Here is a 54,431-nt window from a genome sequence, read left to right on the forward strand (position 1 = left end):
CTCGACGAAGCGCTGGCTGGCTAATGACCGCACCGCTTGCAGGACTGAAAGTCGTCGAATTGGCGCGTGTTCTGGCTGGCCCTTGGGCCGGTCAGACACTGTCGGACCTCGGATGCGAGGTGATCAAAGTGGAAAGCCCGGCGGGGGATGACACCCGCCAATGGGGGCCACCCTTCGTCACCCGGGACGAGGATGTCACCGCTTCCTATTTCCACTCAACCAACCGGGGCAAAGCCTCGGTCACCGTGGATTTTCGCACTGAGGAAGGTCAGGCGCAGGTCAAAGAGCTTTTGGCCGATGCGGATATCCTGATCGAGAATTTCAAGACCGGGGGATTGGCGAAATACGGGTTGGACTATGCCAGCCTGTCTGCCCAGTTCCCGAAACTGATCTATTGTTCGATCACGGGTTTCGGCCACACGGGGCCGTATGCCCATCGCGCGGGTTATGATTTCATCATTCAAGGCATGTCCGGCCTGATGTCGATCACCGGGGAGCCGGACGGCCAGCCGCAGAAGTCCGGCATGGCGATCACCGATATCTTTACCGGGGTCTATGCCAGCACCGCGATTCTGGCCGCCGTGCACCAGCGTAACCAAACCGGCGTCGGCCAGCATATCGATATGGCGCTTTTGGATTGCGCCGTGGCGATCACCGGCAATCAGGCGATGAACTATCTTACCACCGGCAAGGCACCGACACGGATGGGCAACGCGCATCCCAACCTGACGCCTTATGAGGTGTTTGAATGTTCCGACGGCCATCTCATCATCGCCACGGGCAATGACGGGCAATATCAGCGTCTGTGTCAGTTGCTGGGGTTGGACGACATGGCCACCGCGCCGGAATACCTCAAGAACGCCGACCGGGTTGCCAACCGGCCCGAGATGATCCGCCGCCTGACCGGGGCGACCCGTCTGCGCAGCCGTGACGACCTTTTGGCCGCTTGCGAAGCGCATGGCGTGCCTGCCGGGCCGATCAATGACATGGCCGATGTCATGGCCGATCCGCAGGTCGTGGCGCGGGGCATGCAGATCGAGCTCGACGGGGTGCCGGGGCTGCGCTCGCCCTTCACCTTTTCGGGGGCCGAGCTTTCGCTGCACCGGCCTGCGCCGAAACTGGGCGAAGACAACAAGGCCTAAGGCGGTGGCAGCCTGTCCAGCGCTGCGTGCAGCGCGTTGCCTTCGGGCAGGGACAGGCGCACCGGCAGGGTCAGCACCTTGGCACGGAACTCCATCGGCAGGCGCACCGCGTCTTTCTCGGTGGTGACAAGCTGTGCGCAGCGCATCGCGGCCTCGGCCTCCAGCCGCAGCATCAGCCGCGAGGTCAGCGGCTGGTGATCCTCCAGTGCCTCGGCGTGAAGGATCGTTGCCCCCAGCCCGAGCAGCGTGGCGAAAAACTTCTCAGGATGGCCGATGCCTGCAAAGGCGAGCACTTGGGAATCCGACCAATCCATTCCGGTTTGCAGCGGCGCGAGTTCGGCGCGCGCATGGGGCAGGTCTGTCTTTGGCAGCCGTTTCGCAAAGCGCGCTTGGGCCGCCTCATCCCCGATGGAGAGCAAGAGATCGGCCCGCGCCAGCCCCGCCGCGACAGGCTCACGCAACGGCCCGGCGGGCAGGCAGAGGCCGTTGCCGAACCCTTTGACCGCATCTACCACGACGATGCTCAGGTCCTGCACCAGCGCGGGGTTCTGAAAACCGTCATCCAGCACCACCACCGTTGCCCCCGCCGCCTCGGCGGCCTGCGCCCCCGCCGCGCGGTCACGGGCGACCCAGACCTCTGCAAAGGCGGCCAACAGCAGCGGCTCGTCCCCGACCTCCTCTGCGCCGTGCTGTGTGGGATCGACCCGCACCGGCCCCTCCAGCGTGCCGCCATAGCCGCGTGAGACGACATGCGGGCGGTGGCCGCGCTCCAGCAGATATTGCAGCACCGCTATCACCGTGGGCGTCTTGCCGGTGCCGCCCGCGTTGATATTGCCGACGCAGATCACCGGCACCCCCAGTCGTAGCGGCGTGCCGCCCGCCAGTCGCCGCGCGGTCGCCGTAGCATAAAGCGCGCCCAGCGGTTGCAACAGCCGCGCGCGCCAGTCGGGGCGGGGCAGGTGCCAGAAATCAGGCGCGCGCATCGGATGCTCCCGCTTGTTCGTCGAGCCGGTCTTGCACCATTTCAATCACCCTATCGGCCAGTTCGGCCCCTTCGCTGATCACGTCCCAGCCCGCATGGGCCATCGTGGCCGCCTGATCCGGCGCGATCAACCGCGACACCGCATTGCCGAGCGCGCCCGCGTCATTCACGATCCGCGCCGCCCCCGCCGTGGCGAGCCGCCCGTAGGAGGGTAGGAAGTTGCGCACCTTGGGGCCGTATAGGACCGCCGAGCCAAGCGCCGCGGCCTCAAACGGGTCGCAGCCGCCGTGGCCCGAGACCAGCGAAGACCCGAGGAAAGACACCGGCGCCACCCGAAAGAACAACCCCCGGTCGCCGGGATCGTCCGCCACCATGACCTGCGTCGTCTCGTCGGGGTAGGGGTCATCGCCCCACCGCATCGTGGTGAACCCCCGCGCGCGGGCGCGCTCATAGGCGATATCGGCGGTCGGGTAATCATGGGTGTGCAGGATAAGGAGCAAGCGGTGCGACAGGCGCAGCGCTTGGCGATGGGCGGTGAGCACGACAGGTATCTCTTCGGCCAGCACTTGGGTGGCATACCAAACCGGACGCCCGACCAGACAGGCCGACATATCCGCCAAATCCGATTCCGCACAGCGCAGCGCCTGACCACCCGCCAGCAGCGGCGAGGTCACCTGCCCCTTGCTGCGCGGCAGGCCCAGTTGCACGAGACGGCGCAGCACGGCGGGGGAACGGGCCAGCACCTGATCGAAAGCCGCCAGCAACTGCCGCGTCACATCGGGCAGCCAGCGGTCGCGGCGGCCATCGAAACCGGCGCTGTCGGCGTCGATCATCATCATCGGGCAGTCGCGCGCTGCGGTCTCCAACACGAGGTTGGGCCTCAGCCCGCCCCATGTCCACAGGCAGAAATCGGGCCGCCAATGGTCAAGGAACCGCGCCACGTTGTCGGGGTGTTCGCTGGGGGCGGGGAGGATGAACAGATCGCGCGTATCGCTCGTTGCCAGGTCTTGGGCCGCCGCGCTTTCCGAGAGGGTGACCAGCACCGCGACCCGGTCGCGCATCGCCATGAACCGTTTGGCAAGGTCGAGCACGGCCAAAACATTGCCCGCTTCGGCGGCATGCATCCAGACCAGCTCACCTTCGGGGCGCGGGATATAGGGCGGCGCGTCTTCGGCCCCGCCCCGGCGCACGAGGGCGCGATAGGCTGCAAGCCCCAGCGACCGCGCCGCCATGGTGGTTTATTCCAGCTCTTCGGTGGGCGAGGCCGATGTCTCTTCGTCGCGCAGGCGGTGCAGATGGGCGATGTAATAGCGCATATGCGCGTTATCGACGGTACGATGCGCTTCGGATTTCCATGCGTCATAGGCGCTGGCATAATTGGGGAAGATCCCGACGATATGGATGTCGTCGACATTCTTGAACGCGTTCTTGGTGGGATCGACAAGTTCGCCACCGAAAACAAGGTGCAGGCGTTGGGTCATGGAGCTGTCCTTTGATCTGTCAAAGCTGCGGTGCTGCGCATAGTGCCTAGCAGATGAGGCCGGTCACGCAAGGGCGTCGATCAGCGCGCGCTGCACCGAAGGGCCACCCGCCACGATGCCATCGACACGCGGGTCGCGGTTGTTGAACCTCAGCGCCCCGCCCGTCGCGGTGGTGCAGGTACCGCCCGCCTCGGCCACGATCAACGTGCCTGCGGCGATGTCCCATTCCCATGTGCGGCGCAGGGTGATCATCGCGTCGAAAGAGGCATCGGCCACCAGCGCCATACGGTAGGCGAGCGAGGGGCGGTAGCTGCGTTTGAACACCGGTGCCGCGCCGCCGTGCCAGCGTTCGGCCACCAGCGCGGGCCGCGCGGCAAGCACTGTCGCCTCGGCCAGATCCCTGACCTCGGAGGTGCGGATCGGCGCGCCGTTCAACGTGGCGCCACCGCCCCGGCGCGCGGCATAGAGCATGTCGCGCATTGGCAGATAGACCACTGCCGCCGTCACCGCGCCGCCCTCGGCCACCGCCAGCGAATGGGCCCAAGTGTCGGACCCCTCGACAAAGCTGCGGGTGCCGTCGATCGGGTCGATGATGAACACCCGCTCATGCCTCAGCCGGTCGGTATTGTCCTCCGTCTCCTCAGACAGCCAGCCATAGTCGGGCCGCGCGCCGCGCAACTCCGACAGCAGCAGATCGTTCACTGCCAGATCGGCTTCGGTCACCGGGCCTGCGTTATCGGGCTTGTCCCAGCGTTTCGCCGTGGCCCCGACAAAGCCGCGCGCCACGGCACCCGCCTTGCGGGCGGCGTCGATCAGGAGGGTGAGATCGTCCTCAGGCACCGGCAAGGGTCATTCCCGGCACCAGCAGCGAAGGCACGACGCGGCTAAGATGCATGCGCGCGTCATTGGCGGGGATCATCGCCCGCAGCATGTCGCGCAGATTGCCCGCGATGGTGCATTCGTTGATCGCATGGGTGATCTCACCATTCTCAACCCAGAGGCCAGAGGCGCCGCGCGAATAGTCGCCCGTGTTGGGGTTGATCGTGCTGCCGATCATGGAGGTCACCAAAAGCCCGGTACCCATCTCGGCGATCAGATCGTCGCGGCTGGCCTCGCCTTGGGTCAGCGCAATATTCCAGTTCGACGGCTGCGGGCCAGAGCCGGGGCCGCGCGCGGCGTTGCCGGTGGGGCTGAGTTCCAGCTTGCGGGCGGTGGCGAGGTCGAGTGTCCAATCTTGCAAGATGCCCTTTTCGACGATGGCCCGCCGCTGGGTCGGCAGCCCTTCGGCGTCAAAGGGGCGCGAGCCGGTGGCGCGGATGCGGGTCGGGTCTTCGATCAGGGACAGGGCTTCGGGCAGCACCTGTTCGCCCTTGGCATCGCGCAGGAAAGACGCGCCGCGCGCAATCGCCTGACCGTTGATCGCCCCCAAGAGATGCCCGATCAGCGAGGCGGCGATGCGTTCGTCAAACAGCACCGGGTAGCTGCCGGTGGGGGGCTTGCGGGCATCGAGCCGCGCCAGCGCGCGTTCGCCCGCGCGTGTGCCGATCTCCTGCGCGTCGCGCAGATCGGCCTGAAAGATGCGGCTGTCGCCGTCGTAGTCCCGCTCCATCCCGGTGCCGCTGCCTGCGATGGCGACACAGGACAGCCCGCGTTCGCTGCGGGCATAGCCGCCCTCGAACCCGTTTGTCGCGGCGAGGTAAATCTCTTGCGCGCCATAGCCTGCGCCTGCCGATTGCACTTGGCTGACACCTTTGACGGCCAGCGCGGCGGCTTCGGCGCGGGCGGCGTCCTCTTGCAGGGCTTCGGGGGAGGGTTCGGGCGTGGGGTCGCAAAGCTCCAGCTCTTCGGCATCGCGGCGGGGTGAGAGTTGATCGGGATCGGCCAGCCCGGAATAAGGGTCTTCGGGCGCTTCTCGGGCCATGGCGACGGCGCGTTCGGCCATCTCTTCGATCGTGCGCGATGACGTGTCGGAGGCCGAGACATTGGCCGAGCGTTGGCCGACGAAGACCCGCAGCCCGATGTCCGTTCCTTCGGAGCGTTCGGCCTGTTCCAGCGCCCCGCCGCGCACTTCGATCGAGACAGAGCTTGCCGTGATCGCCATGGCATCGGCCGCATCCGCCCCGGCTTTGGTCGCCGCATGAAGGAGGGACTTGGTCAATGCATCAAGGGCGTCTGGCATGGTCTGGCTCCTCTTGGGGTTGGAAAAGGGGTAATCCCCTGCCCCGCGCGGGGCAAGGGCTGGGCTCTATTTTCCCAGATAGGGCAGGCGCGGCGCAGGGCCGCGCCGCCGGTTATTTGATCTGCTGACCGTTGGCGAGGATGCCGCCCTCTTCGGTGAACTCAATTCTGGAGGTCAGGGAATCTTCGCCCTCGCCCGGTACGGTGAAGAGGCCCATCATCATCCGCGCGCCCATCGCCTGATCCTGCGGCACGAGGCCCATCGCCACCAATTTGTCGAGCAGGGCCACGCCGCCGACCAGCGACAGGTCCAGCGCGCCCACGGGTTTCGGCATGCCGGGCACGGTTTGCATATCGTCATTGTCAAAGGTGATCGCGCCCGAGGCGTCGAACTCAGCCCCGGCCACGTCCAGCGACACTTCGTTCACCTTCAGCGCGTGAATCTCGCCCGGGGCCTCATCGCCCATGGTGGCGGTGACTTCGGGGTCCATCAGTTCGAACAGCAGTTTGGCCTTGCCCGACAGGTCCACGACCAAGGTCGCCGGATCGCGGGGCAATTGGCCGGTGGGGTCGAAGATGCCCCAGATCATGTCCGACATCTCAAAACGGTCGAGTGTGACGCCAAAGGCGAAATCCTGCGGCTCTTCGGACTTCAACACCGGCATTTTGAGGTTAAAGGCGCTCTCTGCCATGCTGAACTGGATCGGGAAGGGCATGTCGGCGGCGGTCACGCTGACTTCGATGTCCTGCTGGCCGCCGTCATAAGAAAGCCCCTCAGGCCCCATGGCCACGCCGAGTTTTGCCCCGGTCGAGCTTGAGATCAGTTGAAACTCCCCATTCTCAGGGTCGGAAACCTGCATGTCGGTGCGGCCCGCGCCAGCGGTAAAGCTGCCGTCGAAGGCAAGGCCTTCGCGCATCATCGCGGCCACGTCGGCGCCTGCGTCGATCATCGGCAAGGTGCCGCTGCCGTCAAAGACCACCTGATCGACCCCGCCTGTGACGGCGACGCGGGCCGGGTCTTCGGGGGTTTTCATCACCACGTCATATTGCAGGCTGTCGATGCGGCCCGATTGGTCATAGCGGCGCGTCTCGGTCCCGGTCATCTCGGTCCGGCTGCTGACGCCGGTGCCGATCAGAGTGAACTTGGCTTCTTCCTCGGTATAGCTTTGCTCGCCCACTTTGAGCCCGGCCAGCGTGAGCGAAATGCTGTCGGCGGCATAGTCGTATTGCAGTGCCTCGGCGCTGCCGCTGGCGCGCATCACCGGCGCGGTCTGGGCGTAGTTCAATACCATCGACACCGGTTCATCCTCGGGCGTTTCGGGCGCGACGTTGATCGTCATCGGCATGACGGTGGGCATGCGGATATTGACCGCCCCGTCGCCTTCGGGCTCAAAGCTCAGCGTGCCGAGCGACATGGAGAAATCGCCGCCCTCTTCGGCCATGTCCATCTTTAGGGTCACATCGCTGACGGTCAGGTCATCGCCGTTGAAGGCTTCGCTTGCCTCGACCTCATAGCCCATGCTCTCCATATACTGGCGCCAATCGCCCCAGACGTCGGAAGGGGTCAGATCGGCCCAGAGGGGCGTCGAAGCCAGCGTGACCGGCAGGGCGAGGAACAGCGACGCGGTGGAAATGCGAGACATCGGAAAATCCTTTTCGGCAATGAGTTACGCATAGGGTCTGCCAATCCCCGCGCAGGGTCAAGCGATGCGAGGCTAGACCCGGGTTGATCGGCAGATTACCACAGCCCTCAAGCAATGTACAAAACAAGCGGAAGGATCCCCCCCCCATGGACATGACAGGCAAGACGATCATGATTACCGGCGCCAGCCGGGGCATCGGCGCCGCCGCCGCGCGCGTGTTCGCCGAGGCGGGCGGCAATGTCGCCCTGTTGGCGCGCAGTCAGGATGCCATCGCCGAATTGGCCGGAGAACTGGGCAAACAGGCCATCGCCATCCCCTGCGACGTGACCCGCTATAACGAGATGACCTCGGCGGCCGAGACCACGCGCCGGGCTTTTGGTGGCCTCGACGTTCTGATCAACAATGCAGGCGTGATCGACCCGATCTCGCTCATGGGAGAGGCTGATCCCGCGGATTGGGCCAAGGCGATCAACATCAATGTCACGGGGGTCTTCCACGGCATGCGGGCGGCGCTGCCCTTGATGAAGGAAAACGGCGGCGGCACGGTGCTGACGATCTCTTCGGGCGCGGCGCATAACCCGGTCGAGGCATGGAGCCATTACTGCGCCTCCAAGGCGGCGGCGAATATGCTGACCCAGTGTTTGCACCACGAAGAGGGCGGCAACGGCATCCGCGCCATCGGCCTGTCTCCCGGCACCGTGGCCACAGACATGCAACGCGACATCAAGGATAGCGGCGTGAACCCGGTCAGCCAGTTGGATTGGGACGTGCATATCCCCGCCGATTGGCCTGCCCGCGCGCTGCTGTGGATGTGCGGCCCGGAGGCGGATCGTTTCTTGGGTGATGAGATTTCCCTGCGCGACGAAGGCATCCGCAAGGCGGTGGGCCTGATATGATCGAGCTTGACCGCGCGGGCGACATCTGGACCGTCACGATCAACCGCCCCGACAAGGCCAATTCCCTGACCCATGCCATGCTGGTCGAATTGGCCGAGATCATGGAAGAGGCGCAGGCCGCCCGCGCGGTGATCCTGACCGGGCGCGGCAAGGTGTTCAGCGCCGGGGCCGATCTGGACGAAGCCCGCGCGGGCCTTGCGAAATCGGATGTTTGGGAGCGTCTGTCGGGTGCGGTGGCCGCCCTGCCGGGGCTGAGCATCGCCGCGCTCAACGGCACGTTGGCGGGCGGTGCGATGGGCATGGCGCTGGCCTGTGATCTGCGCATTGCGGCGCCGGGGGCGAAGTTCTTCTATCCGGTGATGAAGCTGGGCTTCCTGCCGCAGCCCTCTGACCCGGCGCGGATGGCGGCGCTGATCGGCCCTGCGCGGACCAAGCTTTTGCTGATGGGCGGGCAAAAGATCACGGCGGAAGAGGCGCTGACTTTTGGCCTGATCGACCGCATCGTCGCGGCGGAGGAGGTGCAAGAACACGCGCAGGCGCTGGCCGCCGACACAGTGGCGGCAAGTCCGGACGTCGCGCAGGAAATCAAACGGATGTGCGGCCCCGCTTAACGTTTGCGCGTGCCACCGGGCACTTTGGAGCGGAAGCCCGGCGGGCGTTTCGCCACCCATGCGGCGAATTTGGCCAACCTGGGATGGCTGCGCAGCGCTTCGGGCGTATTGTAGTGCCGCGCCAGTTCGGTCTCGGTCAGGGCGGCGTGCACCTCGCGGTGGCAGATGTGATGCATCAGCACCGTCGGTCCGCCCTTGCCACCGCGCAGTTTGGGGATCAGGTGATGCAGGCTCTGCGGCACGTCCTCGGGGATGGGCCGGTGGCAGAGCGGGCAATGTGGCACGGTTTCGCCTTGGGTCACGGTCTTCCCTTTCGCTTGCATTGCAGGGCCACGGCAGGCAAGAGGATGTGTCAAATCCTCCCTAAGGCAAGGACAGGCCCATGGCTTCCCCGTCAGACAAGCAGACCCAAGGGCGCGCCGCGTGACCCGCGCCTTGGTCATCGGGGGCGGCCCGGCGGGGCTGATGGCGGCAGAGGTCATGGCGCAGGCGGGGCTGTCGGTCACGCTTTGTGAGGCGAAACCTTCGGTCGGGCGCAAGTTTTTGATGGCAGGCAAATCCGGGTTGAACCTGACCAAGTCCGAGCCCTTGGCCCCCTTCCTCGCCGCCTACGAAGAAGCGCAGCCAGCCTTGCGGCCCATGCTGGAGGCTTTCGATGCCCAAGCGGTGCAGGACTGGGCCGAAGGGCTGGGGCAAGCGGTCTTTACCGGCTCCACCGGGCGGGTTTTCCCCCGGGCGATGAAGGCCTCGTCACTGCTGCGGGCATGGCTTGCGCGGCTGGCTGAAGGCGGGGTGACGATCAACACCCGCTGGCACTGGCGGGGCTGGGAAGGGGATGCATTCACCTTTGATACGCCCGGCGGGCGGGAAGCGGTCGAGGCCGATGTGACGGTGATGGCCCTTGGCGGGGCGAGTTGGCGGCGGCTTGGCGCCACTGGCGAATGGGCGCCCCTGCTGGTGGCGCGTGGCGTGGACCTGCAGGATTTCGCCCCGGCCAATGTCGGGCTGCTGGTCGATTGGTCACCACACATGACCCGTCATTTCGGCGCGGCGCTAAAAGGGGTGGCGTGGCGCGCGGGCCCCTACCGCTCGCGCGGGGAGGCGGTGATCTCGGCCCGTGGGCTGGAGGGGGGCGGCATCTATAGCGTCTCACGCGGGCTGCGCGAGGGGCAGGGGCTGACGCTTGATCTACTGCCGGACTTGCGGGCCGACGAGGTGGCGGCGCGTTTGGCAAAGCCGCGCGGCAAGGACAGTCAGGCCAACCATCTGCGCAAACGGCTGAAGCTGAGCCTCGCCCAGATCGCGCTGCTGCAAGAGATGGCCCGCCCGCTGCCGCAGGAGGCCGAGGCGCTGGCCGCCTTGCTGAAAGACCTGCCTATCGCCCACGCCGGGCTGCGCCCGATGGATGAGGCGATTTCGACGGCGGGGGGGATACGGCTCGACGCGCTGAACGCGGGGCTGATGCTGCGTGCGCTGCCGGGCGTCTTTGCCGCAGGGGAAATGCTGGATTGGGAAGCGCCCACGGGCGGCTATCTGATCAACGGCTGTCTGGCGACCGGCCATTGGGCAGGCCGCCATGCTGTGGAATGGGCGCGGGGTTAACCGTTTTCCTTGGTCATCGCGGCGAGGAAAGCGGGGCGCTCGCGCAGGGATTTCGCCCAGAGGTTCAGCTTGTCATCCACCCGTGGAAACTTCGCGCCGATGGACCAGTTGATGCAATGCACCGCCAAGAGGTCGGGCAGGGTGATCTGATCCCCCATCAGGAACGGCCCCTCAAGCCGGTCGGACAGGGTTTTGGCGGCGCGTTCGAACTCGGCCTTCAGACTGTCCTTGATCGCTGGCACGCGGGCCTCTTCGGGGAAGACGAAACTGTGCTTTGCCGCGGCCCAAAGCACCGCGTCGAATTCGTCGATCAGCCAAAAGGTCATCGCATCCTGCCGCGCCCGCGCGGGCGTTCCGGCGGGGGCGGTGAGCGCTCCGTGTTTGTCGGCGAGATAGGTCATGATGGCAACGGAATCGGTCAGCACCTCATCGCCATCCACCAGCGCCGGGATCTTGCCCGAAGGGTTGTATTTGCGCGCCTCGTCCGAGCGGGGTGCCGCGGGGTTCAAATCGTAGGGCTGGCCCAATTCTTCGAGCATCCACATGACGCGAAAGGCGCGGGTCTTGGTGCCGCCGATGACTGTGTACATTGAATTTCCTCTCCCAAAATCAACGTTGTGCGCCCAGCATCGCCAGACGGATAAAGGCCCGCTCTACCAGCGCCAGCGCCGGGGCGTGCTGGCCTGCGGAGCGCAGCTTGAGGTCCGTCTCGGTCAGCACCGCCAGCGCGGTTTCCAGCTTTACCGCGCCCCAGTTGCGCGCCTGTCGCATCGCACGGTCGCGGTCGCGCACGCCGTAGATCGGCGCGCCGGGATTGGCGGCGATGCGGTAGAGAGTGCGGAAATGCCGGGTGGCCATGATGGTCAGGGTCACCGGGTTCACGCCTTGGCCTTGCAGCTTGCTCATCACCGGGCCGATCTCGGCGGCGCGGGTCTCGGCCACCACATGCAGGATGTCGTCGACCTCGGCCTCGGTCGAGGTGGGGGCGCAGGCGGCGATGTCATCCAGCCCGATGTTGCTGCTGTCGCCCAGTTTATAGAGCGTGATCTTCTCCAGCGTTTGCCGGAAATCGCCGGGGTCGAGGGTGCGGGCCAGATCGGTCAGGGCGGCCATGGCGTCGGCCTCAGGCGTGAGCTTCGCGTCCTTTAGCATCTGCTCGATCTCGGCCCGGTCGGGCGGGTTGTCGTAGATCGCGGTGGCAAAGGCGTTGGGGTGGCTCTCAAAGGCCTTCAGCACCTTTGAGGTCTTCTTGAGATCGCCGCCGGTGACCACGATCTGCGCATCGCCGGGCTGCCATTCCTTCAGCGCGTCGAGCAGGATTTTGGCGATATTGTCATTCGCCTCTTCCACCAGCGCGGCACGCGGGCCGGGGAAGAAACCGACCGCCTTGATCGCATCCAGCAGCATCGCCGGATCGCGGCGCAATTCGCCCGCGGGCATCCGGCTGAGGCGCATTTCCTCTTCGGCATTGGGGCCGAGCAGGTTTTTCAGGAATTCCTGCCGTTTCAGCGCCACGCGCATCGCGTCGCTGCCATAGATCAACAGCCCCGTGCGTGCGGGATCGGGCCGCGCGAAATAGGGTTTCGCCTCGCGCGGGGGCAGTTTCATTGGGGCAGGTCGGCCGCATAAAGGCGGCTGATCACGAGGTCCGCGAGGATGGTCATCAGACGTTCCTGCGCGTCCAGTTCCGCCGCGCGGGTCGCCACGGTGGTGCCGGTGGCGGAATAGCCGGTGAAGCTTTCGACCTTGCCCGAGGTCACGATCTGCCCGCTGTCGAGGTCACGCAGCGCATAGGCGGTGGTGCCGACAAGGTTGTAGCGCCGCGTGTTGCCTTCGCTGTCGATGGCCAGCCCGTCTTCGACCGTGGTGGTGGTCAGCGCCAGCCCCCAGCGGGGGGTGGCGGCACGGCCAAGGCGGCTTTCCACCTCGCGCACCAGAAAATAGCCAAAGCGGTCTTCCGGCGCGTCCACCAGCACGCGGTTTTGCAATGCCGTGCCCGCGCCGCCGGGTCCATAGACCGGCTCGAACCCGCAGGCGGCAAGCGCCAGTAGGGGCAGGGCCAGCAGGAAGCGGCGGCGCATATGGGTGGTCTTAGGCAACGACATTCACAATCCGTCCGGGCACGACGATGACCTTTTTCGGCGTGGCCCCGTCCAGCGTTCGAATGACAGCTTCATGCGCCAGCGCGGTTTTTTCAACCTCTTCCTTCGGCATATCGGCGGGCACTTGGATTTCCGCCCGGCGTTTGCCGTTGATCTGGATCGGCAGGGTCACGGTGTCGTCGACCAGCATCTTCTCATCCGCCTTCGGCCAAGGCGCCTTAGTGATCAGCCCTTCGCCGCCCTGATGCGCCCAAATGTCTTCCGACAGGTGCGGGGTCATCGGCGACATGAGCTGCGCCAGCGTCATGATCGCTTCGCGCTGCGCGGCATAGCCCGCCTTGGATTTCTGCAAGGTCGCGGTGAAGGCATAAAGCTTGGCAATCGCGGCATTAAAGCCAAAGGATTCGATGCCCATGGTCACGTCATGGATCGTCTTATGCATGGCGCGCAGCAGCTCGTCGTCGCCCGAGCCCGCCGCCTCGCGGTCCATCTCGGCCACGCGGTCACAGATGTTCCACACGCGCGAGAGGTGTTTATAGGCGGCTTCCGCGCCGGAGGCGGTCCATTCCACGTCCCGCTCGGGGGGCGAATCGCTCAGCACGAACCAACGCGCGGTATCGGCGCCGTAGTTCGAGATGATGTGCAGCGGGTCGACGACGTTCTTCTTGGACTTCGACATCTTGGCGGAAGGGATGATCTCAACCTCGGTGCCATCGGCAAGTTTGCCATCACTCACCTCTTCGGGCAGGTGATAGACCGGGCGGCCATTTCCGTCGCGGGTCTGGTAGATCTCATGCGTCACCATGCCTTGGGTAAAGAGCGCGTCGAACGGCTCCACCGCGCTTTCGGGCAGGTGGCCGGTGATCTGCATCGCACGAGCAAAGAAGCGCGAGTAGAGCAGGTGCAAGATCGCATGTTCGATGCCGCCGATATATTGATCGACGTTCATCCAGTATTGCGCGTCTTCCATGACGGTCGGCGTCTCGGCACGCGGCGCGGTGAAACGGGCGAAATACCACGAACTGTCGACGAAAGTGTCCATCGTGTCGGTCTCGCGCAGGGCGTCCTTGCCACAGGCGGGGCAGGCGCAGTTGCGCCATGTCGGGTGCCGGTCGAGCGGGTTGCCCGGCGTGTCGAAGCTGACATCGTAAGGAAGCTCGATCGGCAGGTTTTCTTTCTTTTCCGGCACCACGCCGCAGTCGTCGCAATGCACAACCGGAATCGGGCAGCCCCAGTAGCGCTGGCGCGAGAGGCCCCAGTCGCGCAGGCGGTATTTGGTGACGCCTTGGCCGATGCCATTGTCTTCGCAAAAGGCGATGGCGGCATCGACGGCCTCTTCGCCGGTCTGCCACTGGTCGCCCGCGAAGCCCCGGTTGTAGAACACCTTTTCGGTCTTCGGCGGGACGAAAGCGGCGTCCAGCTCGGGCGCGGCATCCTCGGACGGCAGGAAGGTAGAGATAATCGGCAGGTCGTATTTCGTGGCGAACTCGAAGTCGCGCGGATCATGCGCCGGACAACCAAAGATCGCGCCGGTGCCATAGTCCATCAGGATGAAGTTGGCGATATAGACGGGCAGTTCATGGGCCGTGTCGAAGGGGTGGCGGACGCGGATGCCAGTGTCCATCCCCAGCTTCTCGGCGGTCTCGATGGCCTCTTCCGTGGTGCCGCCCTTGCGGCACTCGGCGCAGAAGGCCGCCACGGTTTCGTCGTCCCGCTCCAGCGTTTTGGCCAGCGGGTGGTCGGGCGAAATGCCGACAAAAGACGCGCCCAGCAGCGTATCGGGGCGGGTGGTATAGACTTCGATGCGGTCGAAGCCCTCGGGTGCTTCGATGGTCGAGAAGGCAAACTGCAGCCCGCGCGATTTGCCGATCCAGTTCGCCTGCATCAGCTTTACCTTCGCGGGCCAGTTGTCGAGGCTGTCGAGCGCAGAGAGCAACTCTTCGGAGTGGTCCGAAATCTTAAAGAACCACTGCGTCAACTCGCGCCGCTCCACCGGCGCACCAGAGCGCCAGCCGCAGCCGTTTTCGACCTGCTCGTTGGCCAGCACGGTCATATCGACCGGATCCCAGTTCACCACCGCGTTCTTGCGATAGACGAGGCCCTTCTCGAGGAAGTCCAAAAACAACGCCTGCTGCTGGCCGTAGTAGCCGGGATGGCAGGTGGCGATCTCGCGGCTCCAGTCAATCGACAGGCCGAGAGGTTTCATCTGCTTTTTCATCTCGGCGATGTTGTCATAGGTCCAATCCGCCGGGTGGCCGCCGATGGCCATGGCGGCGTTCTCGGCGGGCATGCCGAAGGCGTCCCAGCCCATCGGGTGCAGCACGTTATGCCCGGTCGCGATCTTGTAGCGCGCGATCACGTCGCCCATCGTGTAGTTGCGCACATGGCCCATGTGGATGCGCCCCGAAGGGTAGGGGAACATCTCAAGCACGTAGTATTTCGGCTTGTCAGCGTTGCGAACAGCCTGAAAAATGCCGTCCTTTTCCCAGGCTTGCTGCCAGCGGGCTTCGATCTCGGCGGGGGTATAGCGGGGCATGAGGGGACCTTCGTGACATGAAAAACGCCGGGCTGCTGTTTTCACAAGGCCCGGCGTTGGAACGGTGTTGAGTTAAGCGGGCTCAGAATTTGCTGTCGGATACGCGCATCTCCCGCGCCCGGCTGAGGATCGCATCCTCGACCGCGCGGGTGGTGGCCCGTGCCACGGGCTGGCCGCCCGAAGATTGCAGCGCCACATTGAGCGAGCGTGCATCAAGCGCCGGATCGTCGATCAGCACGGTGGCGCGATAGGCACGGCCACCGCCCGGAGGGGTGCCGTAGCCTGTGACGATAACCCCGGTGAAAGGATCGACCGATTGCACAGGCAGGAAGTTCAGCACTTCGAGCGAGGCCGACCAGAGGTATTTGTTCACCGAAACGCTGGTGTCTGTGTTCTTGCGGTTGAAGATCGACCAGATCGTATTGTCGGGATTGGTCTCAATGTTATTGGGATTGTTCGGATTGGTGTATTGATCCGGCCGATCTGTGGCCGGGCTGCCAAAGCTCCCGCCACAGGCGGTCAGCGCGCTGAGCGCCAGAACGGAGATTGCCATCTTGCAAGCGGTACGAAGGGCCATTGCAGCTTTCCTTTGCCTGTTTGCGCTCCGGTCTATCCAAGCAGGCCCTTATCGGCAAGGTCTATGTCATAGGAGCGCGCTGCGCGGCATCGGGCGCCGCCATAGGCAAAGGCGCGGCCCTGGGGTGGGGGGAACTGTGGCATAGCTGCACCAACCCCGGCGACATTGCGGGTGGGGAGGCCGTGAACCTTGCCAAGTGCAGGGGATTGGGGGCAAACAGCCTGCATACCCTTACCGGATTCCCCGGTCTGGGCATATGAATTCAAACCGAGGGAAAACTCATGAAAAAAGTTCTCTTCGCTACAACAGCCCTGGTTGCGACCGCCGGTGTAGCAGCAGCAGACGTGACATTCGGCGGCTACGGCCGTTTCGGCATCATGTACAACGACAACGACTCCACTGGTGGCGACAGCGACACAGACGTTACTTCGCGTCTGCGCCTGCAGATCGACGCGACAGCTGAGTCCGACGCTGGCGTTGTCTTCGGTGCGCGTATGCGCATCCAGCAGAACAACTCTGACGACAACGTGAACGTCGCCAAAGGCCCTGATGGTGTTTACGGTACAGCTGACGACGTGACCACAAGCGGTGGTCCTGCCGGTACAGGCATCAACGGTGTGCGTTTCTTCGCTCGCACCGGTGGCTTCGAAGTTGGCGTTGGTAACATCTTCGGCGCTCTGGAATCCATGCCGGGTCAGTACCCCGTCGACATGGGTCTGACCGGTCTGGGCTATGACTACACTGCGTTTGATGACCGTGGCGACCAGTATTCCTCTGGCGGTAACGGTGCAGCTGGCTCCAACGGCGTTGAAGTCCTTTACTCCGCTGGTGATCTGGCAGTGCACGTGTCGGCTTCCGACATCAACGACCGCGTTGCTGGTTACGTTGCTTACACATGGAGCGGCTGGACCTTCGCAGTTGGTGGCCAAGACTCCGACGCGGCAAGCGACACCGAGTGGACAGCGACAGCTGGCGGTTCCTTCGGCATCGCAGACGTAACTCTCGCCTATGCTGATAACGGCACCGGTGGTGACCGCGTTGTTCTGGCTGGCCGCTTCGACGTAGGCGCTGCAACAGACATCGAAGTCTATGTTGCTGACAACGACGGCGGCACAGAAGACGACACCGGCTACGGCATCGACTTCAACCACGACTTGGGCGGCGGCACCTCGCTGCGCGGCGGTGTGGTTAAGCAGTTCGACGGCGACACCGTTGCCGACATGGGTGTTCGCTTCAACTTCTAAGTTGAACGACATACTGTGAATATTGGGGCAGGCCTTTCGGTCTGCCCCTTTTCTTTTGTTCGATGCTGTTGTTTTCTGCGCGCCTGACATGGAGGGCCGAAAATGAGTCTGAGCGACATCCAAAATCGCATTTCGAAAGCCGAAGCCGATGCAGGCCGCGCGGCCGGGTCGGTCAAGCTGATCGCCGTCAGCAAGGTTCAGCCCGATGCGCGTGTGCGTGCGGTCTTGGAAGAGGGTCACCGCTCTTTCGGAGAGAACCGCGTGCAAGAGGCGGCGGGCAAATGGCCCGGCTTTCGCGAGGATTTTGACGGCATTGACCTGCACATCATCGGCCCATTGCAAAGCAACAAGGTCCGGCAGGCGATGGAACTGGCCGAGGCGATCCACACGGTCGACCGCCCCAAACTGGCCAAGACCATCGCGCGGCTCGCGCAGGAGATTGGCCGCTGTCCCGACCTCTTTATTCAGGTGAATACGGGCGAGGAAGAGCAGAAAGCCGGCGTGATGCCCCGCGACGCGGATGCGTTCATCGCCGAGTGTCGCGCGCTTGACCTGCCGATCAAGGGGCTGATGTGCATTCCGCCGGTGGATGAGGCGCCGTCCCTGCATTTCGCCTTGCTGGCCAAGATCGCTGCGCGCAACGATCTGAGCGGCCTGTCGATGGGCATGAGCGGTGATTTTGAGCAGGCCATCGCGCTTGGGGCGACCCATGTGCGTGTGGGCTCCGCCATCTTCGGCGAGCGGGTTAGCGGATAATCAACCGCGTTGCCGGACCCACATGCGCGGCGATTTCATGCAGGTCGTTCCGTGCAAAGGCGATGCACCCCTCGGTAGGATAGCCCGGCCGCCGCCATTGGTGAATAAAGATCGCAGAGCCGCGGCCCGCCGTGGCATCGGGCCAGTTCCAATCGGTCAGGATCACCAGATCGTAAAGCGGATCGGCGCGGCGCAGGGCCTCATGGCTATGGGGGTAGGGCGCGCGGACGCGGTGGTTGTAATCGGGTTGGCCACTGGCATCTGACCACAGATCGCCCGGACCGATCGGCTGGGCCCAAGCGCTTGGCGCCGGGATGCGGTCAGGCCGGTAGAGCATTCCCACCAGACGATGCACCCCGCGCGGCGTGGCGCCATCGCCCTCGCGTTTGTCATCGGTCAGCCCGCCCTTGCCGATACTACAGGCATAGCGCCGCCCTTGAAACCGCAGCCCCGTCGGCGTCAGCACCATGTCGTTCGGGGTCATAGCAGATGCCCCGATTTCGCGGCTTTGGTGGCGAGATAGGCGCTGTTGTGGCGGTTCTCGCCCACGGCCAGCGGGACGCGCTCGGTCACGGCGATGCCGCTTTGCTCCATCATGCCCACTTTGCGGGGGTTGTTGGTCAGCAGGCGCACGGCGGAGAACCCCATCGAGCGCAGGATGTCGGCGCCGAGGCGGAAGTCGCGCTCATCATCCTCGAACCCCAGCCGGTGATTGGCCTCGACCGTGTCAAACCCCTGATCCTGCAAGGAATAGGCGCGCATCTTATTGGCAAGACCGATGCCGCGCCCCTCTTGGTTGAGGTACAAAAGCACACCATGCCCTTCGCCGCCCATCTGCGCCAGCGCGGCGCGTAGTTGTGGGCCGCAGTCGCATTTCAGGCTGCCCATCAGATCACCGGTGAAACAGGCCGAATGCAGGCGGCAAAGCACCGGTGTGTCGCGGGCAGGGCGGCCGATTTCGATGGCGTAATGCTCTTCGCCGCCATCCTCGGGGCGGAAGATATGCAGGCGCCCGGCCTCGGAGACCTCCATCGGCAGGCGCGCGTTCACCACCGGATGCAGCGCGCTGCGCTCGGCAAGGATCGGGGCGGCGGCGGTAAGGTCGATCAAGGTCAGACCATGCGTCCGCGCGAAATCGGCCCCCTGCGGCAGATCAAGCACCAGTGCGGCGGGCAGCATCCGGGCGGCTTTCACCAGATCAATCGCGGCGCGATGCGCCGCCGTATCGCCGCCTCGCGCGGTCTGAAGTGGCCCTTTCATCGGGGCGCGCATGTCATCCGCCGGGTCGGCGATGCTTTGCACCCAAGCAGGTGTCGCCCCCTCAGGCAGCAGCACCCGGGCGAGATTGCCATCATAGGCCCGCGCCTTGAGCGTTTCGGCCCGCCGCGCGGTGATCGCCAGCACCGGCGCACCGCCCAAGGCCAGCACATCCGCAAGGCGCTGTGCGGTCAGCGTCTCTGCTGCCAGCACGAGGGCAGCTTGCGCGCCATCCGCCAGAATCACGGGCACGCCCATGCGCAGATCGGCCCGCGCACGCGCCAGTTGTTCGGTGATGTCCGGGGCGAAACTCATGGTTTGTTGCAACTCCGCAAAGGCTTCCCGGTCTATCTAGGTTATATCGCAAGGAATTGAAACATTTCACGCTTTGTTGACACGAGGCTGTGAGACAGTGGTCACATCCCTTGTCCGGGCCCCGCCCAAGGCGCATGTATAAGATAACAGACGGAGAGACAGATGGCCCAGCTTAAGAAAATCCTGCTTGTCGATGACGACGATGACCTGCGCGAAGCGCTGAGCGAGCAGTTGATCATGACCGAGGATTTCGACGTTTTCGAAGCGGCCAATGGCACCGAGGCGATGACCAAGGCGAAAGAGGCGCTTTACGATCTCATCATCCTCGACGTGGGCCTGCCCGATACCGATGGCCGCGAGCTGTGTCGCCTGATGCGCAAACAGGGGGTGAAAAGCCCGATTCTGATGCTCACGGGCCATGACACCGATGCCGACACGATCCTCGGCCTTGATGCCGGGGCGAATGACTATGTCACCAAGCCGTTCAAATTCCCGGTCCTGTTGGCCCGCATCCGCGCGCAGCTGCGCCAGCATGAACAGTCCGAAGATGCCGTCTTCCAGCTGGGGCCCTATACGTTCAAACCCGCGATGAAGGTGCTGACGACGGAGGACGACCGCAAGGTGCGTCTGACCGAGAAAGAAACCAATATCCTCAAGTTCCTTTACCGCTCCAACGACGGTGTGGTACCGCGCGATGTGTTGCTGCATGAGGTCTGGGGGTATAACGCGGGCGTCACGACGCATACGCTTGAAACCCATATCTACCGCCTGCGGCAGAAGATCGAGCCTGACCCCTCGAACGCCCGTTTGCTGGTGACGGAATCCGGTGGCTATCGCCTGATGGCATAAAAACCGGGAACCAATTCCGACCGCCGTGGTTGGAATACCTGAGAGGCGGGGTTTTCATGACCCGCACCTCGGTTTGAAGCCCGACTTTTGTACCCGGGTAAAGGTACATACCTCCCTGTTGGACTGGCCGGGCCTTTGTGCCCGGTCTTTTTTTGGGGGGGGAGATCGTCGCCCCGGACCGAAATCAAGCCGTGGACGATGGCCCTCACCGCAAGGAAGCCCCATTTCCGCATGGCACCCCCGCGCCGCCCGCGTTACTGTGCCGAACCACCCCCAGACCGGAGCCTCCCCCATGTCCTTTACCCTCGCCACTTGGAACATCAACTCCGTCCGCCTGCGCGAGCCATTGGTGCTGAAACTGCTGGCCGAACACGGGCCGGATGTCCTCTGCTTGCAGGAATGCAAAAGCCCCGTGGACAAGATCCCCGTCGAGGCGTTCAAGGCGGCGGGCTACACCCATATGGTGGCGCGCGGGCAGAAGGGCTACAACGGGGTGGCGATCCTGTCGAAACTGCCGCTGGTGGACGCGGGCGATCAGGATTTCGCCATGCTGGGCCACGCCCGCCATGTGGCGGCCAAGCTGGAGAACGGCGCGACGATCCACAACTTCTACGTCCCCGCAGGCGGCGACAAACCCGACCGCGAGATCAATGAGAAGTTTGGCCAAAAGCTCGATTACCTGTCGGAGATGCGCGACTGGTTCCATGGCGACAAGCCCGAGAAGTCGATCCTTGTGGGGGACCTCAACATCGCCCCGCGTGAGGATGACGTCTGGGATCATAAGAAGCTGCTAAAGATCGTCAGCCACACCCCGGTCGAGGTCGAAGCGCTTGGCGCGGTGCAGGATGCGGGCAATTGGGTCGACATCACGCGGCAGGATGTGCCGGAGGGCAAACTCTATAGCTGGTGGTCCTACCGCGCCGCCGATTGGGATGCCGCCGACAAGGGCCGCAGGCTGGATCATATCTGGGCCACATCGGATATCTCGCAGGCCGGGCACTCTAGCCACATCGTCCGCGATGCGCGCGGTTGGGAGAAACCCAGCGACCACGCGCCGGTTTTTGCCAGTTTTGACCTTTGAATCGCGCCCCTGCACGTCCATATAAGGCCAAACGCGATTAGCGAGGATAACAGCATGACCGACCTGAACCTTTCCACCGCCGCCCCCGCGGATGCCGATCTGATCAAGGACACGACCGAGGCGACCTTCATGGCTGATGTGGTCGATGCCTCGCAAACGGTGCCGGTGATCGTTGATTTCTGGGCGCCGTGGTGCGGCCCTTGCAAGACGCTTGGCCCGATGCTGGAAGACGCCGTGCGCGCGGCCAAAGGCGCGGTGAAGATGGTGAAGGTCAACGTCGATCAGGCCCAGAACATCGCCGGTCAGTTGCAAATCCAATCAATCCCGACGGTCTATGCCTTCTACAAAGGCCAGCCGGTCGACGGTTTCCAAGGCGCGCTGCCGCAGTCCGAGATCAAAGCCTTCGTCGACCGTGTGGTAAAAGCGGGGGGCGGCGAAGCGCCCGGTGACACGCTGGCCGATGCCGTCGCCGCCGCCGAAGAGATGCTGGCCGAAGGGGCCGCCACAGATGCGGCGCAGACCTTTGCCGCGATCCTAGAAGAAGACCCGATGAACGCGCCTGCCTATGGCGGCATGGTCCGGTCCCATATCGCCATGGGCGCCTTGGATCAGGCCGAGGCGCTGCTGAACGGCGCGCCGATTGAAATCTCCAAGGCTCCCGAACTTGAGGCCGCCCATGCCCAGTTGCAACTGGCCCATCAGGCCGCCGATGCCGGCCCCGTGGCCGAGCTGACCGAGAAGGTCGAGGCCAATCCCGACGACCATCAGGCGCGCTTCGATTTGGCCCAAGCGCTCTATGCCCATGACAATGCCGAGGCTGCCGTCGAGCACCTGCTAGAGCTTTTCCGCCGCGATCGGGAGTGGAACGAAGGCGCTGCCAAGACGCAACTTTTCACTATTTTCGAGGCACTTAAGCCCAATGATCCGGTGGTGCTGAATGGCCGTCGCAAACTGTCATCAATGATATTTGCCTGAGGCCTCGGTCGCGCTAAGTCCCTTGTCATGATCAAGCCAGCAGAACTGCCCAAGACTATTGCGATCTTTCCGTTGGCAGGGGCGCTGCTGCTGCCCCGCTCACGGCTGCCGCTGCATATCTTCGAGCCGCGCTATCTTCAGATGATCGAAGACGCGCTCAAGACAGACACGCGGTTGATCGGCATGGTCCAGCCCAACGAACTGCCCGGTCGCGACGGCCATGGGCTGCACCAGATCGGCTGCGCGGGCCGCATAACCCAGTTTTCCGAGACCGAGGATGGCCGCTATATGGTGACCCTTGGCGGCATCTCGCGCTTTCGCGTGGTGGAGGAGATCGAGGGCTTTTCCCCCTATCGCCGCTGCGATGTGAATTGGTCGGGCTTTGACCGCGATCTGGGCGAGGATGAGGTCGACGACAGCTTTGACCGGGCGCGGTTTCTTGACCTTCTGGGGCGCTATTTCGACAGCCGCGGGCTTTCCGCCGATTGGGACACGCTGAAAGACGCCGAAGATGAGTTGCTGATTAACTCCCTGTCGATGATGCTGGAGTTCGAGGCCGAGGATAAACAGGCGCTGTTGGAAGCGCCTTCGCTGGAGACCCGGCGGGAGACATTGGTGACATTGATCGAATTCGCGATGCGCGGCGGTCAGGAAGAGGGCTTGATGCAATGACAGATGCGACCGTTCAATTTGACCGCCGGATGCTGGAGGCATTGATCTGCCCGCGCACGCAGACGACGCTGACCTATGACGCGGAAAAGCAAGAGCTGGTGTCGAAAGCCGCCAGCTTGGCCTATCCGATCCGCAATGGCATTCCCGTCATGCTGCCGGACGAAGCGCGGAGGCTGTAACGCCCCGCCGCTCCGTTACAGGGGCTTGCCACGCATCAACCGGGGCAGCTCCCCCGTCAGCCCTGCGGCTTCGCGGATAAAGGTTCGGCGCAGGCCGGGTAGGGCGTTGATTGCGGCCATGCCCAAGTCGCGGGCCAGCCGCAAGAGCGCATTATCGTTTGAAAACAGCCGGTTGAAACTGTCGGTCGCCAGCGCGAGGCTGGCATTGTCGAAACGCCGCCATTCCTGATAGCGTGCGAGGACCGCGTCGTTTCCGGGGTCTTCGCCTCGGCGAACCGCATCGGAAATCACCTCAGCCAAGGCTGCCACATCGCGCAGTCCCGCGTTCAAGCCCTGACCTGCAATGGGATGCACCCCATGCGCCGCGTCGCCCAAAAGCGCCACGCGCGAAGCGGTCATGGAATGGGCCAGCGACAGGCCCAGCGGATAGCTGTAGCGCGGGCCGGTCAGCGAAAGCTCCCCCAAAAAACTGCCAAAGCGCGGGCGCAGCACCTCAAGGTATTGCGCATCCGGCAGGGCGTTGATCGCGGCGGCATTGGCGCTGGCTTCGCTCCAAACGATGAGGGAGCGGTTGCCGGTCAGCGGCAGGATCGCCAGCGGGCCGGGGGGCATGAAGAATTGATGCGCGATGCCGTGGTGCGGCTTTTCATGATCCACCACGCAGACCAGCGCCGTCTGACCATAGGACCATGCGACACGCTTGATGCCCGCGCGTTCCGCCGTGCCGCTGCCGCGGCCATCGGCCCCCACCGCCAGCCGTGCGCGCAGGGTCTTGCCGCCCTCAAGCGTCAGAGTGATGCCGGTCGGCGCCACCGATTGCCCCGTAACGCGGGTGTCGTTCATCATCGTGATCGCCGGATCGGCGGCAGCCGCTTTCAGCAGCGCGCGGCGCAGGTGGCGGTCTTCGACCATCTGGCCCATCGGGCCTTCTTCGATCTCGGCATGATCGAAATGCATGAACATGGGCGAGGGGCCGGTTCCGGCACGCCCATCGGTGACCTTGATCTCCAGCATCGGCTGGGCGTCATCCGCGATGTCAGGCCAGATGCCGATGCCTTCCATCAACCTGACCGAGGTCAGCGCTAGCGCATAGGCGCGCCCATCGAAGGCGGCATTCTCAAACGTTTGCGCGGGCTGGGCGTCAATCACCGCCACGCGCAGTCCCGCGCGGCTGAGGGCCAAGGCAAGGGCGGGGCCGTTCAGCCCACCGCCGATGATCGCGATATCGTGGTCAAAATCCATGGCCCTAGATATGACCTGCGCGCGGGGATTGTCCATGCGCCGAACGGTCGCTAGGTTCGCCAAGAACAGCGGTAAGGGGCACGACATGCAAGAATGGTTGGAAATGACGGCGGCGGATTTGGGGCGCGGGATCGCGGCGGGCGATATCGACCCGGTGGCGCTTTGCGATGCCTATCTCGATGCCATCGACGCACATCCGATGCGCGACCGTATCTATGCCCGCGTCACCCCTGACCGCGCCCGCGCCGAAGCCGCCGCGGCGGCTGAGCGGGCCCGCGACGGCCAGCGCCTGTCACCGCTCGACGGGGTGCCGATCTCTTGGAAAGACCTCTTCGATACCGCCGGAACGGCCACCGAGGCGGGCTCCAAACTGCTGGAAGGCCGGGTGCCAGAGCGTGACGCCGAAGTGCTCGCCAGCGCGACGGCCTTGGGGCTGGTCTGCTTGGGCAAGACGCATATGAGCGAATTGGCCTTCTCGGGCCTTGGCCATAACCCCAGCACCGCCACACCGCCCTGCGTGAACGAGCCGGACAGCGTCTCGGGCGGGTCGTCCTCAGGCGCGGCGGCTTCGGTTGCCTTTGGCTTGGCGGCGGCGGCGATCGGGTCGGATACTGGCGGGTCGGTGCGCATCCCGGCGGCGTGGAACGATCTGGTGGGGCTCAAGACCACCGCAGGCCGTGTCTCCCTTGCCGGGACCGTGCCGCTCGCGGCGAAGTTCGACACGGTTGGCCCGCTTTGCCGTTCGGTCGAAGATGCGACGCTGCTGCTTGCCGCCTTGGAGGGGGGCAAGCCTGCCGATCTGCAAGAGAGCGAGTTGGAGGGCTGCCGTTTCGCGGTGCTGACCAATGTGGTGATGGATGAGCTATCCGATGAGCCCAAAGCGGCCTTTGACGCGGCGGTAGCGCGGTTGCGCGAGGCCGGTGCCACAGTCGATGAAATCACCGTGCCCGAAGTCGAAGAGGCGATGCCGCTGAGTTCCTGTCTCTACACCACCGAAGCCTATGGGTTGTGGCGCGATGTGATCGAAGCCGACCCCGATGCCATGTTCAGCGAAATTCTTGAGCGTTTCCGGTTGGGTAAGGGGTTCTCCGGCCCCGATTACGTCGCCGCTTGGGCCAAGCTCGATCTGGCGCGGGCAGGCTATGACCGGGCCGTGGCGGGCTATGACGCCGTGTTGGTACCCACTGCACCCATGCTGCCGCCGAACATCGAACGGCTGAACAGCGATCACGACTACTACCTCGCGCAGAATCTCCTGTCCCTGCGCAACACGCGAGTCGCGAATCTAATGGGGCTTTGCGCGCTTACCTTGCCGACCGATACGCCCTCTTGCGGCATTTCTCTGATGTGCGCACCGGGGGCCGAAGAACAGCTTTTGCGCCTTGGTGCGGCGGCTGAAGCGGCCCTGCGCGAGGCCTAAGAGCGCACGACCGAAAAGCCACAAGGGCGGCAAAACTCCCCGGTTTTTCTGGACGGGAGAGGCGCCCTTGGGTACCTTGGGGCAAACGGGGCGCGAATGATCCCGATCCGAGGCAGTTTTGATGATGTATACCGAGCGGTTTTCGAACCTTCCGGCCCACGTGTGGCCGCGCCTGCGCGCATTGCTTGACGGGCATGAGGGCGGCGGCACGCCGATCCATATGACCATCGGCGAGCCGAAACATGCGTTTCCGGCATGGGTGACCGATGAGATCACGAAACACGCCGCAGGGTTCAACAAATACCCGCCGAACGACGGCTCGCCCGAATTGCGCGCGGCCATCGCTTCATGGATCGGGCGGCGTTACGGGGTCGAGATGGACCCCGACAGCGAGGTGATGGCCCTGAACGGCACGCGCGAGGGGCTCTATAACGCCGTCATCGCGCTTTGCCCGCCCACCAAAAATGGGGAGAAGTCGGCCATCCTGATGCCGAACCCCTTCTACCAAGTCTATATGATCGGTGCGATTTCCGGTGAGGCGGACCCGATCATGGTCCCCGCCACTGCCGAGACCGGGCATCTGCCAGATTTCGCGAGCCTGCCTGAAGAGGTGCTACGCCGCACCACGGCGGCCTATCTCTGCTCCCCCGCCAATCCGCAGGGCGTTGTCGCCTCGCGCGATTACTGGGCCGAGCTGATCGCGCTGGCTGAGAAGTATGATTTCCTGATCTTCGCCGATGAATGCTATTCCGAGATCTACCGCGACACGCCGCCCACCGGGGCGCTGGAGGTGGTCAAAGAATTGGGCACCGACCGCAACCGCGTGGTGATCTTTCACTCGCTGTCGAAACGCTCGAACCTGCCGGGGCTGCGGTCGGGCTTTGCCGCCAGCGGGGGCGAGACGATGCGCCAGATCAAACAGTTGCGCAACTACGCGGGCGCGCCATTGCCGCTGCCCTTGCAGCAGGCCGCCGCCGCCGTTTGGGCCGATGAGGCGCATGTGGAAGAGAACCGCGCGCTCTATCAAGAGAAATACGCCATCGCCGACCGCATCTTTGGCAATGTGCCGGGCTATGCGAGCCCCGAGGCGGGGTTCTTCCTCTGGCTTCCGGTCGAGGATGACGAGGCCGCGGCGCTGAAACTTTGGCGCGAGACCGGCGTGCGGGTGCTGCCCGGCAGCTATCTGGCGCAGAACGTCGCCGGGGGGAACCCGGGGCAGAATTACATTCGGGTCGCCTTGGTGGCCCCAAAAGACGAAACGACGCGCGGATTGGAAGCGATCCGCGACTGTCTGTATTCGGCATAAGCGAGGGACGACATGGCATATCAGACACGGGGACGCGATCCATTGCTAGACAGCAACATGGCCGAGGCAATCGAAAAGCGCGGTCGTGAACTGCTGGGGCTGGCGCTGATCATGCTGGGCATCATGGCCGCCATGATGATCGGCAGCTACACGCCCGACGATCCCAACTGGATGGTCTCAACCGATGCGCCGGTGCAGAACTGGATGGGCCGGATCGGTGCCTCCATCGCCGCGCCGCTGTTCATGATTGTCGGTTGGGGCGCTTGGGGCATCGCCATCGTCCTGCTGTTCTGGGGCGGACGTTTCGCGCTGCATCAGGGCGATGACCGCGCCCTCGGGCGGCTGATCTTTGCCCCCATCGCCGTCGCCCTTGGGGCCATCTATGCAGCCACACTGGCCCCCGGTCAGGAATGGCTGCTGACCCATAGCTTTGGTCTGGGCGGGCTGTTTGGCGATACCGTCATGGGCGCGCTGCTGACGATCCTGCCCATCGGCTCGACCCTGACGGTCAAGCTGATGTCGCTTTTGATGGGGGTCGCAATTCTCGCGTTGGGCGCCTTCGTCTTGGGCTTTACCAAGGCCGAGCTGTTCCGCATCGCGCGGTTCCTGCTGGTCGGTCTGATCATGGCCTATGCCGGGCTGATGACGCTTCTGGGCCGTGGCGCCAATGGGGCCGTCGTGGCCGCGCAGAACCTCTCGGCCCGTCAGGCCGAACGTCGTGAGCGCCGCCGTCAGGAAGCCGAAGACGCCGAAGCCTGGGCCGCGCAGGAAGCCGAACAGAGCTATGCCGCAGAGCACGCTCCGGTGGCCGAGCCGGAAGCCGAACCGCGCAGCCTGTTCGGTCGGATGCCCGGGCTGATCAAACGGCCCGAACCCGAAGACGACATGCCCGAGCCGGAACTGATCGAGACCTACAGCGATGCCATCGTGGATGAGACACCGGGCGAAGAGCGCATCAAAAGCAAGATCGCCGATGTGATCAAGAACCGCGTGCGCCATGCCAATGCGATCCACACGCCGACGACCGCGCCCTTGACCAAGGGCCGGGGCCGTGGGCCGGACCCGCTGGTGCTCAACACCAGCCAGCCTGCCGCCCAGCCCGCCGGGCTGCGTGCCGAACCGCCCTTGACCGCCGAACCGGCCACCCTGCGCCCCGAGCCGCTGCTGCGCAGGCCGCAGGCCCAGCCCGCGCCCGCCCCGACGCCCGAGCCGATGGTTCAGGAACCGGCAGCGCAAGCGCCGATGATGGCCGCGCCCTATGAAGACACCGTGGCGTCTGAGACCCTGCCGTTGCAGCAAGCGCCCGCGCCTGAGGCGATGAAAATCCCCGTGGCGGAGCCGCGCAAAGTGGTGCAGCAGCCCGCCCGCAAACCCGTCCAGCCCTCGAAACAGGCGCAGGTCGAAGCGCAGCCCACCCTGACCTTCGACGACACGCACCCCGGTTTCGAACTGCCGCCGCTGAGCCTTCTGGAAAGCCCCGAGAGCGTGCAGCGCCTGCACCTCAGCGATGAGGCGCTTGAGGAGAACGCGCGGATGCTGGAAACCGTGCTCGACGACTACGGCGTGAAGGGTGAGATCGTCGCCGTGCGCCCCGGCCCCGTCGTCACCATGTACGAACTCGAACCCGCGCCCGGTCTCAAGGCCAGTCGCGTGATCGGTCTTGCGGATGACATCGCCCGCTCCATGGCCGCCCTTTCGGCGCGTGTCTCCACCGTGCCGGGCCGCTCGGTGATCGGCATCGAACTGCCCAACGAGAACCGCGAGAAGGTGATCCTGCGCGAGATCCTTTCCAGCCGCGACTTCGGCGACGGCAACCACCGCCTGCCGCTGGCGCTCGGCAAGGACATCGGCGGCGACCCGGTCGTGGCCAACCTCGCCAAGATGCCGCACCTGCTGATCGCGGGGACCACCGGCTCGGGCAAATCCGTGGCGATCAACACGATGATCCTGTCGCTGCTCTACAAGCTGACGCCGGAAGAATGCCGGATGATCATGATCGACCCCAAGATGCTGGAACTGTCGGTCTATGACGGCATCCCGCATCTGCTGAGCCCGGTCGTCACCGACCCCAAGAAGGCCGTCGTGGCGCTGAAATGGGTCGTGGGCGAGATGGAAGAGCGCTATCGCAAGATGTCCAAGATGGGCGTGCGCAACATCGAAGGCTACAATGGCCGCGTCCGCGAGGCGCTGGCCAAGGGCGAGATGTTCTCCCGCACCGTGCAGACCGGTTTCGACGAGGACACCGGCGAGCCGATCTTCGAGACTGAGGAAAACACCCCCGAGGCGCTGCCCTATATCGTCGTCATCGTCGACGAGATGGCCGACCTGATGATGGTCGCGGGCAAGGAGATCGAAGCCTGCATCCAGCGTCTGGCACAAATGGCGCGGGCCTCCGGCATCCACCTGATCATGGCCACACAGCGCCCTTCGGTCGACGTGATTACCGGCACGATCAAGGCGAACTTCCCCACGCGGATTTCCTTCCAAGTGACATCGAAAATCGACAGCCGCACTATCTTGGGCGAAATGGGCGCCGAGCAACTATTGGGCATGGGCGACATGCTCTACATGGCCGGTGGTGCCAAGATCACCCGTTGCCACGGCCCCTTCGTGAGCGACGAAGAGGTCGAAGAGATCGTCAACCACCTAAAGCAGTTCGGCGAGCCGGATTATGTCTCGGGCGTGGTCGAAGGGCCGTCCGAGGATAAGGAAAGCAACATCGACGCGGTGCTGGGCCTTGGCGGCAATACCGATAGCGAAGATGCGCTCTATGACACCGCCGTGCAGGTGGTGATCAAAGACCGCAAATGCTCCACCTCCTATATCCAGCGCAAACTGGCGATCGGCTATAACAAAGCCGCGCGACTGGTCGAGCAGATGGAGGAAGAGGGGCTGGTGTCCCCTGCGAACCACGTCGGCAAGCGTGAGATTCTGGTGCCGGAACAGGCATAGGGCTACCTCCCCCTCCCCTCTCGTGGGGGGCGATCATGCAAAGCACCGTCGGGCCAATCTCCCGGCGGTGTTTTTTTGTGGGGCAGGGGCGGGCGATAGCGAAAAACCGCGCCCTGATATCGAATATCACGCCCGCCCGCCCTATGTCAGAACGTGAGGCAACACAGGACGAACAACATGCGTAAACTTACTTCTGCGATTCTGGCGGTTGGACTGGCCGTATCGGCCCCCCTCGCGGCGGCAGCGCAGCAACTGTCGCTGAATGAGATTTCGGGCTATCTGAACCAGCTTCGCACCGCCGAGGGCGACTTTACCCAGATCAACGACGACGGGTCGATCAGCACGGGCACGATCTATATCAAACGCCCCGGAAAGGTACGTTTCGAATATAACGCGCCGGATTCCGGGCTGGTCGTCGCGGGGGCGAATACGGTCGTGATCTACGACAAGAAGTCGAACCAACCGGCTGAGACCTATCCGCTGGCGCGAACACCGCTGTCGATCATCTTGGCCGACAACGTCAATTTGGGCCGCGCCAAGATGGTGACGGGGCACAGCTATGACGGCACTGCCACCACGGTCACGGCGCAAGACCCCGCCAACCCGCAGTACGGCAATATCCAGATGAAGTTCACCGGCAATCCGGTGCAGCTGCGTCAGTGGATCATCAACGATGGCAATGGCAGCGCCACAACCGTTGTGCTGGGGGACATGCAGGTGGGGGGAAACATCTCTAACAGCCTGTTCGACACCGGCGGCGCACGGGCGGGCGGCAAACGCTAAGCGGCCCTGTAGAAACAAAAAAACGCCCCGGCTGATCAGGCCGGGGCGTTTCGCATTGGAGTGGGCGGGTTTACCAGCGGCCGAGACGGCAACCGGCGATCTGCCGTTGATAGAGTTTGGCGCGGGAATCGACCTTACCCGCGACCCCGACCAGCCACGCCTTGCTGTTGTAGCTCTTGCGGGCAAAACCGCTGTGGCCCTCGTGATAGGCGAGGTATTGGTTGCGGGCGTCATGGAGGGAGACGCCGTTCCGCTCCCGCGTCAGGTTCATGTACCAGCCCATGAAATCGCTCGCGTCACGAATCCGGTCGCGTTTGGCGCGCCAGCGGCCCTCGGACTCCAGATACTCATCCCATGTCGCGTCCAAAGCCTGCGAATAGCCAAAGGCGCTGGATTGGCGGCCCATTGGGATCACACCCAGCACATATTTGAACGGCGTCCGGGCATCCGCCACGAATTTGCTCTCTTGGTGGATGGTGGCCATTTGAACGTGGATGGGGACACCCCATTTCCGCTCGGTCGCGCGGAATGCGCGCAGGTAGTCGGGGTGATCTTTCAGGATCGCGCAGGCGTTATCCAGATCACGCGGGGCCGTTTGAGGCCCGCCGCCGCAGGATGCCACCAGCAGTACGATCATCATTGCGCAAAAATGCTTGCTCATCTGCCTCTCGCCTCTCGTTTTTGTTAGGGGACGTTTTTTCGGAGGAGTTTAACCGATTCACCCTCACCATCACATCACTAAATTGGGAAAATGCGCGGCAGTCTGGGCGGTATTGCGCTGACTGCGCAGCCCTGCGCAGGCGGTATTTCGCAGGAGGCCGGCAAAGCAGTTGCGCCCCCGGGCGGTAGGCTGCCGCAAACCCACTGTCGGCGCGGCGTTCACAGTCTGTTTCCCCGCGCAGAGCCGCTGTGATTGGACAAAAGCCCCTTGAAAGGGCTACCGTCGAGGGGTAGGGGCAGCATGTTATGATACGAACACGCGCAAAATATCACCTCGGGCAGATTGTCCGTCACAAAAAGCATCCCTTTCGGGGCGTGATTTTTGACGTCGACCCGGAATTCGCCAACACCGAAGAATGGTATGAGGCGATTCCCGAAGAGAACCGGCCGGTGAAAGATCAGCCGTTCTATCATCTCTTGGCCGAGAACGATCAGAGCTACTATGTGGCCTATGTCTCCGAGCAGAACCTCGTGGCTGATTATTCGGGGGAGCCTGTGGACCACCCCGATATCCCCGATCTGTTCGGCCCCTTCACCGACGGTGCCTATCCGCTGCATTTCCAGATGAACTAAGCCCGGCGGGCTGTTTCCCAGCCCGCCAGAGGTCTTCATCAATAGCCCAAGGCGCAGCCGTCCTTACGCGGATCGCTCGCGCCTTCCAGTACGCCATCTTCTCGGATGCGGATCGCCTGTGCCCCGCCGATCGCCGTTTCGGGCACTTCGACCCTATGGCCCAGATCGCTCAAGCTTTGGGGCACATCGTCGCCAAAGCCGCGCTCGACCTTCATCACCTGCCCATCGGCAAAGGCGCGGGGTGCGTCGATGGCGCTTTGCACATCCATGCCAAAATCGGTGAGGTTCGAGGCAAAGCGCGCATGGCCGCAGGGCTGATAGGCCCCGCCCATCACGCCAAAGGGCATGGTCACACGGCCATTCTCACGGATCATGCCGGGAATGATCGTATGCATCGGGCGTTTGCCGCCTTTCAGCTCATTGGGGTGGCCTTCTTCCAGCGTGAAGCCCGCGCCGCGGTTTTGCAGCAGGATGCCGAACTTATCCGAGGCGATGCCAGAGCCGAACCCGTGGAAGATCGAATAGATGAGTGAGACCGACATGCCGTCGCCATCCACCACGGTGATATAGATCGTGTCTTTGTGCATCGCCTCGCTGATCGGCGCGGCGGCGGCCATGGTGCGTTTGGGGTCGATCAGGGCCGCAAGGGCGTGGGCGGTCTCAGGCGCCAGCATGTGGTCAAGCCGGGTGGTGTGGTCCGGGTCTGCCAGAAAACGGTTGCGTGCATCATAGGCCAGTTTGGTCGCCTCGGCTTCGATATGCAGGCGCTCGGCCCCCAGTGGGTCCATCCCGGCGATGTCGAAGTGATCGAGGATATTCATCAGCAAGAGGGCGGTCGCCCCTTGGCCGTTGGGCGGATGTTCGACCACTTCGAGGTCTTTGTACTGGCCGGACACGGGCGTCGTGACCTCGGCGCGGGCCTTGGCGAAATCCTCGGCGCTGTGGCAGCCGCCTGCGGCTTGCAAGGTGGCGATCATGTCCTCGGCGATCTCTCCGGTGTAGAAGGCATCGCGGCCCTGCGCGGCCACGCGGCGCAGCACTTCGGCCTGTCCCGGTGCGCGAAAGATGTCGCCGGTGCGGGGCGTTTTGCCGTTGATGAGGAAGTGATCCCGCGCGCGCCCCTGAAGGGTGCCGCCATCGGTGGCCCAGTCAAAGGCGACGCGCGGGGCGACGGGCACCCCCGTCTCGGCATAGTGGATCGCGGGGGCGAACAGGGCATCCAACCCCAGTTTGCCGGCGCTTTCGGAGAGCTGGCAGAAGGCGTCGATGGCCGTGGGGATGGTCACGGCATCCGCCGAGCGGAGCGGCACCGTCTGCTCACCTCGGTCCCGCAGTTTCGCGGCATCGAGCGCCGCTGGCGCGCGACCGGACCCGTTGAGGGCATGGACCTCCTCGCTCCCCGCCGGGGAGTAGAGCACGAAACAGTCGCCGCCGATCCCGGTCATCTGCGGCTCGCAAATGCCGAGGAGCACCGCCCCGGCGATGGCCGCGTCCATCGCGTTGCCGCCCCGCGCAAGGATATCGACCGCCGCCCGCGCCGCCAGCGGATGCGATGTGGCGCAGATGCCGTTGGTGGCCAAGACCGGTGACCGGCCGGGAAGGTGAAAATCGCGCATGTGCTGCCCCTCGCTGAATTACGTCAGCGTGACCCTAAACGGAGATCTCGGTTCTGCCAATGCGGGGGAAAGTTCCTCGGCACCGCGTACTGGGTGGGGGCTATTAAACACGGCACCGAGGGAAGCCATATGCAGCTACAGCACCGTTTATGACCAACAACCAAGGCGCAATTGTGATCCCAGCGGGGCCGTTTTGGGAAATATGCGGGACGCGCTGCCGCAGATGTTAACGCGGCGGTAAGCCAACCGGGAGCCGCAGGTCGATCCGGTTCTCTTGGGCCAAGCGGCGATAGGTCAGGTCTTTCGCCAGATCGCGGATCAGGAACCAGCCAAAGCCGCCTTCGGGCAGGTCGCAAACCGGGCGGTCGATCTCTTGCGGCAGGCCCAAGGGCGCTTGCAGGTTGGGCATCGGCAGCCCTTCGTCCGACACGGCAAGGTGCAGGCCGTCGGGCGCGTGATGGCAGGCGATATGGATAGGGCCGGGGTGGTGCGGGTCGGGGTAGGCGTGTTCGACAATATTGTTCAGCATTTCGGCGACCACCAAACGCACCACGCAGACCTCCTCGGCCCCGAGCGAAAGGCAGCTAAGCGCGTCCAGCAAAAGCGTGAGCGCCTCCCGCGCGGCCTGCGGGCCGCTGTGAACGGTGATCTCGAACGGGCAGAGCGCGGACCGCGCGGCGGAGAGCCGCATCGCGCTATCCCCGATACGCTGTAAGGGCGGCGTCCAGCGTGTGAAAAATGCCGAAAACCGTACCCATACGGGTCAGGGTAAAGACCTTTTCCACCGCCGGGGTCAGCCCGGCCAGCACCAGCGCGCGCTTTGGCGCGAGATGTTTCATAACCGCGATGATCGCGCCCAGCCCGCTGGAATCGATGAAATTCACCCGGTGCAGATCAAGGATCACCACCGGCGGCGCATGGGCCGTGGCGCGGCGCATGGCATCCTTGAACTCCAACGCGGCGGCGGCATCGATGCGGTCGTGCAGCACGCTGACGAGGCAAAAGCGGTCTTCTGTTTTCGCGGAAACTTCCATAAACATGCCTCAAGACTTGAAGTTCGAGACGTGATTAGCCGTAAAACCTTACCATCCGGTATGCGGTGCAACTCTAGGAGAACGTGATGCGCAATGTCGTGATAACCGGTGCAGCCAGAACCCCGATGGGCGGTTTCCAAGGGGCCTTCGAGGGGCTGACCGCCGCCGAATTGGGCGGCAGCGCGATCAAGGCGGCCCTGGGCAAGACGGATCCTGCCGAGGTGCAAGAGGTTCTAATGGGCTGCGTGTTGCCCGCGGGGCAAGGCCAAGCGCCCGCGCGTCAGGCCGGGTTCAAGGCCGGTCTGGGCGAAGAGGTGCCGGCCACCACGCTCAACAAGATGTGCGGCTCGGGCATGAAGGCGGCGATGATGGCCTTTGACCAGATCGCGCTTGGCCAGACCGATGTGATGGTCGCGGGCGGCATGGAAAGCATGACCAACGCGCCTTATGTGCTGCCGAAAATGCGCGGCGGCGCGCGGCTGGGGCACGGTCAGGTGATCGACCACATGTTCCTCGATGGTTTGGAAGATGCCTATGACAAAGGCCGCCTGATGGGCACCTTTGCCGAGGATTGCGCCGAGCGTTTCCAGTTCACCCGTGAAACCCAAGACGACTATGCGCTGGCGTCGCTATCGCGCGCGATTGAGGCCCAAAAGGGGGGTGCATTCGCGGATGAGATCGCTCCGGTCGAGGTGAGGTCGCGCAAAGGCAGCACCACGGTCAGCGCTGACGAACAGCCCGCAAGTGCCCGGCCCGAGAAGATCCCCCAGCTAAAACCCGCCTTCCGCGAGGGCGGTACGGTGACGGCGGCGAATTCCTCGTCGATCTCCGATGGGGCGGCGGCTTTGGTTTTGGCGGACGAGGACAGCGCCAATGCCAAAGGGCTGCACATCCGTGCACGGATCGTGGGCCACGCCAGCCATGCCCAAGCGCCGGGGCTTTTCACCACAGCACCCGTGCCCGCCGCGCAAAAGCTGCTGGAGCGGATCGGCTGGAAGAAAGAGGACGTCGATCTGTGGGAGGTCAATGAGGCCTTCGCCGTTGTGCCGCTGGCTTTTATGCATGAAATGGACCTTTCGCATGACATCGTGAACGTCAACGGCGGTGCCTGCGCGCTCGGCCATCCCATCGGTGCCTCGGGCGCGCGGATCATGGTGACCCTGTTGAACGCGCTGGAAAAGCGGGGGCTGAAGCGTGGTGTCGCGGCGATCTGCATCGGCGGTGGCGAAGGCACCGCGATTGCGATCGAACGCCCCTGATCCTACGGGCCGACTAGAGTATTTATGGGGGAGGCGGTTCGCCTCCCTTTTCCCGTCTGCAATATGAGTATCCCCATGACCGTCGACTACCAAACCCTCGCCAAGACCATCGCCGCCCTGACCGAGGGCGAAGACGATGCCGTGGCCCTGATGGCCACCATCGCCTGCGAGGTGCATCACGCGGATGACCGCTTTGACTGGACCGGCTTTTACCGGGTGACCGCGCCCGAATTGCTGAAGATCGGCCCCTATCAAGGCGGGCATGGCTGTCTGGTGATCCCCTTTTCGCGCGGGGTCTGCGGGGCTGCCGCGCGCACGGGCGAGGTGCAGTTGGTCGAGGATGTGGATGCCTTCCCGGGCCATATCGCCTGCGCCTCGTCGACACGCTCGGAACTGGTGCTGCCGGTCTGGAACGGGGCAGGGGAGTTGCTCGGCGTCTTCGACATCGACAGCGACCAGCCAAACGCCTTTACCCAAGCGGATGCCGATGCGTTGAGCGCGATCCTCAAGGAGAGTTTCGCCGCTGTCGCCTGACGGCCATGCTCCGCTTGATTCGGGGGGCGGCATCTGCGAGGGGAAGCCATGGATAGCGAATATAACCCGCCGCAGGACCCGTTGGTCATTCTACATGAAGACGCCGAAGTTCTGCTGGTCGACAAACCGTCAGGGCTGCTCAGCGTGCCGGGCAAGGGCGAACATCTGGCCGATTGCCTGATCGCGCGGGTGCAGGCGGTCTTCCCTCAAGCGCTGCTGGTGCACCGGCTGGATCGCGACACCTCGGGCGTGATGATCTTTGCCCTGACGCCCCATGCGCAGCGTCACCTTGGGTTGCAGTTCGAAAAGCGCATGACCCGCAAGACCTATGTCGCGCGGGTCTGGGGGGTGCCGGCGGAGAAATCCGGCAGCGTCGATCTGCCGCTGATCGTCGATTGGCCCAACCGCCCCCGGCAGATGGTCTGCCATGAGACTGGCAAACCCGCGCAGACCGATTGGAAGATGGTCAAGAACGATGGGGAAACCGCGCGCCTTCGGCTTTTCCCCAAGACCGGGCGCAGCCATCAGCTGCGCGTGCATATGCTGGCGCTTGGGCATCCGATTTTGGGCGACCCTTTCTATGCCACGGGGCCCGCGCGGGATTTTCCGCGGTTGATGCTGCATAGCGAGGAATTGCGGTTCAACCATCCGCAGGGTGGCGCATCGACGAAGGTGCGGGCCAAGGCGCCTTTTTGAGCTGCGCTCCGTGCCCGGCCTTGCGCCGTGAGGTGGGGGCGGGATTGGTATTTGAGAAAGGATGAAGGGGAAGGGGGGCCGTGGCGCTGCGGTGAAGTCGGGCTTTGTGGCGATCGGGGGGTGAAACCGGCGGGGTTTGCGATTACCTCTGACCTATCTGTTCACAGATTGACCCGGAGGATATCATGGGCTTGCGTATCAACGACACTATTCCCGATCTTACAGTCGAAACCGATCAGGGCAGCTTTTCCCTGCATGAGTTCGTCGGTGACAATTGGGCGATCCTGTTCTCCCACCCCAAGGATTTCACCCCTGTTTGCACCACCGAGTTCGGCGCCGTGGCGCGGCTTTCCGAGGAATGGGAAAAGCGCGGCACCAAGGTGATCGGTGTCAGTGTCGACGACGTCGAGGAACATAAGAAGTGGAAGGGCGATATCGAGAAGGTTGCAGGGGCCGAGGCCGGTTTCCCGATCATCGCGGATGCGGGGCTGGAGGTGTCGAAAGCCTTTGATATGCTGCCTGCGGAGGCCTATCTGCCCGATGGCCGCACGCCCAATGACAGTGCCACGGTGCGGTCGGTTTTCATCATCGGGCCGGATAAGCAGTTGAAGCTGAGCATGACCTATCCGATGAACGTGGGCCGGAACTTTGCCGAGGTTCTGCGGGCTTTGGACGGGTTGCAGACGGCGGCGAAGAACGCAGTGGCGACGCCTGCGGATTGGCAGGTGGGTGAGGATGTGATCATCCCCGCGACGGTGTCGGATGAGGACGCCAAGGCGAAGTTCGGGGCGTTCGAGACGGTGTTGCCCTATTTGCGCAAAGCGCAGCTGCCGGGCTGACCTGCCCTTAGCGATGGCCGAGCTTATGGGCGAAGGCCATCGCTTTTTCATGTAGTAACCTACGCTGTTTGCGCAGGCCATAGAGGGCGGAGCGCCGGTATTGCCCTCTGTTTCCTCCAGAACGAGCGGAAATGTCGCTGTCGAACCGGCCTGCTGTAACGAGGCTTTGGGCCGTGGCCAGCCCCATGTCGGAGCGCGTGAGGACCTGTCTGAGCATGTTATCGGCGGGGCAGAAGATAGGTTCGGAGGCGGCGAGGAACGCCTCGGCCCCGGCACGGTTCCAGATGAGCGCGTGGGCGAGCATCGGAAAGTAATGGGCGCGGAGTACCGGAATGCCTGCGACTTCGGCCATGGGGCTGGTGATTTTCAAACGGGTCGCGCCCAGATTTACGCAGTGCCAATCGGTGCGGGGGCGCAGCCATTCTATCAGCTCTGGCACGAAGGTTCGGAATCTGGGTTCAAGGGCGATGTCATCTTCGAAGACGAAGCCAAGCTCATCCCCGCTCTCTAGGAAGGCGGCGGCGGCGCGTTGGTGCGAGACGTAGCAGCCGACCTCGCCTTGGGTCATCGACCGCCCCATGAAACGCCGGGCCTTGCGATCGTCATAGGGGGCGAATTGGGCCAGATCGATCTCGCGCCCGTCGAAGGCATCCACGCGGACCGCCTCGATCTGTGCGGCGTCCAGTTCGGCCTTCGCACTGTCCAGTCGCTGGGGGGAGGCGGCCAGATTGATGACGAATCCCTTTGGGCGCTGTGACATCGATGTGACCTCATTCCTGCGGCGCGCGGGGCGATGACAGGCTTATACGGGTTAAACTTTGGGGGTGGGCCGCCCGCGCAGCCAGTTCTTGAACCGTTTGAAGGCGGAGGGCGGTTTGTGGGCGACGCTGACAAACCCGATGTGCTGGCAAGCGCCGGGTTTCAGGAAAGCGGTGAATTTACCCTGTTTGCGCAATTGGCGCGAGATGTGGCTTTCGCGTTTGAAACCGCTGAAGCCGCCGACCTCTTTCCAAAGGGAAAGCGGGGCCAGATGCGGATTGAAGGTATAGCCGTACCATTTGGGGCTGAGCGCATCCATCCGCGCATAGGGGATGCCGGCGCATTCTTCGGTGACGATCTGGGCGCGGGCCGTGTCTTCGATGAAGAAGTTATCAGTGTCGCGGAAACAGACCGAAGAGACATCGGGATGCGCTTCCAGTAGCCGTAGTGCATCGTCGAGGAAATCATGGCGGGTGAATTCCCAATCGTCTTCCATGTGAAAGACATAAGGGGTGCGCACCTTGGCATACATGGCGTCGACGGCGGGGTGGTGGCCGACCTGTTTGCCCAGATCGATGCGTTGCCCATGAGGGCAGAGCTGGTCGAAGACCGCGCTGGTTTCGGCATCGCCGAAGTCGTTGATGCCAATGATCGGCAGCTTGCGCAGCTCGGGGCCGAGGCTTTCGAGTGTTTGTTGCAAGACATCGGGGCGCAGCCCCATGGTGATGCAAATCGTGACCAGATTTTCTGCGCGCATGTCTCGTACTGCCCTGAGGGGAAACTGCGGACCCCCGGTGAGGGTCCGCAGCAGGTTTTGATTAACCCTCTGCCGCTTCTTTCTTCTCAGCAGTGATCTCTTCGCCGGTCTCCTGATCGACGACTTTCATCGACAGGCGCACTTTGCCGCGATCGTCGAAGCCCAGAAGCTTCACTTTCACTTCCTGACCTTCCTTCAGAACGTCCGAAGGGTGGTTCAGGCGGCGGTTTTCGATTTGGGAAACATGCACCAGACCGTCGCGCTTGCCGAAGAAGTTCACGAAGGCGCCGAAATCGACGATCTTCACGACGGTGCCTGTGTAGATGGCACCTTCTTCGGGCTCGGCCACGATCGAATGGATCATGTCGTAGGCCTTCTTGATCGCGTCGCCGTTCGGGCTGGCGATCTTGATGGTGCCTTCGTCGTTGATGTCGACCTTGGCGCCGGAAACCTCGACGATCTCGCGGATCACCTTGCCGCCCGAGCCGATCACTTCGCGGATCTTGTCGGTCGGGATTTGCATGGTCTCGATGCGGGGCGCGTGGACGGAGAAGTCCGCGGCGCCCGAGATCGCCTTGTTCATTTCGCCGAGGATATGGATCCGGCCTTCTTTGGCCTGGGCCAGGGCTTTCTCCATGATCTCGGGCGTGATGCCGGCGACCTTGATGTCCATCTGCAGCGAGGTGATGCCGGCTTCGGTGCCTGCGACCTTGAAGTCCATGTCGCCGAGGTGGTCTTCGTCACCCAGGATGTCCGACAGGATCGCATAGGAGCCGTCATCTTCGAGGATCAGACCCATCGCCACACCGGCCACGGCCGATTTCAGCGGCACGCCCGCGTCCATCATGGACAGGGAGCCACCGCAGACCGATGCCATCGACGAGGAGCCGTTGGATTCGGTGATCTCGGAGACGAGACGGATGGTGTAGGGGAAGTCTGTTGCCGCGGGCAGAACCGCCTGCAGGGCGCGCCATGCGAGCTTGCCGTGGCCGACTTCGCGGCGTCCGGGAGGGCCCACGCGACCCACTTCGCCGACCGAGTAGGGCGGGAAGTTGTAGTGCAGCAGGAAGTTCGATTTGAAATTGCCGTGCAGCGCGTCGATGAACTGCTCGTCGTCGCCGGTGCCGAGCGTGGTCACCACGAGGCCCTGCGTCTCACCACGGGTGAAGAGCGCCGAGCCGTGGGTCCGCGGCAGGATGCCGGTTTCGGCCACGATGTCGCGAATCTCGTCGGTGCGACGACCGTCGATGCGCTTGCCGGTTTTCACCACGTCGCCGCGCAGGATGCTGGCCTCAAGGCCCTTCATCGCGGAGCTGAGGTTCTTGTCCTCAAGCTGCTCTTCGGTGAGCTTGCTCTTGATCGTCTCACGGGCGGCAGCAACGGCGGCGGTGCGTTCTTGCTTGTCCACGATCGCGAAAGCGGCGCGCATTTCGTCTTCGCCAGCGGCTTTCACGGCAGCCGACAGATCGGAATAGTCTTCGGGCTGGAAGTCGAAGGGCTCCTTCGCGGCTTCCTCGGCCAGATCGATGATCAGGTCGATGACCGGCTGGATCTGCTCATGCGCGAATTTCACGGCGCCCAGCATTTCCTCTTCCGACAGCTCATAGGCTTCGGATTCGACCATCATCACCGCGTCCTTGGTGCCCGCGACCACGAGGTCGAGGCGCTGGTCGGGGTTGGTGCGCAGGTCTTGCATGTCGTCGATGGTGGGGTTCAGCACATAGTCGCCACCCTCATAGCCCACACGGCAGCCCGCGATCGGACCCATGAAGGGCGCGCCCGAGAGTGTCAGCGCGGCGGAGGCGGCGATCATGGCGACCATGTCGGGGTCGTTGACCAGATCGTGGCTCAGCACGGTGCACATCACCAGAACTTCGTTTTTGAAGCCGGGGACAAAGAGCGGGCGGATCGGACGGTCGATCAGACGCGCGGTCAGTGTTTCCTTCTCGGTGGGGCGGGCCTCACGCTTGAAGAAGCCACCCGGTACTTTACCGGCGGCATAGTATTTCTCTTGGTAGTGCACGGTCAGGGGGAAGAAATCCTGCCCGGGCTTTTGCTGACGTGCGTACGTCACGTTGGCCATGACGCTGGTCTCACCCAGCGTGGCAATCACCGACCCGTCCGCCTGACGGGCAACCTTACCGGTTTCCAGTGTCAGCGTCTCTTCGCCCCACTGGATCGATTTTTTCGTTACATTAAACATCTACGTTTCCTTTTTGGCCCATTGGCCATTGCATAGGGGCCGTATTGCCCCTGACTCCGGTATCTTCTTTTTCAGGCGCTGGAGTCCGGGCGCCGGATTTCAGATTGCGCGGGCATACATGTTTTCATGGCAAATGGGAAGTGTTCTGTCGCCTCGGGGCCATAAGCGGCGGGTTCTCTCCGCCGCAGCGCGCTGCGGTCTGCGCGCAACAAAAAACCTCCCGGCGGGGGCCGGGAGGTTTTGGTCGTCCTGTCACCGGAACTTCCGGCGGCTTGCGCGCGATTAGCGGCGCAGGCCGAGGCGTTTGATCAGGTCCTGATAGCGGGACTCGTCTTTGGCCTTAACGTAATCCAGCAGCTTGCGGCGCGTCGCGACCATTTTCAAAAGACCACGGCGGCCGTGGTTGTCTTTCTTGTGGGTCTTGAAGTGCTCGGTCAGCGTGGTGATGCGCGAGGTCAGAATGGCAACCTGAACTTCGGGCGAACCGGTGTCGCCTTCTTTGGTGCCGAATTCTTTCATGACTTTTGCTTTTTCTTCAGCAGTGATCGACATCGGGGTCTCCTTTCGAAAAGAGTTAAAATGGATGGCGCAGGCCGGGATGTCGTCCAGCGCAGGCCCATGGAGATATCACCCGCTGACGGAATCAGCAGGCGATGGGGGCGTATAGGAGGAATTTTCGCCTTTGGCAAAGGGTGATTTGCGCATGGGCTCCGCCCCGCCTTAGGCCGCGAGGCCGAGGTCGAAGGCTGCAGAGAGTGGGATCAACGCGATATCGTCGAGCGTGACGTTGTCCCCCGCCACCCGCGCGACGATGATATCGTCCAGCAGGACGAGGGTTTGGCCCGCATCCTCCGGGTCGGGCAGGATGGAGAGCGGCGGCTCCGCCCCGCCCGCGCTGCTGTCGTCCCAGACAAAGAGCAGCGAATCGTCCGCTGCGTGGTAGTCCGTGATCTGCGCGGCCCCGCCTTGGCCGATCCAGTCTCCCAAGGCGATCTGATCGGTGCCGTCGCCCGAGGTCACCACATCCCCGGCGCCCGCGATGATCAGGTCGTCGCCGCCGCCGCCGTTCAGGAAATCGGGGCTTTGTAGGTCATCCGCCCCGGTGAGCGTGTCGTCGCCCCAGCCGCCAAAAAGCGTATCCATGCCCGCGCCGCCGCGCAGCGCATCGTCGCCAAGCCCGCCTTGCAGGGCATCGTTTCCGGCATCGCCCTCCAGCAGGTCGTCCCCCGCCGCGCCTTGCAGCGCATCATCGCCCGCCCCGCCATAGAGAAAGTCATCGTCATTGTGGCCAAAGAGGCTGTCGTTGCCCGTGCCGCCAAACAGGTCGTCATCACCGTCATTGCCGTGCAGGGTGTCCCCGCCATCGTTGCCATGTAGCGTGTCATTGCCGTCATGCCCGTGCATGTCATCGTCGCCACCAGCGCCATGGAGCAGATCATTCCCACCATAGCCGCCAAGCTGATCGTCGCCGGTGCCGCCCTGCACCGTCTCGCCGGTATCGCTGCCTGAAAGGATATCTCCGACTGAAGTCGTGCCGTCGGGCGGGGTGTCCGCCTCCGGCATATCCTCTTCAGAAGGTGTTTCGATTTCCACGAAAGTGACGGCACCGACCGCCATCAGACCCATTACCCCAGCCAGCCACAACATCCACAGTTCCACCCGTTGATTGCTTGATGCCCCACACATCGTCCCAGCTTCAAAAGGGCATGTCGTGGCTGTAAAATCAAAGGAATAGCGGGGAAATGGTTAACGAATGCCTGCCCGCGACGGGGACTCGGGCTGCCACAGAACCGGCTCTTGTGTGTAGGGCAGGTACAGCGGATGGCGGGGATGCCCGGCTTTGGAGAGGCCGAGGTGGTAGAGCGGTTTCGCCCCCTCAGCCAGTCGTGCGGCGACGGCCAGACCGCGGCCCAGATGGGCGCCATGCACGCCCCAAGCGGCGATGATGCGGTCGGCCCAATCGGCCCCCTCGACCAGCGTGGCGTCATTGTCGGGGCCGATGGGATCGGCCGCTGCGCGCATGTCGCGCGGGTCGGTGGCGCGGAAGGCGAAGATATTGGTCACCCGGAAGCCGCCAAAGCCCAGCACCCGCGCCCGACGCTCGCAGCGCTCGACCGTCGGGTCGTTCTGCACTTCGGTCGCGGTGGAAGGGTTCAGCATCACGAACATCACCCGCGGCGCGCCTGTTTCCCAGATCCGGGTAAGGCTGTAGCGGTATTGCTCGCAGGGCGAGTAGACCGCGGTCGAAGGGGCGTCGCCCTTGGTGTGGCTGCGGGTGATCAGGGCCATTCAGCCCTCGTTCGCGTCCGACGACAGGTTGAACACCCGGCTCGGGTGCAATTCCCCCGCCTTGAAGCGGCCCACGGCGACAGGCTGCCCATCGAGCGAGGCCCAGCATTCATCGCCATATTCCACGTCATGGGCGATGACCATGCCGGGGTTGCCGTTGCGCAGGCGGGTGGCGCCTTCGGGGGTGGCTTTGACCTCGGGCAGCTCGGCCAGCCCTTCGGCCAGTGGCAACAGATAGGTGTCGAGTTCCGGTGTCCGGGCCAGCTCATCGACCTGCGCCAGCGTCAGGGCGTTGCCTGCCTCGAACGGGCCGGACCATGTGCGGCGCAATTCGCGGACGTGGCCGAGACAGCCAAGCTTCTGCCCCAGATCGCGCGCGATGGAGCGGACATAGCCGCCCTTGCCGCAGACCATTTCAAGGGTGACATGATCGGCATCGGGGCGGTCGACCAGCAGCAGGCTTTCCACCCATAGGGGGCGGGCGGCGATCTCCATCTCTTCGCCGTCGCGGGCGCGTTTATAGGCGCGTTGGCCGTCGATCTTTACGGCGGAGAACTGCGGCGGCACCTGCTGGATGTCACCGATGAAGCCGTTCAGCGCATCCTTGATCGCGGCGTCATCGGGGCGCAGGTCAGAGGTGCCGATGGCTTCGCCTTCGGCGTCGTCGGTATTGGTGGCGATCCCCAAACGTACGGTGAACTCATAGGCTTTGAGCGCGTCGGTGATATAGGGCACGGTCTTGGTTGCTTCGCCCAAGGCAATGGCCAGAACGCCAGTCGCTTCGGGGTCGAGCGTGCCTGCGTGGCCCGCCTTCTTGGCCTCCAGCGCCCAGCGGACCTTATTGACCACGGCGGTCGAGGTGGGGCCAGCGGGTTTGTCCACCACCAGCCAACCGGAAATATCGCGACCCTTGCGTTTGCGTGCCATGTCTTGCCCCTTCGCTTTTGTGGTGCTGCCCTCTATCGGAGCCGCGCCGCGCTGCCCAGCCCCCAAGCGGGGAAAAGCTTACTTTGCGGGCGTCACGATGCCCACGATCGGCCCCAAGGTGGTGAAGCCCGCCCCGCTGCGGCGGAGGCCGGGTGCGCGCAGGCGCGAGATATTGCCGTCAAAATACAGCGCGTTAGGCAGGTCCAACTCATCCCGGTAGAGCCGGGCGAATTCGTGAAAGGTGACCACATCGTTGGAAATCGCGAAAACCGCGCGTTTGCCATCTGCCGTGGTGCCAACGCCGTTCCGGATATAGCGCGAGGTGCTGTCGGGCAGGAATCGCGGGTGTAGCGCCCCGTCGATCACCAGCATCGGCCCCGATTGCGTGGCAAAGCGGCACTCGGGCTTGTCCTTGAGGTAACGCTTGGTCTCGATTACATCGGCGCGGCCCTCACGCAGGCAGAAAACACCATTGGGCAGCAGGCCGAAATTGCCGGGGCCAGCACTGTCGATCACGCCGCGCGTCTCGACCCCTTCTTCGATGTAATGCCCAACCGGAGAGCGGTCTTCGTGGTACATGCCTGCGTTCATGGCAAAACCAAGCCGCAGCCCCTGCGCTTTCAGCGCCTCGTCAAGCGAGCCGAAGAACCCATAGGGCGCGCCCGCCTCATTGTTGAGAAAGAGCCGCAGGTCGTCCCGTTCCAGATCGACTTCACAGACCGTGTAGGAACTGCCGTCAAAGGTAATGTTGCGGCATTCGGCCGCGTCCGCAGGCGTGCCTTTCAGCGCCAGAAGCGCGAATGCGATCAGGCCCGCGCGGATCACTGATCCGGCGCGCCGTCGGCACTGTCATCGGCGCCGTCGTCATCGGGGGCATCCGCATCGCGGCGCACCACCTCTTGGTTCAGCATGCGGCGGGTGTCGTCCATCCGGTCAAAGGTCTGGTCCAGCTGAAAGCGCAGATCGGGCGAGAACTTGAGCGTCAGTTTCTTGGCGACCTGACGGCGCAATTCGCTTTTGTTGCGGGCCAGCAGTTTGAGAACCTCATCCTGACCCTCCCCGCCCAGGGGCAGCACATAGGCCGTGGCGATCTTGAGGTCGGGAGAGATGCGCACCTCGCCCACGGTGATCGACATCCGATTGAGATCGGTGTCGTGCACATCCCCGCGTGCGAGAACATCGGACAAGGCGCGGCGGACGGTTTCGCCCACGCGGAGTTGTCGTTGCGACGGGCCGGGGCCCTCATGAAACTTGTTCTTTGCCATGCCCCCCATCTAAGGCTTCGGTTGCACTTTGCCAAGCGCTCCGCGACGGGCTAAACCGGCCCTGCCAGTCACGGCCAGAACCGCAGGAGACCGAGTATGACACAGACCCCCGGCATTGCCGTCACCGGCGCCTCTGGCCGCATGGGCCAAATGTTGATCCGTGAGATCAACGCCAGCGAGAAAATGCATCTGGCCGCGGCGCTGGAGCGTCCGGGCCATGACTGGATTGGCCGCGATCTGGGCGAGGCGATGGGCGGCACGGCCTCGGGCGTGACTGTGACAGACAATGCGGCAGAGGCTTTTGGCAAGGTGCAGGCCGCCATCGACTTCACCGCGCCGCAGGCCACCATCGCTTTTGCCGGTGAGGCCGCCAAGGCCGGGATCGTCCATGTCATCGGGACCACCGGCATGACCGAAGATGAGATCGCGCAGCTTGCCCCTGCTGCCGAACAGGGGGCCGTCATCGTCCGCGCTGGGAACATGAGCCTCGGCGTGAACCTGCTGACGCAGCTCACCCGGCAGGTCGCCGCCGCGCTGGACGTGGATTACGACATTGAGATCATCGAATCGCACCACAATCAGAAAGTCGATGCCCCCTCGGGCACCGCATTGATGCTGGGCGAAGCCGCCGCCGAGGGGCGCGGTGTCAAACTGGCGGATGTTTCGGACCGGGGCCGCGATGGGATCACCGGTGCACGGCAAAAGGGCGATATCGGTTTCACCGCGATCCGGGGCGGCGATATCGTGGGCGAACATGACGTGATGTTCGCCGCCGCCGGAGAGCGGATCATCCTGCGCCACGTCGCCTCGGACCGTGCGCTTTTCGCCCGCGGGGCGCTCAAGGCCGCGCTTTGGGGGCAGGGCAAAGCGCCGGGGGAATATGACATGTTGGACGTGCTTGGCCTGAAGGGCTGAGGCGCAGGCAAATTATCTGAAACTTTACCTTCCTTGGCTACGTGAGTGCCTCAGGCAACTCACCCCAAGGGAGGTTTCGATGAAGATTACCTTTGCACTGGCCGTGACAGCGATGCTCGCGGCTGTTGGTCTGCCCGCTGCGGCGGAATATGCCCGTATTCAAAATAAGTCAGACTTCATCGCCGCAGTGAATGGCAAAAGGCTAACCCGCCCGCTGGTCGATCTGCGGGTCACCTCCGGCGGGGCCATTTCCGGCAAGGGCGCGGTTTGGGAGGTCACCGGCAAGTGGTCGTGGCAAGACGGCTATTTTTGCCGCACGCTGGTCTGGGGCGGCAAGGACTTGGGCTATAACTGCCAATTGGTCGCCCGCGATGGCGCGAAACTCCGCTTTACCTCCGACAGGGGCGCGGGGGAGTCGGCGGTGCTGACCCTGCGCTGAAGCGCTTAAAAATCGACGGCGATGCCCTTCTTTTCCCAATCGCCATAGCGCACAGGCTCTGGCCCATCGCGCCCGCCAAGTTCGGTGGGCATGTCGAGCGCGGCTGCCGCCTCACGCCGGGCAGCGGCCTCGGCCAAAGCGCGCCGGGCGGCGGCGGGCAGATCGGGGCCGGGGGCTGGCGTCGGGTCTTGCGGCGTGTCGGGGATCGGTTTCGGCCCGGGTTTGGGCTGCGGGGGCAGGTCCGGCGCGGGGCTGGGCGTGGGATCAGGGCCGGGTTTGCTGTCGGGAATGGGGCGTTGATCGGGCATCATGGTCCTCTTGAGCCAAGTTCTCCCTTGATATACGTCGCCCGCTGGCCCAGACAACCCGGCAACCCCTCAAGCCAGACCCAGATAGGATATGACCATGGCAGACACAGGCGTTCAGGCCCGCAGAAGCGCGGTTTATCTGCTGGATCAGATTTTGGGCGATGAGCCGCGGCTGATGTCCGAGCTTCTTGCCGCGGGCGCGCTGGACAAGCTGCCCCCCGATGATCGGGCGCGGGCGCAGCGTCTGGCGCAGGACACGCTGCGCGGGTTGGAACGGGCGGACCGGTTGCTGCAAAAGCACCTGCAAAAGGCCCCGCCGCTGACCGTGCGCAATGTGCTGCGGGTCGGCACGGTCGAGCTTTGTCAGGGCGGGGCCGCGCATGGGGTGGTGAATGCGATGGTGAACCTCGTCTCGCAACACCGCACGCTGAGCCATCTCAAGGGGCTGACCAACGCCGTGCTGCGCAAGATCGCCGCTCAGGGGCCCGAGGCGTGGGGTGCCCTGCGCGCGCCGCGTCTGCCCAAATGGCTGCGCGGACCGCTGGCCGAGGCTTGGGGCACCGATGCCATGGCCGCGATGGAACAGGCGCATTTCGCGGGCGCACCGCTTGATCTGACCGCGAAGGGCGACGCCGCCGCGTTGGCAGAGGCCGTGGGGGGCACGCTGCTGCCGACAGGCTCGGTTCGGGTCACGGATGCCGGGCAGGTCTCAACCATGCCGGGCTTTGCCGAGGGCGATTGGTGGGTGCAAGATGCCGCCGCCGCGATCCCGGTGCGGGTGCTGGCCCCGAAGGAGGGCGAGACGGTGCTGGACCTCTGCGCCGCGCCGGGGGGCAAGACCATGCAGCTTGCCGCTGCGGGGGCGGTCGTTACCGCTGTCGACCAGTCGCATCCCCGGATGCAGCGGGTGAAGGAAAACCTTGCCCGCGTGGGGTTGAAGGCCAAGACGCTGACCAAGGATGCGCGCGCCGTGCAGGGCACATTCGACGCCATTCTGCTGGACGCGCCATGCTCCGCCACCGGCACCATCCGCCGCCACCCGGACCTGCCCTATGCCAAGGACGGATCTGAATTCGGGGATCTGATCGAGTTGCAATCCGAGTTGATCGACCATGCCTGGAGCCTGCTCAAGCCCGGCGGGCGGTTGGTGTTCTGCACCTGTAGCCTGCTGCCCGACGAGGGCGAAGTGCAGGTCGACGAAGCCTTAGAGCGGCATGGCGACATGACCGTCGACACCGCCGCGCTGGAACTGCCGGGGGTCGAGGCCGATTGGCACACCGAAGAGGGCGGGCTGCGGCTGCGCCCCGATTTCTGGGCCGATCAAGGCGGGATGGACGGGTTCTATATTGCCTGTCTGCGCAAGGACTGACCCTCACGCCTCGTCGGGTGGGGAGGGCACGGCGAGATAGGCCGCTTTCGGGATGTCGATGAGGCCGCGGAGCCCTAGCGTGGCGGCATCTGCTGCCGTGAGTCCGCCAATGGCCGCGCGCACCGCCGCGGCTGTTGCCACCGCATCGGCACCCGCTGCCGCAATATAGGGCAGGCCGGGGGTCGGGGCCGTGCGTTCCAGCACCCGCAGGTCGCCCGCGAAAGCGTCATGGCTTTCGATCAGCCGCCAAGACACCGCATCCAGCGCCGCAATATCCGCGCGTCCCTCGGCTACGGCCTTGGCCGAGGGGCGGTGACCGTGGCTTTGGCTACGCTGTGCAAACCAAAACCCCCGCGCCCGGCAATGCGCGTAAGGGGCTGCATAGCCTGATTGCGAGAACGTCTGATTGTAGGTGAAGCGCGCCGCGTGGAAATCGGAAATTGTTTCACGGGGATCATTGGCGCGGACGACGAAAACGCTGTTGTAATACCCCGGCGGGCAATCTTCGACGCCAAAGTCCGGCGTGCCGATCAGCGTGACACGGTCGTGCAGCCACAGGCGGTAAGGCATCCCGCAGGTCTGGGAGAGGGTGAGGTCGGGCGCTGTCCAGACGGCGAATTCCTCGGCATCATTGCTCAGCCTTTCCGGGGCCGGGATGCCCTGCGCGCGCAGTGCGTCACGGATCATGGCCCAGAAGCGCCCTGTCGCCTCGGCGGTTTCGGGGCGCAGGTACATCATCAGGCTGGCGATCATCGGCGGCTCCGCTTGGGGTGTTCCTGTTTAGGCCGCGCCGCCGCGCGGTGGCAAGCGTCGGTTCCCCGCCGATCCCCCGCCGCGCGGGGAAAATCCGGTGACTCATTGTGGGGCCGCGGTTATGCTGTCGCCAAACGCCAGCAGAGCGTCAGGGGCAGCTTGATATGATTAATCTTTCCAGCGTCATGGCCCGCAGGGCGCGGTTTCTGAACCGCTGGCACGCGTGGCGTGCGACCCGGGGCCGGGGGCGCGTCGTCGCGTTCACCTCTTCGCCCGAGCCGCGCACCATCGGCTCTTTCGCGCGGGGGCGGCAGTTGATGGCGGGCAATTACCTCTTTGCCGGCAGCCTGCTGACCGCGCCGCAAACCGCCATGTGGGACCTCACGCCGCCTGACCCCGCCTTTGCCGCGGAGCTGCACGGTTTTGCGTGGCTCGATGACCTCGCTGCGGTGGGCGATGCGCGGGCGCGGGGGGCGGCGCAGGCGTGGCTTTGGGGCTGGATCGACCGTTTCGGGCGCGGGCAGGGGCCGGGCTGGACCCCGGCGCTGACCGGGCGGCGGCTGATCCGTTGGATCAACCACGCGCTTTTCCTGCTGCGCGGGACCGAGGCCGAGCAGAGCGATGCCTTCTACCGATCCCTCGAACGGCAGACCCGGTTCCTGTCGAAACGCTGGCGCGGGGCGGCCCCTGGCCTGCCGCGTTTTGAGGCGCTGGCCGGGCTGATCTATGCCAGCCTGTCGCTTGAGGGGCTGGCCGAACTGGCCGATCCGGCGGTCAAGGCCCTCGCCCGGGAATGCGCCAGGCAGATCGATGCCGAAGGCGGGCTGCCCACGCGCAATCCCGAGGAACTGCTGGCGGTCTTCACCCTGCTGACATGGGCCGCCGCCGCGCTGAGCGATGCGGGCCGCAGCGCGCCCAAGGAGCATCTGACCGCGATCGAGCGCATTGCGCCGACCCTGCGCAGCCTGCGCCATGCCGATGGGGCGCTGGCGCGGTTTCACGGCGGCGGGCGCGGCATGGAGGGCTGGCTGGACCACGCGCTGGCGGCGGCCAAGGTCAGGACGCGGCAGCCCGATGGGCTGGCCATGGGCTTTGCAAGACTGTCCGCAGGCCGCACCAGCGTGATCGTCGATGCGGCAGTCCCGCCAAGCGGTGCGGCCTCGACCAATGCCCATGCCTCCACATTGGCATTCGAGCTCACCTCGGGGCGGCGGCCCTTGGTGGTGAACTGCGGCTCCGGCGCGTCCTTCGGGTTGGAGTGGCGGCGGGCGGGGCGGGCCACGCCGTCGCATTCGGCCCTGTCGCTCGTCGGCCATTCCAGCGCGCGACTGGCGGAGCCTGACCCCCATAGCGGGGCGGAGGCGCTGATCGCGGGCCCGCGCCACGTGCCCGTCGAGATCGGAGAGGCGGCGGATGGGCTGCTTTTCGAAGGCGCGCATGACGCCTATCTGCGCAGCCACGGGCTGACCCATGCGCGGCGGCTGGAGCTGACCGCAGACGGGCGCGGCCTCTCGGGGGAGGATATGTTGCTGGCGATAGAGGGGGCGGAGAAGCGGCGCTTTGACAAAGTGCTGAACGCCGCCCAGTCAAAGGGGGTCGCCTTCGACATTCGGTTTCACCTGCACCCGGATGTAGATGCCACGTTGGACCTTGGCGGGGCTGCGATCTCAATGGCGCTGAAAAGCGGGGAGATTTGGGTGTTTCGCCATGACGGCACGCATAATCTGTCTTTGGAACCGGGGGTTTACCTTGAGACAACCCGCTTGAAACCGCGCGCCGCGCAGCAGATCGTGCTCTCGGGCTATGCCATGAACTATGCCACGCGGGTGCGCTGGTCGTTGTCAAAAGCGCAGGAAACTGCGATTGGCGTGCGAGATTTGTCGATCGACGATCCCTATGCTGATGAAGACTGACCAAGGAACCAGCCCCATGCCCGACCTCTATCCCATCAAACGCGCCCTGCTTTCCGTATCCGACAAGACCGGTCTTTTGGACCTTGGCAAGGCGCTAGCGGCGCGGGGCGTCGAATTGCTCAGCACCGGCGGCACCGCGAAAGCGCTGCGCGACGCGGGGCTTGAGGTTCTGGATGTGGCCGATGTGACCGGCTTTCCCGAAATGATGGACGGGCGCGTGAAAACGCTGCATCCGGTCGTGCATGGCGGTCTGCTGGCCCTGCGCGACAATGACGAACACGTCGGCGCGATGAACGAACACAATATCGGCGCGATCGATCTGGTGGTGGTGAACCTCTACCCCTTCGAGGAAACCGTCGCCAAGGGCGCGGAATACGCCGAGGTGATCGAGAACATCGACATCGGCGGCCCGGCGATGATCCGCTCGGCGGCCAAGAACCACGGTTTCGTCAACGTGGTGGTGGATGTCGAGGATTACGCCGAGGTGATTGCCGAGATGGAGGCCAACGACGGTCAGACCACCTACGCTCTGCGCCAGCGTCTGGCCCAGACCGCCTATGCCCGCACCGCCGCCTATGACACTGCCGTCAGCACATGGATGGCGGCGCAGGTCGCGGCCACGCCGCGCCGCCGCACCTTTGGCGGCACGCTGGCCCAGACCCTGCGCTATGGCGAGAACCCGCATCAGCAGGCGGCCTTCTACACCGATGGCTCGAACGCCCCCGGTCTGGCCAACGCGGTGCAGCATCAGGGCAAGGAACTGTCCTACAACAACATCAACGACACCGACGCGGCCTTTGCGCTGGTTAGCGAGTTCGACCCCAAGGACGGCCCCGCCTGCGCCATCATCAAACATGCCAACCCCTGTGGCGTGGCGCGCGGAGAGACCCTGCTCGAGGCCTATAAACGGGCCTTCGACTGTGACCGCACCTCGGCCTTCGGCGGCATCATCGCGTTGAACCAGCCGCTGGACGGGCCAACGGCAGAGGCCATCGCCGCGATCTTCACCGAAGTCGTCATCGCCCCCGGCGCGGACGAGGATGCCAAGCGCATCTTCGCCGCCAAGAAAAACCTGCGCCTGCTAACCACCGAAGGCCTCGCCGATCCGACCGCCGCCGAACTGGCGGTGCGGCAGGTCTCAGGCGGCTTCCTTGTGCAGGACAAGGACGTGGGCCGCATCACCCGCGATGATCTGAAAGTGGTGACCAAGCGCAAGCCATCGGACCGCGAACTCGACGACTTGCTCTTTGCCTGGACCGTGGCGAAACATGTCAAATCCAACGCGATCATCTATGTCAAAGACGGTGCCACCGTAGGCGTGGGCGCAGGCCAGATGAGCCGTGTGGACAGCACCCGCATCGCCGCGCGCAAAGCCCAAGACATGGCCGAGGTGATGGACATCGACGCACCCCTGACGCAGGGCTCGGTCGTGGCCTCTGATGCCTTCTTCCCCTTCGCAGACGGTCTGATCACCGCCGCCGAGGCCGGTGCCACGGCCCTGATCCAGCCCGGCGGTTCGATGCGGGACGACGAGGTGATCGCAGCGGCGGATGAGGCGGGGCTCGCCATGGTCTTCACCGGCATGCGCCATTTCCGGCACTAAGCGAAGGGGAGCCCCATGCGGACATTCGGCATCGCGGCCTTCGTGGCCTTTCTGATCGACCAGATCAGCAAATATGTGGTCATTCACATGATGGAACTGGCGCGTGTCCGCTCCATCGACGTGCTGCCGCCGGTGCTGAATTTCCGCTACGGGGAGAACCGGGGCATCAACTTTGGTCTCGGCGGCGACATGAGCCAATGGGTGCTGATCGTGGTGGCGCTGGTGATCTGCGCGGGCGTCACCCTATGGCTCTGGCGCAGCCCGCATGGGCGTTGGGCGCAGCTCAGCGGCGGCCTGCTGGTCGGCGGGGCGCTGGCGAATGTTGCGGACCGGCTGATCTATGGCTATGTGCTGGATTTCCTGAACAACTCCTGCTGCGGCATCAACAACCCCTTCGTCTACAACTTGGCGGACGTCTTTATCTTTGTCGGCGCCCTTGGCCTGATCCTCTTTACCGGAGAGCCGAAAAGCGCGCCCAAACGCCAGGGCAAAAAAGGTCAGTGACATTGCCCGCTTGCCTGCGATATTGAACAAGCAGACCCCGAAAGGAGACACCATGCGCCGCATTGCCCTCATCAGCTTGATCCCGCTGGCCCTCGCCGCCTGCAGCAATCAGGGCCTTCGCGATTTGCAGCCGACTTCTGAAGGGCCTGATGAGTTCCTGATCCAACCGGTCAAGCCGCTGGAGCGCCCCGACAACTTGAACACCCTGCCCACGCCTGCGCCGGGGCAGGCGAACCTGACCGACCGCTCGGCGGTGGCCGAAGGGGTGGCGGCATTCGGCGGGCGTTTGGATACCTCTGCTGGCATCCCGGCGGGGGATGCGGCGCTGGTCCAACATGCAAGCCGGATGGGCGTGCAGCCCGGCATCCGTGAGAG

Annotated in this window: 58 protein-coding genes (2 of these 58 only partly in view); 28 read left to right on the forward strand and 30 right to left on the reverse strand. The window is 64.1% G+C overall.

Translation table 11 applies throughout. The annotated features are described in order from the left end of the window. On the forward strand, positions 1-24 hold the final stretch of the coding sequence (locus ACGYLA_RS04875) for a DsbA family protein (RefSeq protein WP_394430751.1). 663 nt of this gene lie to the left of the window's left edge; the window shows 24 of its 687 coding nt (coding positions 664-687); its start codon lies off the left edge, out of view; it ends in the stop codon at positions 22-24. Beyond that, positions 24-1,142: a CaiB/BaiF CoA transferase family protein gene (locus tag ACGYLA_RS04880; protein WP_394430753.1), complete on the forward strand. Its 1,119-nt coding sequence runs from the start codon at positions 24-26 to the stop codon at positions 1,140-1,142. Before ACGYLA_RS04875 ends, ACGYLA_RS04880 begins: the two co-directional genes overlap by 1 nt. Here the strand turns inward: ACGYLA_RS04880 and lpxK are convergent. The 6 genes from lpxK to ACGYLA_RS04910 all read right to left on the reverse strand — a co-directional run bounded on the left by lpxK (position 1,139) and on the right by ACGYLA_RS04910 (position 7,426). Further along, positions 1,139-2,125 carry a tetraacyldisaccharide 4'-kinase gene (gene lpxK / locus ACGYLA_RS04885; RefSeq protein WP_394430755.1) on the reverse strand — a complete coding sequence of 329 codons (987 nt, stop codon included), beginning with the start codon at positions 2,123-2,125 and terminating at the stop codon, positions 1,139-1,141. The genes ACGYLA_RS04880 and lpxK overlap by 4 nt on opposite strands. After that, complete coding sequence (locus ACGYLA_RS04890; protein WP_394430757.1) at positions 2,112-3,356, reverse strand: 3-deoxy-D-manno-octulosonic acid transferase; 1,245 nt, start codon at positions 3,354-3,356, stop codon at positions 2,112-2,114. The genes lpxK and ACGYLA_RS04890 overlap by 14 nt, the downstream gene beginning before the upstream one ends. Positions 3,357-3,362: 6 nt before the next feature. Further along, the gene (locus tag ACGYLA_RS04895) at positions 3,363-3,605 is read right to left on the reverse strand and encodes a DUF4170 domain-containing protein (protein ID WP_067262181.1); all 243 of its coding nucleotides are present in this window, start codon (positions 3,603-3,605) and stop codon (positions 3,363-3,365) included. Positions 3,606-3,668: 63 nt separating this feature from the next. Then, a complete protein-coding gene (locus ACGYLA_RS04900; RefSeq protein ID WP_394430905.1) occupies positions 3,669-4,445 on the reverse strand; it encodes a 3'(2'),5'-bisphosphate nucleotidase CysQ in 777 nt (258 codons plus the stop codon). Continuing rightward, positions 4,438-5,784, reverse strand: coding sequence for a TldD/PmbA family protein (locus tag ACGYLA_RS04905; RefSeq protein WP_394430759.1), 1,347 nt, complete (start codon positions 5,782-5,784; stop codon positions 4,438-4,440). Before ACGYLA_RS04905 ends, ACGYLA_RS04900 begins: the two co-directional genes overlap by 8 nt. 112 nt (positions 5,785-5,896) lie before the next feature. Then, on the reverse strand, positions 5,897-7,426 hold the full coding sequence (locus ACGYLA_RS04910) for a DUF2125 domain-containing protein (protein ID WP_394430761.1): 1,530 nt from the start codon (positions 7,424-7,426) through the stop codon (positions 5,897-5,899). A 146-nt stretch (positions 7,427-7,572) separates the two neighbouring features. Between ACGYLA_RS04910 and ACGYLA_RS04915 the strand changes: the two genes are divergently transcribed. Continuing rightward, positions 7,573-8,322: an SDR family oxidoreductase gene (locus ACGYLA_RS04915; RefSeq protein ID WP_394430763.1), complete on the forward strand. Its 750-nt coding sequence runs from the start codon at positions 7,573-7,575 to the stop codon at positions 8,320-8,322. Then, a complete protein-coding gene (locus tag ACGYLA_RS04920) occupies positions 8,319-8,933 on the forward strand; it encodes an enoyl-CoA hydratase/isomerase family protein (RefSeq protein WP_394430765.1) in 615 nt (204 codons plus the stop codon). The genes ACGYLA_RS04915 and ACGYLA_RS04920 overlap by 4 nt, the downstream gene beginning before the upstream one ends. Here the strand turns inward: ACGYLA_RS04920 and ACGYLA_RS04925 are convergent. Then, positions 8,930-9,235, reverse strand: a complete 306-nt coding sequence (locus tag ACGYLA_RS04925; protein WP_231886283.1) for an HNH endonuclease — start codon at positions 9,233-9,235, stop codon at positions 8,930-8,932. The two genes, ACGYLA_RS04920 and ACGYLA_RS04925, sit on opposite strands and share 4 nt — an antisense overlap. Positions 9,236-9,356: 121 nt before the next feature. Here ACGYLA_RS04925 and ACGYLA_RS04930 point away from each other — a divergent pair, with 121 nt between their 5' ends. Continuing rightward, a complete protein-coding gene (locus ACGYLA_RS04930; protein WP_394430767.1) occupies positions 9,357-10,535 on the forward strand; it encodes a TIGR03862 family flavoprotein in 1,179 nt (392 codons plus the stop codon). Here ACGYLA_RS04930 and ACGYLA_RS04935 read toward each other — a convergent pair. From ACGYLA_RS04935 to ACGYLA_RS04955, 5 genes are all read right to left on the reverse strand, one after another. Continuing rightward, on the reverse strand, positions 10,532-11,125 hold the full coding sequence (locus tag ACGYLA_RS04935) for a glutathione S-transferase family protein (RefSeq protein WP_394430769.1): 594 nt from the start codon (positions 11,123-11,125) through the stop codon (positions 10,532-10,534). The two genes, ACGYLA_RS04930 and ACGYLA_RS04935, sit on opposite strands and share 4 nt — an antisense overlap. Positions 11,126-11,144: 19 nt before the next feature. Further along, entirely contained in the window at positions 11,145-12,143 is a 999-nt protein-coding gene (gene holA, locus ACGYLA_RS04940; protein ID WP_394430771.1) for a DNA polymerase III subunit delta, read from the reverse strand. After that, positions 12,140-12,640, reverse strand: coding sequence for an LPS assembly lipoprotein LptE (lptE, locus tag ACGYLA_RS04945; protein ID WP_271688836.1), 501 nt, complete (start codon positions 12,638-12,640; stop codon positions 12,140-12,142). Before lptE ends, holA begins: the two co-directional genes overlap by 4 nt. Further along, the gene (gene leuS / locus ACGYLA_RS04950) at positions 12,627-15,173 is read right to left on the reverse strand and encodes a leucine--tRNA ligase (RefSeq protein ID WP_394430773.1); all 2,547 of its coding nucleotides are present in this window, start codon (positions 15,171-15,173) and stop codon (positions 12,627-12,629) included. Before leuS ends, lptE begins: the two co-directional genes overlap by 14 nt. Positions 15,174-15,255: 82 nt before the next feature. Next, positions 15,256-15,750 (reverse strand): DUF3576 domain-containing protein, encoded by a 495-nt coding sequence (locus ACGYLA_RS04955; protein ID WP_067261722.1) that lies wholly within the window; start codon positions 15,748-15,750, stop codon positions 15,256-15,258. A 281-nt stretch (positions 15,751-16,031) separates the two neighbouring features. Between ACGYLA_RS04955 and ACGYLA_RS04960 the strand changes: the two genes are divergently transcribed. Both ACGYLA_RS04960 and ACGYLA_RS04965 read left to right on the forward strand, forming a co-directional pair. Next, the gene (locus tag ACGYLA_RS04960) at positions 16,032-16,994 is read left to right on the forward strand and encodes a porin (RefSeq protein ID WP_271688838.1); all 963 of its coding nucleotides are present in this window, start codon (positions 16,032-16,034) and stop codon (positions 16,992-16,994) included. A gap of 102 nt (positions 16,995-17,096) precedes the next feature. Beyond that, positions 17,097-17,750 carry a YggS family pyridoxal phosphate-dependent enzyme gene (locus tag ACGYLA_RS04965; protein ID WP_394430775.1) on the forward strand — a complete coding sequence of 218 codons (654 nt, stop codon included), beginning with the start codon at positions 17,097-17,099 and terminating at the stop codon, positions 17,748-17,750. Here the strand turns inward: ACGYLA_RS04965 and ACGYLA_RS04970 are convergent. Together ACGYLA_RS04970 and ribA are read right to left on the reverse strand one after the other, a co-directional pair. Further along, positions 17,740-18,234, reverse strand: coding sequence for a L,D-transpeptidase (locus tag ACGYLA_RS04970; protein ID WP_394430777.1), 495 nt, complete (start codon positions 18,232-18,234; stop codon positions 17,740-17,742). The two genes, ACGYLA_RS04965 and ACGYLA_RS04970, sit on opposite strands and share 11 nt — an antisense overlap. Further along, positions 18,231-19,322: a GTP cyclohydrolase II gene (gene ribA, locus ACGYLA_RS04975; protein ID WP_394430779.1), complete on the reverse strand. Its 1,092-nt coding sequence runs from the start codon at positions 19,320-19,322 to the stop codon at positions 18,231-18,233. The genes ACGYLA_RS04970 and ribA overlap by 4 nt, the downstream gene beginning before the upstream one ends. A gap of 162 nt (positions 19,323-19,484) precedes the next feature. On the opposite strand from ribA, the gene ACGYLA_RS04980 reads away from it, so the two are divergent. From ACGYLA_RS04980 to ACGYLA_RS05000, 5 genes are all read left to right on the forward strand, one after another. Then, the gene (locus ACGYLA_RS04980; RefSeq protein ID WP_067261731.1) at positions 19,485-20,171 is read left to right on the forward strand and encodes a response regulator transcription factor; all 687 of its coding nucleotides are present in this window, start codon (positions 19,485-19,487) and stop codon (positions 20,169-20,171) included. A 292-nt stretch (positions 20,172-20,463) separates the two neighbouring features. Further along, positions 20,464-21,252 carry an exodeoxyribonuclease III gene (locus tag ACGYLA_RS04985; protein ID WP_394430781.1) on the forward strand — a complete coding sequence of 263 codons (789 nt, stop codon included), beginning with the start codon at positions 20,464-20,466 and terminating at the stop codon, positions 21,250-21,252. Between the two features lie 54 nt (positions 21,253-21,306). Next, positions 21,307-22,227 carry a thioredoxin gene (gene trxA, locus ACGYLA_RS04990; RefSeq protein WP_067261734.1) on the forward strand — a complete coding sequence of 307 codons (921 nt, stop codon included), beginning with the start codon at positions 21,307-21,309 and terminating at the stop codon, positions 22,225-22,227. Between the two features lie 27 nt (positions 22,228-22,254). Further along, entirely contained in the window at positions 22,255-22,899 is a 645-nt protein-coding gene (locus ACGYLA_RS04995) for an LON peptidase substrate-binding domain-containing protein (protein ID WP_394430784.1), read from the forward strand. Next, complete coding sequence (locus tag ACGYLA_RS05000; RefSeq protein WP_067261737.1) at positions 22,896-23,078, forward strand: Trm112 family protein; 183 nt, start codon at positions 22,896-22,898, stop codon at positions 23,076-23,078. The genes ACGYLA_RS04995 and ACGYLA_RS05000 overlap by 4 nt, the downstream gene beginning before the upstream one ends. A 15-nt stretch (positions 23,079-23,093) precedes the next feature. On the opposite strand, the gene ACGYLA_RS05005 is transcribed toward ACGYLA_RS05000, so the two are convergent. Continuing rightward, entirely contained in the window at positions 23,094-24,320 is a 1,227-nt protein-coding gene (locus ACGYLA_RS05005) for an FAD-dependent oxidoreductase (protein ID WP_394430786.1), read from the reverse strand. An 85-nt stretch (positions 24,321-24,405) separates the two neighbouring features. On the opposite strand from ACGYLA_RS05005, the gene ACGYLA_RS05010 reads away from it, so the two are divergent. The 4 genes from ACGYLA_RS05010 (at position 24,406) to ACGYLA_RS05025 (ending at position 30,781) form a co-directional block, all read left to right on the forward strand. Then, positions 24,406-25,740 carry an amidase gene (locus ACGYLA_RS05010; RefSeq protein ID WP_394430788.1) on the forward strand — a complete coding sequence of 445 codons (1,335 nt, stop codon included), beginning with the start codon at positions 24,406-24,408 and terminating at the stop codon, positions 25,738-25,740. A gap of 121 nt (positions 25,741-25,861) precedes the next feature. Continuing rightward, on the forward strand, positions 25,862-27,046 hold the full coding sequence (locus ACGYLA_RS05015; RefSeq protein WP_271692898.1) for an aminotransferase class I/II-fold pyridoxal phosphate-dependent enzyme: 1,185 nt from the start codon (positions 25,862-25,864) through the stop codon (positions 27,044-27,046). Positions 27,047-27,058: 12 nt separating this feature from the next. Then, positions 27,059-29,998 (forward strand): DNA translocase FtsK 4TM domain-containing protein, encoded by a 2,940-nt coding sequence (locus ACGYLA_RS05020; RefSeq protein ID WP_394430790.1) that lies wholly within the window; start codon positions 27,059-27,061, stop codon positions 29,996-29,998. Positions 29,999-30,175: 177 nt separating this feature from the next. After that, complete coding sequence (locus ACGYLA_RS05025; RefSeq protein ID WP_394430792.1) at positions 30,176-30,781, forward strand: outer membrane lipoprotein carrier protein LolA; 606 nt, start codon at positions 30,176-30,178, stop codon at positions 30,779-30,781. Between the two features lie 70 nt (positions 30,782-30,851). Here the strand turns inward: ACGYLA_RS05025 and ACGYLA_RS05030 are convergent, their stop codons facing one another. After that, a complete protein-coding gene (locus tag ACGYLA_RS05030; RefSeq protein ID WP_394430794.1) occupies positions 30,852-31,442 on the reverse strand; it encodes a lytic transglycosylase in 591 nt (196 codons plus the stop codon). Positions 31,443-31,747: 305 nt separating this feature from the next. Between ACGYLA_RS05030 and hspQ the strand changes: the two genes are divergently transcribed. Next, complete coding sequence (hspQ, locus tag ACGYLA_RS05035) at positions 31,748-32,074, forward strand: heat shock protein HspQ (RefSeq protein ID WP_067261750.1); 327 nt, start codon at positions 31,748-31,750, stop codon at positions 32,072-32,074. Positions 32,075-32,112: 38 nt separating this feature from the next. Here hspQ and ACGYLA_RS05040 read toward each other — a convergent pair whose 3' ends face one another. The 3 genes from ACGYLA_RS05040 to ACGYLA_RS05050 all read right to left on the reverse strand — a co-directional run bounded on the left by ACGYLA_RS05040 (position 32,113) and on the right by ACGYLA_RS05050 (position 34,724). Further along, positions 32,113-33,690 carry a gamma-glutamyltransferase family protein gene (locus ACGYLA_RS05040; RefSeq protein WP_394430796.1) on the reverse strand — a complete coding sequence of 526 codons (1,578 nt, stop codon included), beginning with the start codon at positions 33,688-33,690 and terminating at the stop codon, positions 32,113-32,115. 226 nt (positions 33,691-33,916) lie between these two features. Continuing rightward, positions 33,917-34,381 carry an ATP-binding protein gene (locus tag ACGYLA_RS05045; protein WP_394430798.1) on the reverse strand — a complete coding sequence of 155 codons (465 nt, stop codon included), beginning with the start codon at positions 34,379-34,381 and terminating at the stop codon, positions 33,917-33,919. Positions 34,382-34,385: 4 nt separating this feature from the next. After that, entirely contained in the window at positions 34,386-34,724 is a 339-nt protein-coding gene (locus tag ACGYLA_RS05050) for an STAS domain-containing protein (RefSeq protein ID WP_271688851.1), read from the reverse strand. 86 nt (positions 34,725-34,810) lie between these two features. Between ACGYLA_RS05050 and ACGYLA_RS05055 the strand changes: the two genes are divergently transcribed. From ACGYLA_RS05055 to ACGYLA_RS05070, 4 genes are all read left to right on the forward strand, one after another. Continuing rightward, a complete protein-coding gene (locus tag ACGYLA_RS05055) occupies positions 34,811-35,983 on the forward strand; it encodes a thiolase family protein (protein ID WP_394430800.1) in 1,173 nt (390 codons plus the stop codon). Positions 35,984-36,058: 75 nt separating this feature from the next. Further along, positions 36,059-36,517: a GAF domain-containing protein gene (locus ACGYLA_RS05060; protein ID WP_394430802.1), complete on the forward strand. Its 459-nt coding sequence runs from the start codon at positions 36,059-36,061 to the stop codon at positions 36,515-36,517. Positions 36,518-36,565: 48 nt separating this feature from the next. Then, the gene (locus ACGYLA_RS05065; RefSeq protein ID WP_394430804.1) at positions 36,566-37,213 is read left to right on the forward strand and encodes a pseudouridine synthase; all 648 of its coding nucleotides are present in this window, start codon (positions 36,566-36,568) and stop codon (positions 37,211-37,213) included. A 185-nt stretch (positions 37,214-37,398) separates the two neighbouring features. Beyond that, positions 37,399-38,052: a peroxiredoxin gene (locus ACGYLA_RS05070; RefSeq protein ID WP_394430806.1), complete on the forward strand. Its 654-nt coding sequence runs from the start codon at positions 37,399-37,401 to the stop codon at positions 38,050-38,052. Positions 38,053-38,059: 7 nt separating this feature from the next. On the opposite strand, the gene ACGYLA_RS05075 is transcribed toward ACGYLA_RS05070, so the two are convergent. The 9 genes from ACGYLA_RS05075 to rbfA all read right to left on the reverse strand — a co-directional run bounded on the left by ACGYLA_RS05075 (position 38,060) and on the right by rbfA (position 46,252). Continuing rightward, positions 38,060-38,812 carry a glycosyltransferase family 25 protein gene (locus tag ACGYLA_RS05075; RefSeq protein WP_394430808.1) on the reverse strand — a complete coding sequence of 251 codons (753 nt, stop codon included), beginning with the start codon at positions 38,810-38,812 and terminating at the stop codon, positions 38,060-38,062. Between the two features lie 51 nt (positions 38,813-38,863). After that, complete coding sequence (locus ACGYLA_RS05080) at positions 38,864-39,568, reverse strand: glycosyltransferase (RefSeq protein WP_394430810.1); 705 nt, start codon at positions 39,566-39,568, stop codon at positions 38,864-38,866. 61 nt (positions 39,569-39,629) lie between these two features. Further along, positions 39,630-41,771 carry a polyribonucleotide nucleotidyltransferase gene (pnp, locus tag ACGYLA_RS05085; protein WP_394430812.1) on the reverse strand — a complete coding sequence of 714 codons (2,142 nt, stop codon included), beginning with the start codon at positions 41,769-41,771 and terminating at the stop codon, positions 39,630-39,632. A gap of 282 nt (positions 41,772-42,053) precedes the next feature. After that, positions 42,054-42,323, reverse strand: coding sequence for a 30S ribosomal protein S15 (rpsO, locus tag ACGYLA_RS05090; protein WP_067266742.1), 270 nt, complete (start codon positions 42,321-42,323; stop codon positions 42,054-42,056). Between the two features lie 168 nt (positions 42,324-42,491). Then, the gene (locus ACGYLA_RS05095; protein ID WP_394430814.1) at positions 42,492-43,418 is read right to left on the reverse strand and encodes a calcium-binding protein; all 927 of its coding nucleotides are present in this window, start codon (positions 43,416-43,418) and stop codon (positions 42,492-42,494) included. 99 nt (positions 43,419-43,517) lie between these two features. Next, a complete protein-coding gene (locus tag ACGYLA_RS05100; protein WP_394430907.1) occupies positions 43,518-44,054 on the reverse strand; it encodes a DUF1643 domain-containing protein in 537 nt (178 codons plus the stop codon). 6 nt (positions 44,055-44,060) lie between these two features. After that, entirely contained in the window at positions 44,061-44,987 is a 927-nt protein-coding gene (truB, locus tag ACGYLA_RS05105; RefSeq protein WP_394430816.1) for a tRNA pseudouridine(55) synthase TruB, read from the reverse strand. A 78-nt stretch (positions 44,988-45,065) separates the two neighbouring features. After that, the gene (locus tag ACGYLA_RS05110; protein ID WP_394409851.1) at positions 45,066-45,812 is read right to left on the reverse strand and encodes a phosphodiester glycosidase family protein; all 747 of its coding nucleotides are present in this window, start codon (positions 45,810-45,812) and stop codon (positions 45,066-45,068) included. Continuing rightward, entirely contained in the window at positions 45,809-46,252 is a 444-nt protein-coding gene (gene rbfA / locus ACGYLA_RS05115; RefSeq protein WP_394409854.1) for a 30S ribosome-binding factor RbfA, read from the reverse strand. The genes ACGYLA_RS05110 and rbfA overlap by 4 nt, the downstream gene beginning before the upstream one ends. A 96-nt stretch (positions 46,253-46,348) precedes the next feature. Between rbfA and dapB the strand changes: the two genes are divergently transcribed. Next, a complete protein-coding gene (dapB, locus tag ACGYLA_RS05120) occupies positions 46,349-47,167 on the forward strand; it encodes a 4-hydroxy-tetrahydrodipicolinate reductase (protein WP_394430818.1) in 819 nt (272 codons plus the stop codon). Positions 47,168-47,246: 79 nt separating this feature from the next. Next, positions 47,247-47,606 (forward strand): dihydrodipicolinate reductase, encoded by a 360-nt coding sequence (locus ACGYLA_RS05125; protein ID WP_394430820.1) that lies wholly within the window; start codon positions 47,247-47,249, stop codon positions 47,604-47,606. 5 nt (positions 47,607-47,611) lie between these two features. Here ACGYLA_RS05125 and ACGYLA_RS05130 read toward each other — a convergent pair whose 3' ends face one another. Further along, positions 47,612-47,914 (reverse strand): DUF1674 domain-containing protein, encoded by a 303-nt coding sequence (locus tag ACGYLA_RS05130; protein ID WP_394430822.1) that lies wholly within the window; start codon positions 47,912-47,914, stop codon positions 47,612-47,614. A gap of 97 nt (positions 47,915-48,011) precedes the next feature. On the opposite strand from ACGYLA_RS05130, the gene ACGYLA_RS05135 reads away from it, so the two are divergent. Beyond that, entirely contained in the window at positions 48,012-49,283 is a 1,272-nt protein-coding gene (locus ACGYLA_RS05135) for an RsmB/NOP family class I SAM-dependent RNA methyltransferase (RefSeq protein WP_394430824.1), read from the forward strand. A gap of 3 nt (positions 49,284-49,286) precedes the next feature. Here ACGYLA_RS05135 and ACGYLA_RS05140 read toward each other — a convergent pair whose 3' ends face one another. Further along, complete coding sequence (locus ACGYLA_RS05140; RefSeq protein WP_394430826.1) at positions 49,287-50,036, reverse strand: phosphate/phosphite/phosphonate ABC transporter substrate-binding protein; 750 nt, start codon at positions 50,034-50,036, stop codon at positions 49,287-49,289. Positions 50,037-50,200: 164 nt separating this feature from the next. On the opposite strand from ACGYLA_RS05140, the gene ACGYLA_RS05145 reads away from it, so the two are divergent. The 4 genes in view from ACGYLA_RS05145 to ACGYLA_RS05160 are tightly spaced (at most 52 nt apart) and all read left to right on the forward strand, a layout consistent with a single transcriptional unit that may run on beyond the window. Beyond that, complete coding sequence (locus ACGYLA_RS05145) at positions 50,201-51,949, forward strand: heparinase II/III family protein (RefSeq protein ID WP_394430828.1); 1,749 nt, start codon at positions 50,201-50,203, stop codon at positions 51,947-51,949. Between the two features lie 16 nt (positions 51,950-51,965). Then, positions 51,966-53,552, forward strand: a complete 1,587-nt coding sequence (gene purH / locus ACGYLA_RS05150) for a bifunctional phosphoribosylaminoimidazolecarboxamide formyltransferase/IMP cyclohydrolase (RefSeq protein WP_394430830.1) — start codon at positions 51,966-51,968, stop codon at positions 53,550-53,552. Positions 53,553-53,567: 15 nt separating this feature from the next. Further along, a complete protein-coding gene (lspA, locus tag ACGYLA_RS05155) occupies positions 53,568-54,056 on the forward strand; it encodes a signal peptidase II (protein ID WP_394430832.1) in 489 nt (162 codons plus the stop codon). Positions 54,057-54,108: 52 nt separating this feature from the next. After that, positions 54,109-54,431, forward strand: the 5' portion of a protein-coding gene (locus tag ACGYLA_RS05160) for a DUF3035 domain-containing protein (RefSeq protein ID WP_394430834.1). Its footprint extends 190 nt past the window's final position; the window shows 323 of its 513 coding nt (coding positions 1-323); it begins with the start codon at positions 54,109-54,111; the stop codon falls past the right edge of the window.

It is taken from the genome of Sulfitobacter sp. 1A13679, assembly GCF_043557115.1.
In the GTDB taxonomy this organism is placed as follows: Bacteria; Pseudomonadota; Alphaproteobacteria; order Rhodobacterales; family Rhodobacteraceae; genus Sulfitobacter; species Sulfitobacter faviae.

Excerpts from the sequence above, each read along its gene's own strand:
- ACGYLA_RS04915 (WP_394430763.1), top strand. The coding sequence starts at position 7,573 with ATGGACATGACAGGCAAGACGATCATGATTACCGGCGCCAGCCGGGGC.
- lspA (WP_394430832.1), top strand. The coding sequence starts at position 53,568 with ATGCGGACATTCGGCATCGCGGCCTTCGTGGCCTTTCTGATCGACCAG.
- leuS (WP_394430773.1), bottom strand. The coding sequence starts at position 15,173 with ATGCCCCGCTATACCCCCGCCGAGATCGAAGCCCGCTGGCAGCAAGCC.
- purH (WP_394430830.1), top strand. The coding sequence starts at position 51,966 with ATGCCCGACCTCTATCCCATCAAACGCGCCCTGCTTTCCGTATCCGAC.
- ACGYLA_RS04935 (WP_394430769.1), bottom strand. The coding sequence starts at position 11,125 with ATGTACACAGTCATCGGCGGCACCAAGACCCGCGCCTTTCGCGTCATG.
- truB (WP_394430816.1), bottom strand. The coding sequence starts at position 44,987 with ATGGCACGCAAACGCAAGGGTCGCGATATTTCCGGTTGGCTGGTGGTG.
- ACGYLA_RS04895 (WP_067262181.1), bottom strand. The coding sequence starts at position 3,605 with ATGACCCAACGCCTGCACCTTGTTTTCGGTGGCGAACTTGTCGATCCC.
- ACGYLA_RS05060 (WP_394430802.1), top strand. The coding sequence starts at position 36,059 with ATGACCGTCGACTACCAAACCCTCGCCAAGACCATCGCCGCCCTGACC.
- ACGYLA_RS05070 (WP_394430806.1), top strand. The coding sequence starts at position 37,399 with ATGGGCTTGCGTATCAACGACACTATTCCCGATCTTACAGTCGAAACC.
- ACGYLA_RS05055 (WP_394430800.1), top strand. The coding sequence starts at position 34,811 with ATGCGCAATGTCGTGATAACCGGTGCAGCCAGAACCCCGATGGGCGGT.
- ribA (WP_394430779.1), bottom strand. The coding sequence starts at position 19,322 with ATGAGTTTCGCCCCGGACATCACCGAACAACTGGCGCGTGCGCGGGCC.
- ACGYLA_RS04910 (WP_394430761.1), bottom strand. The coding sequence starts at position 7,426 with ATGTCTCGCATTTCCACCGCGTCGCTGTTCCTCGCCCTGCCGGTCACG.
- holA (WP_394430771.1), bottom strand. The coding sequence starts at position 12,143 with ATGAAACTGCCCCCGCGCGAGGCGAAACCCTATTTCGCGCGGCCCGAT.
- pnp (WP_394430812.1), bottom strand. The coding sequence starts at position 41,771 with ATGTTTAATGTAACGAAAAAATCGATCCAGTGGGGCGAAGAGACGCTG.
- ACGYLA_RS05095 (WP_394430814.1), bottom strand. The coding sequence starts at position 43,418 with ATGTTGTGGCTGGCTGGGGTAATGGGTCTGATGGCGGTCGGTGCCGTC.
- ACGYLA_RS04985 (WP_394430781.1), top strand. The coding sequence starts at position 20,464 with ATGTCCTTTACCCTCGCCACTTGGAACATCAACTCCGTCCGCCTGCGC.
- ACGYLA_RS05065 (WP_394430804.1), top strand. The coding sequence starts at position 36,566 with ATGGATAGCGAATATAACCCGCCGCAGGACCCGTTGGTCATTCTACAT.
- ACGYLA_RS05050 (WP_271688851.1), bottom strand. The coding sequence starts at position 34,724 with ATGGAAGTTTCCGCGAAAACAGAAGACCGCTTTTGCCTCGTCAGCGTG.
- ACGYLA_RS05025 (WP_394430792.1), top strand. The coding sequence starts at position 30,176 with ATGCGTAAACTTACTTCTGCGATTCTGGCGGTTGGACTGGCCGTATCG.
- ACGYLA_RS05015 (WP_271692898.1), top strand. The coding sequence starts at position 25,862 with ATGATGTATACCGAGCGGTTTTCGAACCTTCCGGCCCACGTGTGGCCG.
- ACGYLA_RS05130 (WP_394430822.1), bottom strand. The coding sequence starts at position 47,914 with ATGCCCGATCAACGCCCCATTCCCGACAGCAAACCCGGCCCTGATCCC.
- ACGYLA_RS05140 (WP_394430826.1), bottom strand. The coding sequence starts at position 50,036 with ATGATCGCCAGCCTGATGATGTACCTGCGCCCCGAAACCGCCGAGGCG.
- ACGYLA_RS04920 (WP_394430765.1), top strand. The coding sequence starts at position 8,319 with ATGATCGAGCTTGACCGCGCGGGCGACATCTGGACCGTCACGATCAAC.
- ACGYLA_RS05125 (WP_394430820.1), top strand. The coding sequence starts at position 47,247 with ATGAAGATTACCTTTGCACTGGCCGTGACAGCGATGCTCGCGGCTGTT.
- hspQ (WP_067261750.1), top strand. The coding sequence starts at position 31,748 with ATGATACGAACACGCGCAAAATATCACCTCGGGCAGATTGTCCGTCAC.
- ACGYLA_RS04960 (WP_271688838.1), top strand. The coding sequence starts at position 16,032 with ATGAAAAAAGTTCTCTTCGCTACAACAGCCCTGGTTGCGACCGCCGGT.
- ACGYLA_RS04970 (WP_394430777.1), bottom strand. The coding sequence starts at position 18,234 with ATGACCCCGAACGACATGGTGCTGACGCCGACGGGGCTGCGGTTTCAA.
- ACGYLA_RS05030 (WP_394430794.1), bottom strand. The coding sequence starts at position 31,442 with ATGAGCAAGCATTTTTGCGCAATGATGATCGTACTGCTGGTGGCATCC.
- dapB (WP_394430818.1), top strand. The coding sequence starts at position 46,349 with ATGACACAGACCCCCGGCATTGCCGTCACCGGCGCCTCTGGCCGCATG.
- ACGYLA_RS05040 (WP_394430796.1), bottom strand. The coding sequence starts at position 33,690 with ATGCGCGATTTTCACCTTCCCGGCCGGTCACCGGTCTTGGCCACCAAC.
- ACGYLA_RS05020 (WP_394430790.1), top strand. The coding sequence starts at position 27,059 with ATGGCATATCAGACACGGGGACGCGATCCATTGCTAGACAGCAACATG.
- ACGYLA_RS05080 (WP_394430810.1), bottom strand. The coding sequence starts at position 39,568 with ATGCGCGCAGAAAATCTGGTCACGATTTGCATCACCATGGGGCTGCGC.
- lptE (WP_271688836.1), bottom strand. The coding sequence starts at position 12,640 with ATGTCGTTGCCTAAGACCACCCATATGCGCCGCCGCTTCCTGCTGGCC.
- rpsO (WP_067266742.1), bottom strand. The coding sequence starts at position 42,323 with ATGTCGATCACTGCTGAAGAAAAAGCAAAAGTCATGAAAGAATTCGGC.
- ACGYLA_RS05005 (WP_394430786.1), bottom strand. The coding sequence starts at position 24,320 with ATGGATTTTGACCACGATATCGCGATCATCGGCGGTGGGCTGAACGGC.
- ACGYLA_RS05135 (WP_394430824.1), top strand. The coding sequence starts at position 48,012 with ATGGCAGACACAGGCGTTCAGGCCCGCAGAAGCGCGGTTTATCTGCTG.
- ACGYLA_RS04980 (WP_067261731.1), top strand. The coding sequence starts at position 19,485 with ATGGCCCAGCTTAAGAAAATCCTGCTTGTCGATGACGACGATGACCTG.
- lpxK (WP_394430755.1), bottom strand. The coding sequence starts at position 2,125 with ATGCGCGCGCCTGATTTCTGGCACCTGCCCCGCCCCGACTGGCGCGCG.
- ACGYLA_RS04905 (WP_394430759.1), bottom strand. The coding sequence starts at position 5,784 with ATGCCAGACGCCCTTGATGCATTGACCAAGTCCCTCCTTCATGCGGCG.
- trxA (WP_067261734.1), top strand. The coding sequence starts at position 21,307 with ATGACCGACCTGAACCTTTCCACCGCCGCCCCCGCGGATGCCGATCTG.
- ACGYLA_RS04995 (WP_394430784.1), top strand. The coding sequence starts at position 22,255 with ATGATCAAGCCAGCAGAACTGCCCAAGACTATTGCGATCTTTCCGTTG.
- ACGYLA_RS04880 (WP_394430753.1), top strand. The coding sequence starts at position 24 with ATGACCGCACCGCTTGCAGGACTGAAAGTCGTCGAATTGGCGCGTGTT.
- ACGYLA_RS05145 (WP_394430828.1), top strand. The coding sequence starts at position 50,201 with ATGATTAATCTTTCCAGCGTCATGGCCCGCAGGGCGCGGTTTCTGAAC.
- rbfA (WP_394409854.1), bottom strand. The coding sequence starts at position 46,252 with ATGGCAAAGAACAAGTTTCATGAGGGCCCCGGCCCGTCGCAACGACAA.
- ACGYLA_RS05000 (WP_067261737.1), top strand. The coding sequence starts at position 22,896 with ATGACAGATGCGACCGTTCAATTTGACCGCCGGATGCTGGAGGCATTG.
- ACGYLA_RS04965 (WP_394430775.1), top strand. The coding sequence starts at position 17,097 with ATGAGTCTGAGCGACATCCAAAATCGCATTTCGAAAGCCGAAGCCGAT.
- ACGYLA_RS04955 (WP_067261722.1), bottom strand. The coding sequence starts at position 15,750 with ATGGCCCTTCGTACCGCTTGCAAGATGGCAATCTCCGTTCTGGCGCTC.
- ACGYLA_RS05010 (WP_394430788.1), top strand. The coding sequence starts at position 24,406 with ATGCAAGAATGGTTGGAAATGACGGCGGCGGATTTGGGGCGCGGGATC.
- ACGYLA_RS05045 (WP_394430798.1), bottom strand. The coding sequence starts at position 34,381 with ATGCGGCTCTCCGCCGCGCGGTCCGCGCTCTGCCCGTTCGAGATCACC.
- ACGYLA_RS04890 (WP_394430757.1), bottom strand. The coding sequence starts at position 3,356 with ATGGCGGCGCGGTCGCTGGGGCTTGCAGCCTATCGCGCCCTCGTGCGC.
- ACGYLA_RS05075 (WP_394430808.1), bottom strand. The coding sequence starts at position 38,812 with ATGTCACAGCGCCCAAAGGGATTCGTCATCAATCTGGCCGCCTCCCCC.